The organism is Bradyrhizobium sp. STM 3843 (genome assembly GCF_000239815.1).
Lineage (GTDB): Bacteria > Pseudomonadota > Alphaproteobacteria > Rhizobiales > Xanthobacteraceae > Bradyrhizobium.
In genome coordinates, this window is sequence record NZ_CAFK01000038.1 from 1 (window position 1) to 49161 (window position 49161).

At 63.5% G+C, this 49161-nt stretch carries 34 protein-coding genes; 23 read left to right on the forward strand and 11 right to left on the reverse strand.

Annotated elements, in window-relative coordinates:
- Window positions 1-66: 66 nt before the first annotated feature.
- The 7 genes from pqqD to BRAS3843_RS05330 all read left to right on the forward strand — a co-directional run bounded on the left by pqqD (window position 67) and on the right by BRAS3843_RS05330 (window position 8415).
- On the forward strand, window positions 67-375 hold the full coding sequence (pqqD, locus tag BRAS3843_RS05300; protein ID WP_008967724.1) for a pyrroloquinoline quinone biosynthesis peptide chaperone PqqD: 309 nt from the start codon (window positions 67-69) through the stop codon (window positions 373-375).
- Entirely contained in the window at window positions 372-1598 is a 1227-nt protein-coding gene (gene pqqE / locus BRAS3843_RS05305) for a pyrroloquinoline quinone biosynthesis protein PqqE (RefSeq protein ID WP_008967725.1), read from the forward strand. The genes pqqD and pqqE overlap by 4 nt, the downstream gene beginning before the upstream one ends.
- Complete coding sequence (pip, locus tag BRAS3843_RS05310) at window positions 1591-2580, forward strand: prolyl aminopeptidase (protein ID WP_008967726.1); 990 nt, start codon at window positions 1591-1593, stop codon at window positions 2578-2580. The genes pqqE and pip overlap by 8 nt, the downstream gene beginning before the upstream one ends.
- A gap of 149 nt (window positions 2581-2729) precedes the next feature.
- Window positions 2730-3398 carry a DUF4286 family protein gene (locus BRAS3843_RS05315; protein ID WP_008967727.1) on the forward strand — a complete coding sequence of 223 codons (669 nt, stop codon included), beginning with the start codon at window positions 2730-2732 and terminating at the stop codon, window positions 3396-3398.
- A 345-nt stretch (window positions 3399-3743) separates the two neighbouring features.
- Window positions 3744-5543: an FAD-dependent oxidoreductase gene (locus BRAS3843_RS05320; RefSeq protein WP_008967728.1), complete on the forward strand. Its 1800-nt coding sequence runs from the start codon at window positions 3744-3746 to the stop codon at window positions 5541-5543.
- Complete coding sequence (locus BRAS3843_RS05325) at window positions 5513-7363, forward strand: 2-oxoacid:acceptor oxidoreductase subunit alpha (protein WP_008967729.1); 1851 nt, start codon at window positions 5513-5515, stop codon at window positions 7361-7363. The genes BRAS3843_RS05320 and BRAS3843_RS05325 overlap by 31 nt, the downstream gene beginning before the upstream one ends.
- Window positions 7360-8415, forward strand: coding sequence for a 2-oxoacid:ferredoxin oxidoreductase subunit beta (locus tag BRAS3843_RS05330; RefSeq protein ID WP_008967730.1), 1056 nt, complete (start codon window positions 7360-7362; stop codon window positions 8413-8415). The genes BRAS3843_RS05325 and BRAS3843_RS05330 overlap by 4 nt, the downstream gene beginning before the upstream one ends.
- 155 nt (window positions 8416-8570) lie before the next feature.
- Here the strand turns inward: BRAS3843_RS05330 and BRAS3843_RS05335 are convergent, their stop codons facing one another.
- From BRAS3843_RS05335 to BRAS3843_RS05345, 3 genes are all read right to left on the reverse strand, one after another.
- Complete coding sequence (locus tag BRAS3843_RS05335) at window positions 8571-9896, reverse strand: nucleotide disphospho-sugar-binding domain-containing protein (RefSeq protein ID WP_008967731.1); 1326 nt, start codon at window positions 9894-9896, stop codon at window positions 8571-8573.
- 368 nt (window positions 9897-10264) lie between these two features.
- Entirely contained in the window at window positions 10265-11218 is a 954-nt protein-coding gene (locus BRAS3843_RS05340) for an alpha/beta hydrolase (protein ID WP_008967732.1), read from the reverse strand.
- A 296-nt stretch (window positions 11219-11514) separates the two neighbouring features.
- On the reverse strand, window positions 11515-12801 hold the full coding sequence (locus tag BRAS3843_RS05345; protein ID WP_139024739.1) for a TMEM143 family protein: 1287 nt from the start codon (window positions 12799-12801) through the stop codon (window positions 11515-11517).
- A gap of 163 nt (window positions 12802-12964) precedes the next feature.
- On the opposite strand from BRAS3843_RS05345, the gene BRAS3843_RS05350 reads away from it, so the two are divergent.
- Entirely contained in the window at window positions 12965-13372 is a 408-nt protein-coding gene (locus BRAS3843_RS05350) for a VOC family protein (protein ID WP_008967734.1), read from the forward strand.
- A 176-nt stretch (window positions 13373-13548) separates the two neighbouring features.
- Here BRAS3843_RS05350 and BRAS3843_RS05355 read toward each other — a convergent pair whose 3' ends face one another.
- From BRAS3843_RS05355 to BRAS3843_RS05365, 3 genes are all read right to left on the reverse strand, one after another.
- A complete protein-coding gene (locus BRAS3843_RS05355) occupies window positions 13549-15087 on the reverse strand; it encodes a SpoVR family protein (RefSeq protein WP_008967735.1) in 1539 nt (512 codons plus the stop codon).
- A complete protein-coding gene (locus BRAS3843_RS05360; protein ID WP_008967736.1) occupies window positions 15084-16358 on the reverse strand; it encodes a YeaH/YhbH family protein in 1275 nt (424 codons plus the stop codon). Before BRAS3843_RS05360 ends, BRAS3843_RS05355 begins: the two co-directional genes overlap by 4 nt.
- A gap of 215 nt (window positions 16359-16573) precedes the next feature.
- Window positions 16574-18517 carry a PrkA family serine protein kinase gene (locus BRAS3843_RS05365; RefSeq protein ID WP_008967738.1) on the reverse strand — a complete coding sequence of 648 codons (1944 nt, stop codon included), beginning with the start codon at window positions 18515-18517 and terminating at the stop codon, window positions 16574-16576.
- A 473-nt stretch (window positions 18518-18990) separates the two neighbouring features.
- Between BRAS3843_RS05365 and BRAS3843_RS05370 the strand changes: the two genes are divergently transcribed.
- The 8 genes from BRAS3843_RS05370 (at window position 18991) to BRAS3843_RS05405 (ending at window position 28004) form a co-directional block, all read left to right on the forward strand.
- Window positions 18991-19647 (forward strand): hypothetical protein, encoded by a 657-nt coding sequence (locus BRAS3843_RS05370; protein WP_008967739.1) that lies wholly within the window; start codon window positions 18991-18993, stop codon window positions 19645-19647.
- Window positions 19648-19703: 56 nt separating this feature from the next.
- Window positions 19704-20153, forward strand: a complete 450-nt coding sequence (locus BRAS3843_RS05375) for a DsrE family protein (RefSeq protein ID WP_008967740.1) — start codon at window positions 19704-19706, stop codon at window positions 20151-20153.
- A gap of 192 nt (window positions 20154-20345) precedes the next feature.
- Window positions 20346-23192 (forward strand): bifunctional transaldolase/phosoglucose isomerase, encoded by a 2847-nt coding sequence (locus BRAS3843_RS05380; RefSeq protein ID WP_008967741.1) that lies wholly within the window; start codon window positions 20346-20348, stop codon window positions 23190-23192.
- A 148-nt stretch (window positions 23193-23340) separates the two neighbouring features.
- Window positions 23341-24369: a phosphogluconate dehydrogenase (NAD(+)-dependent, decarboxylating) gene (gnd, locus tag BRAS3843_RS05385; RefSeq protein WP_008967742.1), complete on the forward strand. Its 1029-nt coding sequence runs from the start codon at window positions 23341-23343 to the stop codon at window positions 24367-24369.
- 3 nt (window positions 24370-24372) lie between these two features.
- Window positions 24373-25887 carry a glucose-6-phosphate dehydrogenase gene (gene zwf, locus BRAS3843_RS05390; protein WP_008967743.1) on the forward strand — a complete coding sequence of 505 codons (1515 nt, stop codon included), beginning with the start codon at window positions 24373-24375 and terminating at the stop codon, window positions 25885-25887.
- A 2-nt stretch (window positions 25888-25889) separates the two neighbouring features.
- Entirely contained in the window at window positions 25890-26645 is a 756-nt protein-coding gene (pgl, locus tag BRAS3843_RS41335; protein WP_008967744.1) for a 6-phosphogluconolactonase, read from the forward strand.
- The gene (locus BRAS3843_RS41340) at window positions 26626-27192 is read left to right on the forward strand and encodes a gluconokinase (RefSeq protein WP_244425125.1); all 567 of its coding nucleotides are present in this window, start codon (window positions 26626-26628) and stop codon (window positions 27190-27192) included. Before pgl ends, BRAS3843_RS41340 begins: the two co-directional genes overlap by 20 nt.
- Window positions 27192-28004: a Cof-type HAD-IIB family hydrolase gene (locus BRAS3843_RS05405; RefSeq protein ID WP_008967746.1), complete on the forward strand. Its 813-nt coding sequence runs from the start codon at window positions 27192-27194 to the stop codon at window positions 28002-28004. Before BRAS3843_RS41340 ends, BRAS3843_RS05405 begins: the two co-directional genes overlap by 1 nt.
- Before the next feature lie 25 nt (window positions 28005-28029).
- Here BRAS3843_RS05405 and BRAS3843_RS05410 read toward each other — a convergent pair whose 3' ends face one another.
- Complete coding sequence (locus BRAS3843_RS05410; protein ID WP_008967747.1) at window positions 28030-29841, reverse strand: glycoside hydrolase family 15 protein; 1812 nt, start codon at window positions 29839-29841, stop codon at window positions 28030-28032.
- 52 nt (window positions 29842-29893) lie between these two features.
- A complete protein-coding gene (gene malQ / locus BRAS3843_RS05415; protein ID WP_008967748.1) occupies window positions 29894-31852 on the reverse strand; it encodes a 4-alpha-glucanotransferase in 1959 nt (652 codons plus the stop codon).
- A gap of 348 nt (window positions 31853-32200) precedes the next feature.
- Between malQ and treS the strand changes: the two genes are divergently transcribed.
- The 5 genes from treS to treY are packed head-to-tail and all read left to right on the forward strand — an operon-like array spanning window position 32201 to window position 44299.
- Window positions 32201-35500: a maltose alpha-D-glucosyltransferase gene (gene treS, locus BRAS3843_RS05420; protein ID WP_008967750.1), complete on the forward strand. Its 3300-nt coding sequence runs from the start codon at window positions 32201-32203 to the stop codon at window positions 35498-35500.
- Complete coding sequence (glgB, locus tag BRAS3843_RS05425) at window positions 35497-37641, forward strand: 1,4-alpha-glucan branching protein GlgB (RefSeq protein ID WP_008967751.1); 2145 nt, start codon at window positions 35497-35499, stop codon at window positions 37639-37641. The genes treS and glgB overlap by 4 nt, the downstream gene beginning before the upstream one ends.
- A 4-nt stretch (window positions 37642-37645) precedes the next feature.
- Window positions 37646-39721: a glycogen debranching protein GlgX gene (gene glgX, locus BRAS3843_RS05430; protein WP_008967752.1), complete on the forward strand. Its 2076-nt coding sequence runs from the start codon at window positions 37646-37648 to the stop codon at window positions 39719-39721.
- Entirely contained in the window at window positions 39718-41484 is a 1767-nt protein-coding gene (gene treZ / locus BRAS3843_RS05435; RefSeq protein ID WP_008967753.1) for a malto-oligosyltrehalose trehalohydrolase, read from the forward strand. Before glgX ends, treZ begins: the two co-directional genes overlap by 4 nt.
- Before the next feature lies 1 nt (window position 41485).
- A complete protein-coding gene (gene treY, locus BRAS3843_RS05440; protein WP_008967754.1) occupies window positions 41486-44299 on the forward strand; it encodes a malto-oligosyltrehalose synthase in 2814 nt (937 codons plus the stop codon).
- Here treY and BRAS3843_RS05445 read toward each other — a convergent pair.
- On the reverse strand, window positions 44296-44607 hold the full coding sequence (locus tag BRAS3843_RS05445; protein WP_008967755.1) for a polyhydroxyalkanoic acid system family protein: 312 nt from the start codon (window positions 44605-44607) through the stop codon (window positions 44296-44298). The two genes, treY and BRAS3843_RS05445, sit on opposite strands and share 4 nt — an antisense overlap.
- Before the next feature lie 169 nt (window positions 44608-44776).
- Between BRAS3843_RS05445 and BRAS3843_RS39410 the strand changes: the two genes are divergently transcribed.
- Window positions 44777-44941, forward strand: coding sequence for a DUF3309 family protein (locus tag BRAS3843_RS39410; protein WP_008967756.1), 165 nt, complete (start codon window positions 44777-44779; stop codon window positions 44939-44941).
- A 124-nt stretch (window positions 44942-45065) separates the two neighbouring features.
- On the opposite strand, the gene ligD is transcribed toward BRAS3843_RS39410, so the two are convergent.
- Entirely contained in the window at window positions 45066-47735 is a 2670-nt protein-coding gene (gene ligD / locus BRAS3843_RS05450; protein WP_008967757.1) for a DNA ligase D, read from the reverse strand.
- 124 nt (window positions 47736-47859) lie between these two features.
- Between ligD and BRAS3843_RS05455 the strand changes: the two genes are divergently transcribed.
- Window positions 47860-48741 carry a Ku protein gene (locus BRAS3843_RS05455; protein WP_008967758.1) on the forward strand — a complete coding sequence of 294 codons (882 nt, stop codon included), beginning with the start codon at window positions 47860-47862 and terminating at the stop codon, window positions 48739-48741.
- 185 nt (window positions 48742-48926) lie between these two features.
- Here the strand turns inward: BRAS3843_RS05455 and BRAS3843_RS39415 are convergent, their stop codons facing one another.
- Window positions 48927-49136 carry a DUF6496 domain-containing protein gene (locus BRAS3843_RS39415; RefSeq protein WP_008967759.1) on the reverse strand — a complete coding sequence of 70 codons (210 nt, stop codon included), beginning with the start codon at window positions 49134-49136 and terminating at the stop codon, window positions 48927-48929.
- Window positions 49137-49161 lie beyond the last annotated feature (25 nt).

A 49161-nucleotide genomic window follows, 5' to 3' on the forward strand; every position in this document is an offset into this window, starting at 1 on the left:
GGAGGGGAGCTCACTGAGTACGCGGCGACTGCGTCGCCCGATCAGAGCCGTCGTTAGGACACCACCATGGCCCAGCGTCACATCCAAGTCGCCGAAACCAGCCGCGTGGCGCTGCCGCGGCATACCAAGCTGAGGTATGACGAGACGCGGCAGGTGTGGGTGATCCTCGCGCCCGAACGCGTGCTCGCACCGGACGAGATCGCAGTCGAGGTGCTCCAGCTTTGCGACGGCGTGCGCGACGTCGCCGGAATCGTGGACGAACTCGCCGCCAAATATGCCGCCCCGCGCGACACCATCGCGACCGATGTGGTCGCCATGTTGCAGGACCTCGCCGACAAGGGATTTCTGACCGAGGTTCGGGAGAAGACCTCATGACCGAACTCACCGACACAAAGCCGCAGGCCGACGGCAATGACGGGTTGGCCGTCCTCGAGCGCCGTGGCTCGGTCGCCGAGACCTATGGCATTCCGCTTGCCGTGCTGGCCGAGCTGACCCATCGCTGCCCGCTGCAATGCCCCTATTGCTCCAATCCGCTGGAGCTCGACCGCGCCGGCCAGGAGCTCACCACCGCGGAATGGAAGAAGGTGCTGTCCGAGCTCGCCGAGATCGGCGTGCTGCAGGTGCATTTTTCCGGCGGCGAGCCCACCGCACGCAAGGACCTGGTCGAGCTGGTACAGCATGCCAATGATGTCGGGCTCTACACCAACCTGATCACATCGGCCGTGCTGTTGACGCGCGAGCGTCTCCAAGCCTTGGCGGATGCCGGGCTCTGCCACGTCCAGATCAGTTTCCAGGCCACCGAGGCCGAGCTTGCCGACCGCGTCGGCGGCCATCGCGGCGGTCACGCCAAGAAGCTCGAAGTGGCCCGCTGGACGCGTGAGCTCGATCTGCCGCTCACCGTGAATGCGGTGATGCACCGGCAGAACCTGCATCAGCTCCCGGAGATGATCCAGATGGCGGTCGATCTCGACGCCGACAGGCTCGAGGTTGCGAACGTGCAATATTACGGCTGGGCCTTGAAGAACCGCGCCAGCCTGATGCCGACCTACGCTCAGCTCGAGGAGACCGATCGCCTGGTCGCCGAGGCCCGCGAACGGCTCAAGGGCACCCTCACCATCGACTATGTGGTGCCGGACTACTACGCGCTGCGGCCGAAGAAGTGCATGGGCGGCTGGGGCCGGCAATTCTTCAACATCTCGCCATCCGGCAAGATCCTGCCCTGCCATGCCGCCGAGAGCATCACGGGCCTCGAATTCGAGTCGGTGCGCTCGAATCATTCGATCGCCTGGATCTGGCAGAACTCGGAAGCCTTCAACCGCTATCGCGGCACCGGCTGGATGAAGGAGCCGTGCAAATCCTGCGAATTCCGCGAGGTCGATTTCGGCGGCTGCCGCTGCCAGGCCTTTGCGCTGACCGGGGACGCCGGCAACACCGACCCGGCCTGCACTCTTTCGCCGCTGCATGAGCGCATCTTCAAGCAGGCGGAGGCCGACGCGGCGTCCGGCCAGGACCGCTTCCTGTATCGCAACTTCGCCGGCGGCAGCTGGGAAGGCGGTGCTCAGGACGGCGAGGCGGCCGAGCGCGACCACAATGCCTGACGCCGAAGCAGGCAAGCCTTCGGCGCGGCGCGCCGATCCATTCGCTCCACTGACTTCGGAATGGCTCGGCGTCTCCGGCGGCCACGAAATCTATGTCGAGAGCATCGGCCGCGACGGCGGCATTCCCGCGGTCTATCTGCACGGCGGCCCCGGCTCCGGCTGCCAGCCGGATCATCGGCGGCTGTTCGATCCCGAGCGCTTCCATGCCGTGCTGTTCGATCAGCGTGGCGCCGGGCGCAGCCGGCCGGCGCGCAGCCGTGAGAGCAACACCCTGCCCGACCTGATCGCCGACATGGAGCTGATCCGGGAAAAGTTCGGTTTTGCGCGCTGGATCGTGGTCGGCGGCTCCTGGGGCGCGACCCTGGCGCTGGCCTATGCGCAGGCGCATCCGACCCACGTTGCCGGCCTAGTGCTGCGCGCAACCTTTCTCGGCACCCGCGCCGAGGTCGAGACTGCATTCGACGACACGCTGGCGCGGTTCCATCCCGCGCTCCATCGCGACTTCCTCGACGTGCTTCCCGAGGCCGAGCGCGGTTCGCCCTGTGCTGCCTATTGGCGGCGTATCCTCGATCCGGATCCTGCGATCCACGGGCCGGCCGCGCGCGCCTGGCACGACACCGAGCGCGCGCTCTCGGAAGTGAGGCCGTCCCGCGTCGGGCTGGACAAGGCCGCGCTGCAAGCCGGCGGGCCGCTTCCGGCGACCCCGTTCATGGAGGCGCATTACTTCCACAACGATTGCTTCATGGCGCCGGAGCAATTGCTGCGCGAGGCCGGCCGGCTCGCCGGCATCCCCGGCATCATCGTGCAGGGGCGCTTCGACCTGCTCTGCCCGCCCGCCACCTCGGCCGCGCTCGCGCAAACCTGGCGCGAGGCCGAAATCCGTGTCGTCGAAGCCGCAGGTCACAATCTTTATGATCCCGGCATCCGCGATGCCGTGATGAAAGCGATCGCGGATATGGCGTCGCGCGCGACGGCGCCTTAAACACCTGCCTTCATCTCCTCATCCTGAGGAGCCATGCGCAGCATGGCGTCTCGAAGGATGAGGCCCCGATATAGCCGGGCCTCATGGTTCGAGACGCGCCTGAAGGCGCTCCTCACCATGAGGAGCGAACCGCCAAAGGAAACCTCCAAATGCCCATCGCCGGAAAAGGCATGCTGCTGACGTCGATGGACATCAACGCGTCGGACGAAGCCGATTTCAACCGCTGGTACGACCGCGAGCATCTGGAAGAGCGGGTCGCGATCGACGGCTTCATCGAGGCGCGCCGCTATGTCGCCGAGCAGGCCAGCCCGAAATATCTCTGCCTCTATTCGACGGAGACGATCGAGGTTCTCGACAGCGCAGCCTATCGCGCACGGCTCGGCGCCCCGACCGAATGGTCGAAGGCGACGATGGCGCAATTCAAGAACATGATCCGATCCGTGGCGCGGATCACGATCTCCAAAGGCACCGGCCGCGGCGCTGTGCTCGGCGTGATCCGGCTGCGCCCGAAGGCAGGACAGGACGAGGCTTTGCGACGCGCCTTGCAGGTCGAGCTCGATCCGGCCGATCTCGACGGCATCATCTCGATGCACCTCTTGGAAGGCGACGCTGCGCTTTCCGGACCGACAGCCGAACTGCCCATCACCGCACGCGGCGTCGACTGGTTCGTCCTGATCGACGGCACCGAGAGCCATGCCATCGCCACGCTGATGACGACGCGCTTTGCCGCCATCGACGGACCATTGGCGACCCAGATTTCGGTCGGGATTTACCGCCTGATGTGGGACTTGAGCCGCGCCGACATCACGCAAAGCTGATTTCGCGTTGTGATGGATCAATGACGTCAAGCCGATAGCAGCGCAGTGTTCGCTGCGGTGCGGCATATCGTGCAGAGAGACGTGGCGGCAGAGCGGCACAAGTGCGGCGCAGCACGAGCGCCGCAGCATGCCTGTTTGCGCAAATTTGCCTTTGTGCCCGCCTTGGAATGGCTCTAGTCTAATAGGACAATCATATTGAGCCATTTCAAAAACAGAAGGGCGGCAGCGAGAGCATGACGACCGGAAAAGCAGGTCACGGCCTGCGATCCGTCTGAGCTCAACAGCTAGTCACCCTCAGGTCAGGAAGGCCGCGCGCTCGTGGTTCATCGCGCGGACAGGGTAGGAATGAAACCGACTGATATTTCGGCCCCCGACTACTTTCACAAAGTGGTCGATTGCCAATGGGCCTGTCCCGCACACACCCCCGTCCCGGAATATATCCGACTGATCGCCGAGGGTCGCTACAGCGATGCCTACATGATCAATTGGAAATCGAATGTGTTTCCGGGCATTCTCGGGCGCACCTGCGACCGTCCATGCGAGCCGGCGTGCCGGCGCGGCCGCGTCGAGGACAGTCCGGTGGCGATCTGCCGCTTGAAGCGCGTCGCCGCCGACTTCAAGGACGACGTGAAGCAGCGCATGCCGCGACCCGTGCCGAAAAACGGCAAGCGCATCGCGCTGGTCGGTGGCGGGCCCGCCTCGCTGACGGTGGCGCGCGATCTCGCCCCGCTCGGCTATCAGTGCACGGTGTTCGATGCCGACCCCCAGCCCGGCGGCATGATGCGCTCGCAGATCCCGAAATTCCGTCTGCCCGACAGCGTTGTCGACGAAGAGACGGACTACATCCTGAAGCTCGGCGTCGAGTTCAAAGGCGGCCACCGCATCGACAGCCTGAAGGAACTGCTTGCGGACAAGTATGACGCTGTTTTCATCGGCTCCGGTGCGCCGCGCGGCCGCGAGCTCGATGTTCCCGGGCGGAAGGAAGCCGCCGCCAACGTTCATATTGGCATCGAATGGCTCGCCAGCGTCTCGTTCGGCCATACCGACAAGATCGGCAAACGCGTGATCGTGCTCGGCGGCGGCAACACCGCGATGGATTGCTGCCGCACCGCGCGCCGGCTCGGCGGCACCGACGTCAAAGTGATCGTGCGCTCCGGCTTCGAGGAGATGAAGGCGTCTCCCTGGGAGAAGGACGACGCCATGCATGAGGATATCCCGATCCTCAATTATCTGGTGCCTGTCGCGTTCAATCATGACAATGGCAAGCTCACCGGCGTGACCTTCCAGAAGGTCCGCGCCGAATATGACGCCAAGGGTCGCCGCAACCTGGTGCCTTCAGGCGAGCCGGACCAGACGTTTGCATGCGACGACGTGCTGGTCGCGGTCGGCCAGGAGAACGCATTCCCGTGGATCGAGCCGGATTGCGGCATCGAATTCGACAAATGGCACATGCCGGTGGTCGATCCCAAGACGTTCGCCTCGACCAACCCGAAGGTGTTCTTCGGCGGAGACGCTGCATTCGGCCCGAAGAACATCATCTGGGCGGTCGCGCATGGACATGACGCTGCGCTGTCCATCCATCGCATGCTCTCCGGCGAGGACATCGCCGAGCGGCCATTGCCCGAGGTGCACGTCACCTCGCAGAAGATGGGCATCCACGAATGGAGCTATGACAACGACATCTCGCCCGACCAGCGCTACAAGGTCCCGCATCGCGACAAGGTGGTGGCGCTCAAGGATATCCGCGCCGAGGTCGAGCTGGGCTACGACGTCAAGCTTGCGCTCGGCGAGGCGCATCGCTGCCTGAACTGCGACGTGCAGACGGTGTTCTCGAACACGCTCTGCATCGAGTGTGATGCCTGCGTCGACATCTGTCCGATGGACTGCATCACCTTCACGCAGAACGGCGAGGAGGCCGATATCCGGCAGCGGCTGAAGGCGCCGTCACCACATCCGGACCAGAGCCTCTACGTGTCGAGCGATCTGAAGACCGGCCGCGTGATGGTGAAGGACGAGGACGTCTGTCTCCATTGCGGCCTGTGCGCCGAACGCTGCCCCACCGGTGCGTGGGACATGCAGAAATATTTCATCGAGATGACTCACGCAGGTAACGCATGCCCCAGCAAGCGCCGCTCAGCAGCGTAAACGACTTCGTCGTTCGCTTCGCCAACGTCAACGGCTCGGGGTCGGCAAGCGCCAACGAGCTGTTCGCCCGCGCCGTGCTGCGCCATGGCGTGCCGGTCAGCCCGCGCAACATCTTCCCGTCCAACATCCAGGGGCTGCCGACCTGGTACGAGGTCCGGGTCACCGAGGCCGGCCATCTCGGCGCCCGTGGTGGCGGCACCGACCTGATGGTCGCGATGAATCCGCAGACCTGGGACAAGGACGTCGCCGGCATCGTGCCGGGCGGCTATCTGTTCTACGATTCCACCAAGCCGATGCCGTCGACGAAATTCCGCGGCGACATCACCGTCATCGGCGTGCCGCTGACCGCGATCACCAACTCGACCTACACCGATCCGCGCCAGCGGCAGTTGTTCAAGAACATCATCTATCTCGGCGCGCTCTGCGCGCTGCTCGACATGGACCCCAAGCTGATCGAGCAGCTGATCGGCGAGCAATACAAGGGCAAGGAGAAGCTCCTGTCCTCGAACGTGCATGCGCTGCATCTCGGACGCGACTGGGCGCTGCAGAACCTGAAATGCCCGATCGGCCTGCGCATCAGGAAAGCCGACAAGGTCGGCGACCGCATCTTCATCGAAGGCAACAACGCAGCCGCGCTCGGCGCGGTCTATGGCGGGGCCACCGTCTGCGCGTGGTACCCGATCACACCGTCCTCCTCGCTGGCGGAGGCCTTCGGCAATCACTGCAAGAAGCTGCGGCACGATCCCAAAACGGGCAAGGCCAGATATGCCATCGTGCAGACCGAAGACGAATTGGCGTCGATCGGCGTCGTGATCGGCGCCTCCTGGAACGGCGCGCGCGCCTTCACCACGACCTCCGGCCCGGGCATTTCCCTGATGACCGAGTTCATCGGACTGTCTTATTTCGCCGAGATCCCGGCCGTGATCATGAATGTGCAGCGTGCCGGCCCGTCGACGGGCATGCCGACCCGCACCCAGCAATGCGACGTCATCGCCTGCGCCTATGCCTCGCATGGCGACACCAAGCATGTCCTGCTATTCCCGGAAGATCCGGCCGAAGCCTTCGAGTTCGCGGCAACCGCCTTCGATCTCGCCGAGCGGCTGCAGACCGTGATCTTCCTCATGCTCGATCTCGACATCGGCATGAACCAGCGGCTGTGCCGGCCGCTGAAATGGGACGATGCGCGGCAGTATGACCGCGGCAAGATCATGACCGCCGAGATGCTGGACGAGGGCCGCGATTTCGGCCGTTATCTCGACGTCGACGGCGACGGCATCCCGTATCGGACCTATCCCGGCACGCACCCGACCAAGGGCTCCTACTTCACCCGCGGCACCTCGCGCGACCGCTACGCCAGATATTCCGAGGAAGGCGCCGTCTACGCCGACAACATGCAACGGCTGATCCGCAAATTCGAAACCGCCCAGGATCTGGTGCCGCGGCCGCTGCAGGCCAACGCCGCCAAGCCGACCCGCTATGGCGTGATCTATTTCGGTTCGACGGCGCCGGCGATGGACGAGGCGATCGAGCTTCTCGAAGCCCGCGGCCACCTGCTCGATCGGCTGCGCATTCGCGCCTTCCCGTTCCATTCGAGCGTGGCGAGCTTCCTCGCCGAGCACGACTTCGTCTATGTGGTCGAGCAGAACCGCGACGCGCAGCTACGCCAGCTGATCGTCAACGAGAACGGCATCGATCCGGTCCGGCTGGTCCCGATCCTGCATTACGACGGCACGCCGATCACCGCGCGCTTCATTGCGGACGCGATCGGCGATCACCAGGATCACCTCAAAGTCACACCGCTGCGCAAGGCCGTGTCATGACCTACATCGCTAAACCGAAATTCCATCATCCCGGCATCAAGACCAACGCGCTTGGCTTCACGCATCGCGACTACGAGGGCAAGATCTCGACGCTGTGCGCCGGTTGCGGCCACGACTCGATCACCGCCTCGATCATCGAGGCCTGCTTCGAGCTGTCGATCGAGCCGCATCGGGTGGCCAAGATCTCCGGCATCGGCTGCTCGTCGAAGACCCCGGACTACTTCCTCGGCAATTCGCACGGCTTCAACTCGGTGCATGGCCGCATGCCGTCGGTGCTGACCGGCGCCAATCTGGCCAATCGCGAGCTGATCTACCTCGGCGTTTCCGGCGACGGCGACTCCGCCTCGATCGGCTTCGGCCAGTTCGCGCACGCGATCCGGCGCGGCGTCAACATGACCTACGTCGTCGAGAATAACGGCGTCTACGGCCTGACCAAGGGCCAGTTCTCGGCGACCGCGGATCGCGGCTCGAAGTCGAAGAAGGGCATCACCAACACCGACAACGCCATCGACCTGGTCGGCATCGCGCTGCAGTTGGGGGCGACCTATGTCGCCCGCTCCTTCTCCGGCGACAAGAAGCAGCTGGTGCCGATCATTGCCGGCGCGATCCAGCACAAGGGCGCGGCGTTCATCGATGTCGTCAGCCCCTGCATCGCCTTCAACAATCACGCCGGTTCGACCAAGAGCTACGACTATGTGCGCGAGCACAATGATGCCGTGAACCGGCTGGACGTATTCACCGGGCGCGATCCGATCACGGTCGACTACGCACCCGGCACGGTGCAGATCGTCGAGCAGCACGACGGCTCCCGCCTCGCGCTGCGCAAGATCGACGCCGATTACGATCCGCATGACCGGCTCGGCGCCATGACCTTCCTACAGAAGCACGCCGCCCAGGGGCAGATCGTCACCGGCCTGCTCTATGTCGATCCGGACTCAGAGGACCTGCACAGCCACCTCAATACGGTGGAGCAGCCGCTGAACCGGCTCGAAGCCGCGGACCTGTGTCCCGGCTCCACTGCGCTCGACAAGATCAACGCCAGCCTGCGCTGATCGGCCGGCTACTCCTATTGCGTCACAAGCGCGAGACATGGCCTGCTTGACCGTCATTCCGGGGCGATGCGACAGCATCGAACCCGGAATCTCGAGATTCCGGGCTCAGCCCTGACGGGCTGCCCCGGAATGACGGCGGTTGTGACGCAGCAAGACTAACCAGCCGACCGCCTTGCCGGGATCTCAGGCGTCGTCTGCTCGTCGACGACCTGATTGATGATGCGCAGGATTTCGGAGCGCGTATCGTACTTCGCGAACTCGCGGGCCATCTTCTTGGCGCGGGCGCGATGGTTCGGCTGATCCAGCACGGCCCGAACCGCCTCGCGCACGGCCTGCTGGGTAGGCTGGTTGGTCGCGAGATTGATGCCGACGCCGGACCAGCCGATCCGCATGTTCACGTCCGCCTTGTCTTCGGTCAGACCTGCACTGACGATCGGAAGCCCGTAGCTCATCGCCTGGTTGACGCTGCCATAGCCGCCATTGGTGACGAACACGTCTGCTTTCGCGAGCGCCCACTCGAATGGCAGATAGCGGGAGACACGCGCGTTGGACGGGATCACGCCCGGAATCGTGTCGATCGGCCGGCCGCCGGTGGTCACCATCACCAGCAGATCCTTTTCATCCGCAAGCGCCGCGAGCGTCGGCGCGACCAGAAGTCCGAAATCGTGATTGGCCACCGTCCCCTGCGTCACCAGGACGACCTTGCGCGAGCCGTCGAGGTCGTCTGCCCAGGGCGGGAGCGGCGCCTGGTTGGGGACGATCGGCGGCCGGCCGACGAAATGAACGGTCGGCGGCAGCTTGCGTGGAAACTCGAAGCTCGGCACCGTCAATTGCAGGTAGGCGTCGGCGAGCACCGAGACCGAATCGAACATCACCATCTCGAGTGGGCCGACGCCCAGTTTCGCCAGGATCTCGTTCAGCCGACGGCCGCACGGCTCGTTGACGATCCGATCGTAATCCCTGGCAATGAGCGCATAGCGATCGCGCTCGGCCTGCGTCGTGGCATGCGGCAGCCCGAGAAAATGCGGCGCGCCATCATCACGGGGCGAATGCAGGATCGACGTTCCACAGAGCACCACGGGCGGGCGATTTGCGCGCGGACCGAGCAGCATCGGCAACACGCCGAAGATCATGTCGTCGCCGACGATCACGTCAGGCCGATACTCGCGCAGCGCCCGCTGCAATCCCTCGTGCTGCGCCGGAATGCGATCGACGAATAGCCGCTGCACGGCCACGCTCAGCCACTCCGGACCGGGCTCCATCTCCTTGAGCTCCGGCGCGATGGCGTGAAGGTCATTCGGATCGATGTCGGCGTTGCCGGGCAAAGCCCTGAACGTCGCGCCGCCCGCCTCGACTCGCTCGCGAAGCTTGCTTGCGGTCAGAATCGACACGTCATGCCCGTCCTCGATAAGGCCATGCGTGATTGCAAGCAGCGGATTGAGATGGCCCGTCGCAGGCGTCGAAGCAATGAGAACTTTCATCAGATTCTCCTACCGTGAACGTCGGCACGCAAGATCGGCTCACGCCGAGCTTCCGTATCGATCTGACGGAGGAGATTGTCGCCGCATCGCTACAATTGGACTGCCAACCGCGGGAAATGCGTTACGCGTGACATCGAATTGCGACCACGGACATAGTCGCCGGCATACGCGAATGCGTTCTCGCCAACATCCGGGAAGCGGCGACAGCGCTGACGACGCGGAGCGCGACCGCCAGATGATAGGCGCGGACATCATGTCGGCGGGGCTGAGATAGAAGCCCGCGACGACGCCCAGCACCATGAGCGTCGAGGCAAGCTCGCGCAGGACGGGTGCGCCAGGTCCGCTTGATCAGCTTACGCTGCCGGAGGTCAAAGCCCGCTGAGGAATTCCTCGATGGCGGCATTCGTCTCCGCGGGCGCTTCCTGCTGGACCCAGTGACCGACCTTCGGGATGATCACCGATCCGCGGAAATCGGTGCAGGCAGCGCCGGGGTCCGCATAGCGGTCCGAACCGGGGATGATACGCCGGACAATGTCGCGCTCGCCTGCAATGAAGTACGACGGCTGCGTGACCGGCTTTCCCTTGATGGCAGTGAGCTGGCCGGGATCCAAGCGCTGGGCGCGATAGCGGTTCAAAGGCCCTCGAAAGCCGGTCTTGCGGAACGCACTGACATAGACATCGAGATCGGCGGTGCTCATCCAGGCCGGAAAGGGTTGAGGGTCGATCATGCCATCGAAAAATTTGGCATCGGCCGGCTTGTCTGCGAACCAGATCTCGGGGCGCGCATCGCCGGAGGCGGCGAAATAGATCTTCCGCAGCGACGCTGGAATGTCAGCCTCCAACTCAGCCTCTGCCACGCCCTCGGCTTGAAAATAGCTCTGGTAGAAGAAGCGGCCGGCGTAGATTTTCGTCGCTATGTCGACAAACGACAGGTCGCCAATCGGCGTAAAGGGCACACTCAACCCGATGACGGCCGTGACGATGCCGGGATGGAGTAGCGCCGAGGTCCAGACGATCGGCGCTCCCCAGTCATGGCCCAATAGAATCGCTTTGCCGCCACCGAAGTGATTGGCCACCGCCGCCACGTCGCTCGCGAGATTGCGCATGGTGTAGGCTTCGACGGGCTCCGGCCGCGAGCTGTTGCCATAGCCCCGCACGTCCATCGCGGCGACCATATAGCCACGTTCGGAGAAGTGGCGAATCTGATGCCGCCAGGAATACCAGAGCTCAGGCCAACCATGAACGCACAGGATCAACGGCCCTTTGCCCTCGATCGCGACGTTGAGTGCGATGTCGCCGTTGTGAACGGTCGTGAAATCCATATTCGCTACTCCCTTCATGAAGCGTGGAGCACTCGTGATGCCGGAACCCGTCATGCTCCCGCTGGGCGTCGATGCGACGGTCCTTCACTTTCCTCCCATAAGCTTGGGGGCGACTCTCCGCTTGCGCCACACGTCTGCAGTGATCGCACAGGAGCCTGCTGTCTCGTTGCTACCGCGTCAATACGATGCAAGGAGATTCGTTACCTCTGAAACGTCATTTGATTCGGACGGGCTGGAACGTCCGACATCCGCGGCTGGGGACACGGACCCGGCGCAGACAGCCAAACACAAGAGCCTCAGGACGAGGAAGGCAGAAGTCGACCCCAGAGGCGCTCGAGCTGCGCGATGGCATCCGGGAGCGCGATCACGGAAACCGCGTCGGCGGTTTCGGTCAAGAGCCGCAGCTCTCGCAGCTTCGCCAGCGCGGCATCGACGTTGAACGTCAGGCTGAGGCTGAACCGCTGCAGCAACAGGTCCTCGATGCGCGTGCGGAGTGCGTCATGCGTGAGTTCCCCCGGCGCAGAGACGAGCCCGCAATAGGCGAGCAGCGCCTCCTTCCAGTCCTGCTCCTCCGCCTCGCCGATGAGATAGTTGAAAATGCCGGAGTTGTTGTTGACGTTGCGGTAATAGATGTTGTCGGTGAGCTGCTTCTGGTGGATCAGCGACTGGCGATGGAAATTGCCCCATTGCCTCAGGATGAAGGCACCCAGCGCGAACAGGCCGCTGAGCGCGGCGAGCGCCTGCTGGGTGTCGTTGTCATGCAGCGTGCCGCTCAGCCCGAGATAAAAGCCGGCCACGACGAACAGCACCGTCAGGGTCGAGGCCAGCTTGAGCAGGATCGGTACCCCGCCGACCAGCGCCGGCACGCCAAGGGTCAGCTGTTGGCGAATCCCCATCACCACGCGGACGTTCGGAAACAGGGCCTCGAGGTCCCAGCGCGGGATGTGGCGGAAATACTTGAACAGCACGGCGCCGCCGCGGACCTTGCTGGCGCTGCCGCGCGCGCTCAACAATGACCGGCGCGGCTCCGCACCGGCGACATCAGGCCTGGTCGCAACCATCAGCACGACGTCGTCATAGACCTCGATCTCGAGGGAACGCCGGCGCAAGCCGAACAGAGCCGGAATCGAGATGGTCTCCCGATGATGTCCACGCCGGAACATCCGGACATCCCGATAATCGGTCAGCGGCGCCTTGATCTTGACCCGCACCAGCGCGTGCTCGGTGAAGGCGCGCAGGATCTCCTCGTGCTTGATCTCGACGAAATTGGCCTCGGTGAGAACGCGCACGAACTCATCGCTCAAACCGCGGTAAGCGGCATCGAGCGCGTCGGCCGACAGATGCGCGGCCCGACCAATTTCCGGATCGAAATAGAAATAGGTCTGGCGCAACCGGTCGAGCTCGTCGAAATATTGCTGATGCAGGATCGCACCCAGGATGTGAGCGAATTGCCGAAGCTCGCGCGCCAAGGCATCGTCCAGGGTGAAATGGGTAATCAGCCCGTCGAGAATGTCCGACTTCCGTAAGGGAATGAAACGATCCCGCGGCCCAGGGGTGGGCGCATCATCATTCGGTTCAGTCACACCGTCCCTGCCCAAGGTTTGCACTTCTTTTCACGGTCCGCCGGGGAGGTCAGACCGTCAGCCTGCTTGCTCCTTCCTAGCTTGCCAACATAGCGAACTTGCGACGGCGGGTTCTACCTGCAAAGCTGCCTGAGAAACCTGAAGATAACGGCAGGACCAGTACATGCCCGGCAGACCGTTTCTCTCCGCTTTCGGGGCCATTGGCGCGATCGACTATACGGTCATTCTGCTCCGCGACATGGTGGCCATGCGCAGGTTTTACGAAGACGTCCTTCACTTCCCACTCTCGCGAGAACTGTCATCGAACTGGATCGAATATCGGATCGGGCCAAACACGCTGGTGCTGGCACGGCCGAGCCGAGTCGCTGGAGACAGGCCGACGCCTGAGGGCAGCGCTTCGCTGCAGCTTGCCTTCAAGGTATCTCCGGCCGACGTGGACCAATGCGCAGAGGAGCTCGTGGCGAAAGGTATCGCGCTCGTCGAGCCGCCGACCGACCAACCGTTCGGCCACCGCACGCAGTTCTTCCGCGATCCGGACGGAAACTTATTGGAGGTGTTTGCCGAAATCTAGTTCGTCCAGTCGCGATGGACGGCGGCCATATGCTACTGTCCGTGGGGCGGGCAAAGGCGCGAAGCGCCGTGCCCACCATCTGCAAGCCTGCGCGGACCTTGGTGGGCACGCTTCGCTTTGCCCACCTTTCGGATTTCCGACCTACTATTTGGCAGCTTCACAGAGCGGCCGCCGCGTCAGGCGGCCGCCGGTTGTATCCGCGGATTGAGCACGTACTCCTTGAGCACCTTGTCGGTAGCCGCGTCGACTTCGGTCAGTGAGACGTCGTAGGTCCAGAGATCAGCGAGATGCTGGAGGACGCGTTTGGCGTCGGTCTCGTTGAGCTGGGCGCCCTTGACCACCGTATGACGCAGCATCAGCCGGCGGTCGCCGGCGAGGTCGACATCGATCACCTCGATGTTGGGATCGATATAGCCGACATCGTACTGCCTGGAGAGTTCGCGGCGAATGCGGCGGTAGCCGCGCTCGTCGTGGATCGCATCGACGCGGATGCCGGCGCGCTCGGCCGGGTCGTCATGCAGATGGAATAGGCGCAGCCGCCGCATCAGATGCGGGCTCAAGAACTGGCTGACGAAGCTTTCGTCGCGGTAGTTGGCCCAGACGTCGCGCAGCACGGCCATCGCATCGCCGCTGCCGGCGATATCCGGGAACCACTCGCGGTCCTCAGCGGTCGGCTCGGTCACGATGCGCTCGATGTCCTGCATCATGGCGAAGCCGAGCGCGTAAGGGTTGAAGCCGGAGAAGCGCGGATCGTCGAACTCCGGCTGGAACACCACGTTGGTGTGCGACTGCAGGAATTCGAGGAAGTTGCCGTCCGTCAGCCGTCCCTCCTGGTGCAGCCGGTTCATGATCCGATAGTGCACGTAGGTCGCCGTGCCTTCGTTCATGACCTTGGTCTGGCCCTGCGGATAGAAGTACTGCGCGATATGGCGCACGATGCGAATCAGCTCGCGCTGCCATGGTGCGAGCCGCGGCGCGGTCTTCTCGAGGAAATAGAGCAGGTTTTCCTGCGGCAGGCCGAGCAGCACGCGTCGCCGCTCGACATTGAGCACAGCCCTGGTCTTGGTGGGCCCGCTCGGCACGGTGCGCCAGAGATCGTTGAACGCGGCCTCTTCGTAAAGCCGGCGTTTGCCGGCACGCTTCTCTTCCTCGCGCAGATCGAGCTTCTTCTTGCCGGGATAGCGGTCGACACCATGCGACATCAACGCATGCGCGGCGTCCAGCGTATGCTCCACCGCGACGCGGCCGTGCCGCTCCTCGCATTGCACGACATAGCCACGGGCGAATTCGAGATAGTCGAGAATGCCGTCGGCATCGGTCCACTGCTTGAACAGGTAGTTGTTCTTGAAGAAGTGGTTGTGCCCGAATGCCGCATGCGCGATCACGAGCGTCTGCATCGTCGCCGTGTTCTCCTCCATCAGATAGGAGATGCAGGGCGAGGAGTTGATCACGATCTCATAGGCGAGACCCATGAGCCCCTTGCGATAGGAGGCTTCATGGAAGGCGAAGTGCTTGCCGAACGACCAATGCTTGTAGAACAGCGGCATGCCGACCGAGGAATAGGCGTCGAGCATCTGCTCGGCGGTAATCACCTCGATCTGGTTGGCATAGGTGTCGAGCCCGAGTTCGCCGCGCGCAATAGTCTCGCAGGTATCGTGGATGCGCTGCAGGGTCGAGAAATTCCAGTCCGCGCCTTCGAACAGAAGCTCGCTCATGAGGCGGCCCTCTCCTGGGTCTTGCGCCGCTGGAACAGGTCATGGAAGACCGGGAAGATCTCGCTGCGATCGCGCACCTTGCGCATCGACAGCGGCGCCCCCCCGGCGCGCAGCCGCTCATAGAGCGACCAAAGCGCCGAATCCGGCATTTCAAAAGAGTAGGTGCCGGACTCGCCGACCTCGAGATAGGCGAAGAACTGCGACACCGGCAGGATGTTGCTGGTCAGGATGCGGGCGACATTTTCGGAGTCGGAGGTCGCATTGTCGCCGTCCGAGGCCTGCGCAGCGTAGATGTTCCAGTCGGACGGGCTGAAACGCGACCGGACGATGTCGTGCATGCATTGCAGCGCGCTCGACACCAGGGTGCCGCCGGAGGCCGGGCCGTAGAAGAAGGTCTGCTCGTCGACCTCCTCGGCGCGATCGGTGTGGCGGATGAAGACGATCTCGACGTGCCGATAGCGCCGGGTCAGGAACACGTAGAGCAGCATGTAGAACCGCTTGGCGAGGTCCTTCATGTGCTCGGACATCGAGCCCGAGACGTCCATCAGGCAGAACATCACGGCTTGCGCGATCGGCTTCGGCACCGTCTCGAAGCGGCGATAGCGGATATCGATCGGATCAATGAAAGGGATGCGCTTGGCTTTGGCTTTCAGAGCCTCGATCTTGGCCAGAAGCTCCGCACGGCGCCCCTCGTCGGTCTCCTCCTCGAGTTCGGCCTCGAGCTCCGCAATCTCCTGCGGCCGCGGCCGCCGCAGCGCGACGCGACGGGCGAGCGCGCGGGTCACCGTGCGGCTGATCGAGATATTGGCCGGCGAGCCGGAGGTCGCGTAGCCGGCGCGCTGCAGCCCCTCGCTCTCGGCCTCGGCAAATTTGCGCTTGGCGAGGTCGGGCAGCTCGAGGTCGTCGAGGAAGAGGTTGACGAACTCCTCCTTGGTCAGCACGAAGCGGAAGGCGTCCTCGCTGTCGCCCTGTCCGGGGGCCGATTTCCGGCCGCTGCCTTCGCCGGACCGCGGCAGGATATCGCCCTCGACGAACTTCTTGTTGCCGGGCAGCACCATGTCACGGGTGCCCCCTTCCTTGCGAAGGCGCGGCTCGTCCATGCCGTCGAGCGGGATACTCACCTCCCCGCCCTCAAGCACGTCCCGGATGTCGCGGTCCTGCGACGTCTTCTTGACCGCGCCCTGCACCAGCGCCTTGGCCCTGCGCAAAAATCGCTGACGATTCTCCAGACTTTTGCCGCCGGGATTCAGGCGCCGATCAATGATGTGCATGACCACCTTTCCATACACCTCCTGGTGCAGCGGATTTGCCGTCTACTCACCCTCATACTCGCTCCTGCCGCGATATCGTGGTGCAGACGCCAAATCCAAAGCTGCACCAGCGACATTAGCTTCACGAGCGTTCCCTTGACGAGCATTCCCTGACGCCAACATTCGCTCAGATGCCTCCCAGACGGGAAGCGAAATGTTGGGCGCCGGAACCCTCCTCAGCCGGCCTGCTTCACGCGCATATACCATTCGACCAGGCGGCGCACCTGCCGCTCGGTGTAGCCGCGCTCGACCATGCGCGCGACGAAGTCGTCATGCTTCTTCTCGGTCTCGCCATCTTTCTTGGTCCCGAAGGAGATGACCGGCAGAAGATCCTCGACCTGGGAGAATATCCGCTTTTCGATGACTTCGCGGATCTTTTCGTAGCTGGTCCAGCCAGGATTTTTGCCGCCGTTCTGGGCCCGCGAGCGCAAAGAGAACTTGACAACCTCGTTGCGGAAGTCCTTCGGGTTGGCGATCCCGGCCGGCTTTTCGATCTTGGTCAGTTCCTGGTTCAGCAGCTCGCGATTGAGCAACTGTCCCGTATCGGGATCCTTGAAGTCCTGATCCTCGATCCAGGCGTCTGCATAATCGACGTAGCGGTCGAACAGGTTCTGGCCGTAATCGGAGTAGGATTCCAGATAGGCCTTCTGGATCTCGTGGCCGATGAACTCGGCGTAGCGCGGCGCGAGATCGGCCTTGATGAATTCGAGATAGCGCTTCTCGAGTTCCTCCGGCAGCTGCTCGCGACGGATCGACTGCTCCAGCACATACATCAGGTGCACGGCGTCGGCCGATACTTCGGCCGTATCGTGGTTGTAGGTCGCAGCAAGAACTTTGAAGGCGAAACGGGTGGAGACGCCGTCCATGCCTTCATCGACTCCGGCGGCGTCACGATATTCCTGCACGCTGCGCGCTTTCGGATCCGATTCCTTCAGGCTCTCGCCGTCATAGATCCGCATCTTGGCGTAGAGCGTCGAGTTCTCGTGCTTGCGCAGGCGCGACATCACCGAGAAGCGGGCCAGCGTGTCCAGCGTCGCCGGCGCGCAAGGAGCGGCGGCGAGTTCGGAGCCGGAGATCAGCTTCTCGTAGATCTTGCGCTCTTCGGTGACGCGCAGGCAGTACGGGACCTTGATCACGCAGATGCGGTCGATGAACGCCTCGTTGTTCTTGTTGGTCTTGAAGCTCTGCCACTCCGCCTCATTGGAGTGGGCCAGGATGACACCGCTGAACGGGATCGCACCGATATTCTCGGTGCCGATATAGTTGCCTTCCTGCGTCGCGGTCAGCAGCGGGTGGAGCATCTTGATGGGCGCCTTGAACATCTCGACGAATTCGAGGATGCCCTGGTTGGCACGGTTCAGTCCGCCGGAATAGCTGTAAGCGTCCGGATCGTTCTGAGCGTAAGTCTCGAGCTTGCGAATATCGACCTTGCCGACCAGCGAAGAGATGTCCTGATTGTTCTCATCGCCGGGCTCGGTCTTGGCGATCCCGATCTGGCGCAGCCGGGACGGTTGGATCTTGGCGACGCGGAACTGAGAGATGTCGCCACCGAACGCTTCCAGCCGCTTGTAGCACCACGGGCTCATCAGCCCGGTGAGCCGGCGCCGCGGAATGCCGTACTTCTCCTCCAGCATCGGCCCGAGCGTGTCGGGATCGAACAGCCCGAGCGGCGATTCGAACACCGGGCTCAACTCGTCGCCGGCTTTGAGCACGTAGATCGGATGCACCTCCATCAGCTGCTTCAGCCGCTCGGCGAGCGACGACTTGCCGCCACCGACCGGTCCGAGCAGATAGAGGATCTGCTTGCGCTCTTCCAAGCCCTGCGCGGCGTGGCGGAAGAATCCCACGATACGTTCGATCGTATCTTCCATTCCGTAGAAGCCGGAGAACGCCGGATACGCCCGAATCGTCCGGTTCAAAAAGATACGGCCAAGGCGTGGGTCCTTGGCCGTGTCGATCATCTGAGGCTCACCAATCGCAGCTAGTAGTCGTTCAGCGGCATTCGCATATCGCATCGGGTCGGTGCGACACGATTCAAGATATTCCGCCATCGACATGTCGGTCTGGCTTCTAGCCTCGAACGACCTCGCGAACGCGTTGAACAACGAATCGTTGTACATGATCCCTCTCCACGTAGGTTCCGCTGCACTGCTGCAACGAGGCGAGACCAGACTACGTTCCTCCTGATCTCGACACCGACTCAGTGTGAAGCGCGCCAGCCCCTATTGGGCACCCTCTTGACCCTCTTCCGCAACGCAAAGCGCAAGCAGCACCTGCCCTATCAACAAGCAGTTCGCTCAATAGTTCGGCAAAATCGGGCCGTAGCCGTCATTTGTAAACCATTGTCTCTGCTTCGCAACATCCGCAATACTCCGGCACCGGGCTCTTCCTGCGCCGCACAAGACATTGTGAAGCCACGCAAACTCCGCGTTTTTGCGGAGCGAATCAGTGTCCCATCGAGACGTGAACCGGCGGTGAACGCAGATCTTCCCGGAAGCGACGAAGATTTGGAACGAATCTGCCATCGCGTGGCGTGAGACTGCCAGCGCGCGGCAGACGCATGTTGCGGAAGATCAGATTCCGGAAGATCAGGATGAAGCTGCAATTCGCGCACACGCTCGCCTTTATCGCCGCGGTGAGCCAAACCCATCTTGCAAGCCCGGCTCGCGCCGACGCGACGATCAGCAAGAGCCAAGCCGACGCTTTCGACGCCCGCGTCTTTGCGAAGCCGCCGGGACGAAAAGCATATGCCTGTTTCACGCGGCACCACGATGCCGATCATCTCGCGCGCCATCCGAAGCAGAAGGTCGCGGCGATGCAGCTCTTGATGACAGCCGAGATTGCGGACCGCGACAGCGCGCTCACCTATTCGTTCCGCCTTGGCATCAATGATCGTGACCGTCCCGGCGACTTCGATTCCAGCGGCGCGTGCGATCATGCGCTCGCCGAGGAGACGCACCATGAGATCCGCTACAGCTGCCCCGTCGATTGCGAAGGCGGCGGCATCGAGGTCGCGCTGTCGAAAGACGACAAGTCGGCGATCGTGCGGCTCGCACGCATCACGATGTGGCAGCGAGACAACAAACCCGACACTGCTAAGCCCGACATTGCCAAGCCCGATAGTGAGGCGAGCGATGCGCTGGTCGCCGGCAGCGACGACAAGATCTTTCGGCTCGACCGCACCGACCCCAACGATTGCGCAGGCCTCGTCACCGATCGCAAGGAGCTTGCAGCTCTCAGGCACAAATAACATCATCTCAAGACAAAAGATGTGATGTTGTTTTTGGCATTGCAAGGAGAGTGACCATGCATCGGCGCAATTTAATCCGCGGCGCGCTGTCTGCCGTTGGCGGCATTTTCGTGGCTTCGCGTGCGACGGCAGCAACCGCCGCGGCTGCTGACGACAGGCTGAAGGTGGTTTATCACCTGAACGAGATCGAAAAGGTGTCCTTCGTTCTCGGCAACATCCAGAACCATTATGACGGCGTCGGTGGCCCCGATCACGTCACCATTGCGCTCGTCGTGCACGGCCCCGCCTTGCGCGCTTTCGTGGCGTCCGGAGCGGCTCACGATGTCGGCCGCCGCGTCGGCCAGTTTTCCAAAATGGGACTCGACCTCGCCGCCTGCGGCAACACGATGAAGGCGCAGAACATCGGTCTGTCGGACCTGCTGCCCGGCTTCGTCGAGGCCGAGAAAGGCGGCGTGGTCCGCATCGCCGAACTGCAGTCGAAAGGCTATCTGTACATCAGACCGTGAGGCGCAAGCGCCGACGCGCGGGGCCCGCGAACCGTGCATGGGTGGCGGCCGGCTTTTCACAGGGATCAAACCGATATGAATGGCGTTATCCAGGGTGGTGGCGCATAGTCGTTCATATTGGGGTCTTACCGGTCTGGCACCCTGCCCAACCTGGAACCCGAAAAAGCAAGCCAGCGCACATAGATAGGCATCATGAATCCCGTCAAAGCACTCGAACAGCATGGCCAGGCGGTCTGGCTGGATTTCCTCGCCCGCGGCTTCATCGGCAAGGGTGATCTCAAGCGGCTGATCGACCAGGACGGCGTCAAGGGGGTGACGTCCAACCCGTCGATCTTCGAGAAGGCGATCGGCAGCTCGGACGAATATGACGCGCCGATCGGCAAGGCGCTGAAGAGCGGCGACCGCCCGGTGGCGGCCCTGTTCGAAGCGCTCGCGGTCGAAGATATCCAGCATGCTGCGGACGTGCTGCGCCCGGTCTACGACCAGTTCGACGGCAATGACGGTTTCGTCAGCCTCGAAGTCTCGCCTTATCTCGCGATGGAGACCAAGGGCACGATCACCGAGGCGGAGCATCTCTGGAAGGCCGTCGACCGCCGGAATTTGATGATCAAGGTGCCGGCCACCGATGCCGGTCTGCCGGCGATCCAGCACCTGATCTCGAAGGGCATCAGCGTCAACATCACGCTGCTGTTTTCGCAAGAGGTGTACCGTCAGGTCGCGGAAGCCTATCTGGCCGGTCTCGAGGCCTATGTTGCCGATGGCGGCGATCCGTCGCATGTCGCGAGCGTCGCATCGTTCTTCGTCAGCCGCATCGATACCATGGTCGACAAGCAGCTGGACCAGAAGATCGCCCAGGCCAACGATCCGACCGAGAAGGAGCGGCTCGCCGCGCTAAAGGGCAAGATCGCCATCGCCAACGCCAAGATGGCCTATCAGGACTACAAGCGGCTGTTCGCAGGCGAGCGTTGGGAGGCATTGGCGGCCAAGGGCGCCAAGCCGCAGCGGCTGCTGTGGGCCTCGACCGGCACGAAGAACAAAGACTACAGCGATGTCCTCTATGTCGAAGAGCTGATCGGACCGAACACCGTGAACACGGTGCCGCCGGCAACGCTCGATGCCTTCCGCGACCATGGCAAGGTGCGCGACAGCCTGGAAGAGAACGTCGAGGACGCCGAAGCTGCGCTCGATGAGCTGGAAAGGTCCGGCATATCGCTCGACCAGATCACGGCCGATCTGGTGGTGGACGGCGTCAAGCAGTTTGCCGATGCCGCCGACAAGCTCTATGGGGCGGTCGCATACAAGCGCGCCACCGTGCTCGGCCTCGAGGTCGGCAAGCAGACGGTCGCAGCGACAGCAGAACTTGGCAAGAAGATCGAAAAGGCCACGGATGAATGGCGGACCGACGCCAAGATCCGCCGCCTCTGGCGCAAGGACTCCTCGATCTGGACCGGCCACGACGAGCATAAATGGCTGGGCTGGCTGACCAGTGTGGCCAAGGCCAATCTCGCCGACTACGAGGACTATGCAGCGCGTGTGAAGGGGCAGAAGTTCTCCGACGCCGTCGTGCTCGGCATGGGCGGCTCGAGCCTCGGCCCCGAGGTTCTGGCCCAGACCTTCCCGAAAAAATCAGGCTTTCCGAAGCTGCATGTGCTCGATTCGACCGATCCGGCGCAGGTGCGCGCGATGGAGAAGGCGATCGACATCGCAAAGACCGTCTTCATCGTCTCCTCGAAATCCGGCGGCACCACCGAGCCGAATGCGATGAAGGACTATTTCTTTGCCCGCGTCTCCGAAGCGATCGGCGCCGCCAAGGCCGGCCACCGCTTCATCGCCGTGACCGATCCCGGCTCATCGCTGGAAAAGGCGGCCAAGGCCCAGGGCTTTGCCCGCATCTTCTATGGCGAGCCGAGCATCGGCGGCCGCTACTCGGTGTTGTCGCCGTTCGGCCTGGTGCCGGCGGCGACGGCTGGCATCGATGTCCGCAAGCTGATCACGCATGCGCTGTCGATGGTCCGCTCCTGCGGCCCCGACGTGCCGCCGCACGAGAACCCGGGCGTGCAGCTCGGGCTTGCGATCGGGCTCGCCGGCCTCGAGGGCCGCGACAAGGTCACGCTGTTCTCCTCGCCCAAGGTCGCGGATTTCGGCGCCTGGGCCGAGCAGCTGATCGCCGAATCCACCGGCAAGGAAGGCAAGGGTCTGATCCCGATCGATGGCGAGCCGCTCGGCGAGCCCGCGCTTTACGGCAACGATCGCTTCTTCATCGATATCCGCACCGAAGGTGAAGAGGACGACGCGCACGAGGAGATGCTGACGGCGCTGGAACAGGCGGGCCATCCGGTGGCGCGCATCGTGATGAAGTCGATCGACCATATCGGCCAGGAGTTTTTCCGCTTCGAGATGGCGACCGCGGTTGCAGGCAGCGTGCTCGGCATCAACCCGTTCGACCAGCCGGATGTCGAGGCTGCCAAGATCAAGACGCGCGAGCTCACCGCCGCCTTCGACAGGACCGGTGCGCTGCCTGAGGAAGAGCCGGTGATCACGGTGAAGGGCTGCGAGCTCTACACCGACCCGCACAACGCTGACGCTCTGCGCGAGCATGGCGCCGACGGGACCCTCGCCTCCTGGCTCAAGGCGCATCTGTCCCGCGCCGGCAAGGGCGACTATGTCGCACTGCTCGGTTATATCGAACGCAATGAAGGCAACATCGACGCGCTGCAGACCATGCGGCTCAAATTGCGCGATGCCAAGCATGTCGCGACCTGCGCCGAATTCGGCCCGCGCTTCCTGCACTCGACCGGCCAGGCCTACAAGGGCGGGCCCGACAGCGGCGTGTTCCTGCAGATCACGGCAGATGACGACAAGGATCTGCCGATCCCCGGCTGGAAAGCCAGTTTTGGCGTGGTCAAGGCCGCCCAGGCCCGCGGCGATTTCGACGTGCTGACCGAGCGCGGCCGGCGCGCGCTGCGGGTGCATCTGAAGGGCAATTTGAAATCGGGGCTGAAGATGCTGGATGCCGCGATTACCGACGCGCTGAACTAAAGCGTGATGAGATTGGGATGAATCGTCATCGCGCTTTAGGTTGTTGTTTGAGCATGATCTCCGCGCCAACGCGTTCCGCGTTTGTCGCCAGGGAAAAGCCGCTTCGCACTTTTCCGGATCATGCTCTAGGCAAAAGGGAAGTTTGTACATGCAGCTTGGCATGATTGGTCTCGGGCGGATGGGCGGCAACATCGTCCGCCGCCTGATGCGCGCGGGACATTCCACCGTGGTCTACGACCGCGATCCGAAAGCCGTCGCAGCGCTCGCCGCCGACGGTTCGATCGGCGCCGGGGGGTTGGAGGAATTCGTCGCCAAGCTCGACAAGCCCCGCACCGTCTGGGTGATGCTGCCGGCCGGCAAGATCACCGAAGCCACGATCGAGCAGCTGACCAAGCTGATGGAGTCCGACGACGTCATCATCGACGGCGGCAACAGCTTCTGGCAGGACGACGTCCGCCGCGGCAAGGCGTTGAAAGAGCGCGGGATGCATTACGTCGATGTCGGCACCTCCGGCGGAGTCTGGGGGCTTGACCGCGGCTATTGCATGATGATCGGCGGCGACAAGGCGGTGGTCGATCGACTCGATCCGATCTTCGCCGCGCTTGCACCCGGTGAGGGCGAGATCCCGCGCACGCCCGGCCGCGAGAACCGCGACGCGCGCGTTGAACGGGGCTACCTTCATGCCGGCCCGGTCGGCGCCGGCCATTTCGTCAAGATGATCCATAACGGCATCGAATACGGCTTGATGCAGGCCTATGCTGAAGGTTTCGACATCCTCAAGAATGCCAGCAGCGAGGCGCTGCCCGCGGATCACCGCTTCGATTTCGATCTCGCTGATATCGCCGAGGTCTGGCGCAGAGGCAGTGTGATCCCGTCCTGGCTGCTCGACCTCACCGCGATCGCGCTCGCTAAGCAGCCGAGCCTCGAGAAATATTCCGGCTTCGTCGAGGATTCCGGCGAAGGCCGCTGGACGGTGAACGCCGCGATCGACGAGGCGGTGCCGGCGGAAGTGCTGACCGCCGCGCTGTTCGCCCGCTTCCGCTCGCGCCAGGAACACACCTTCGCCGAGAAGATTCTCTCGGCGATGCGGGAAGGTTTTGGCGGCCATAAGGAGCCCGAGCAGCATGCCGATCCCGCGCGTCAAGCTGCACCCGAGATGGTCAAGCCGAAGGCATGAGCGATGGCGAACGGATCATATGAGTATCAAAAGCCGGACTCCTGCGCCTTCGTGATTTTCGGCGTCACCGGCGATCTCACGCACCGTCTGGTGATGCCCTCGCTGTACAATCTCGCCGCCGCCAATCTGCTGCCGGAGCGCTTCTGCATCGTCGGCGTCGCCCGCGGCGGCATGCCGAGCGAGAAGCTGCGCGAGAACCTGATGGAAGGTTTGCGCAAATTCGCGACCCGTCCGGTCGAGGACGAGATCGCGAAGCGGCTGCTCCAGTGCGTCACCGCGATCGAGGCCGATCCGAAGGAGCCGGATAGCTTCGATCAGTTGAAGTCGCGGTTGGAAAAGCTGGAAGCCAACCGCGAGACCGGCGGCAATCGGCTGTTCTATCTGGCGACGCCGCCGACCGCATTTGCCCCGATCGCCCGCCAGCTCGGCCGCGTCGGCCTGCTCCGCGAAGACGGCGGCGCATGGCGGCGGCTCGTGGTGGAGAAACCGTTCGGCACCGATCTCGCCTCGGCCAAGGCGCTGAACGACGAACTCCTGAAGCTCGTCACCGAGCATCAGATCTACCGGATCGATCATTACCTCGGCAAGGAGACGGTGCAGAACATCCTGGTGCTGCGCTTCGCCAACGGCATGTTCGAGCCGATCTGGAATCGCCACCATATTGACCACGTCCAGATCACGGTGGAGGAGAAGCTCGGCGTCGGCACGCGCGGCAGCTTCTATGACGCAACCGGCGCGTTGCGCGACATGGTGCCGAACCATCTGTTCCAGCTGTTGTCGCTCGTCGCCATGGAGCCCCCGGCACGATTCGACGCGCACACCGTGCGTTCGGAAAAGGCCGAGGTGCTGTCCGCGATCCAGATCCAGAGCGAAGCCGAGGCGCTGCACAATTCGGTGCGCGGGCAATACACCGCCGGGCGCATCGGTGATAGCGGACTTCCGGATTATCGCAGCACGCGGGACGTCAATCCGGAGAGCACGACCGAGACCTATGCGGCGCTGAAGCTCACCATCGACAATTGGCGCTGGGCTGGCGTGCCGTTCTACCTGCGCACCGGCAAGGCGCTGGGCCTGAAGCGGACCGAGGTCGCGATCAAGTTCCGCCAGGCGCCGTTTGCGATGTTCAGCTGCACGCCGGTCGAGACGCTCGCCGAGAACTATCTCGTCATGGGGATCGAGCCGACCCAGGGCATCACCCTGCAGTTCAACACCAAGGTGCCGGGCCCGACTGTCCGCACCGACGGCGTGCAGATGAAGTTCAACTACAAGGACTATTTCCAGGCCGAGCCGGCGACCGGTTATGAGACGCTGATCTATGACTGCATGATCGGTGACAACATGCTGTTCCAGCGCGCCGACAGCGTCGAGGCCGGCTGGAAAGCGGTGCAGCCCTTCATCGAGGCCTGGAAGAAGGCCGGCCATCACGGCCTGCAGACCTACACGGCCGGCAGCGACGGGCCGACCGCTGCGGCTGAGCTGCTGACACGCGATGGCCGCAGCTGGCGAAAGCTCGATTGACGATGTCAGGCTCAGGACGCCGCCGGCTGATTCGGGTCGCCGACAAGGAGGCGATGGCCAAGGCGGCCGCCGAGCAGCTGCTGACGCAGGTCGACGCCAATCCGAGACGTGTCGCGATCTGCCTCTCCGGCGGCTCCAGCCCCAAGCAGCTCTACCAGCTGCTGGCGACTGCCTCCTATCGGAGCCGCGTGCCGTGGGACCGCGTGCACTGGTTCATCGGCGACGAGCGGTTCGTCGCGCCCGGCGATGCACTGCACAATATGACGATGGCCCGCGACGCCTTTCTGGATGCCTGTGCGCCGGCGGCAAACGTCCATGCGATTCCGACCGACATGGCGGATGTCCACCAGAGCGCCAGCGCCTACCAGCGCACGCTGCAGGATTTCTATGGAGCTGATCGCCTCGATCCGGCGCGGCCCCTGTTCGATCTGGTGCTGCTCGGCATTGGGCCGGACGGCCATACCGCGTCGCTGTTTCCGGGCTCACCGGCGCTCGATGTGCACGACCGCTGGGTCGTCTGCGTCGACCAGGCCAATGTCGCGCCCTTCGTGCCCCGGGTGACGCTGACCCTGCCTGCACTGGGCTCCTGCCGCAAAATGCTGTTCGAAGTGGCGGGGGCGGACAAGCGCCCGATCTTGACGCGGGTGCTGTCGGGAGAGAATCTGCCGGCCAATCGCGCCCATTCGGATCAGGAGACCGTCTTCCTGGTTGATTCGGCGGCAACGCCGGAGAATTTGAGTGAACAACCTGACGTCTGACCTGCCCTCTGCACTGGTGATCATGGGCGTGTCCGGCTCAGGAAAAAGCACGATCGGCGAGGCGCTGAGCGCCCGTCTCGGCTGGCGCTACGAGGATGGCGACAGCTTCCATCCCGCCGCCAACGTCGCCAAGATGAGCGCCGGTCATCCACTGACCGACGCCGATCGCTGGCCCTGGCTGCAGGCGATTGCAGCCGAGATCGAGCGCTGCCGCGCGGCCGGCGAGCATGTCATCATCGCCTGCTCGGCCCTCAAGAAGGCCTATCGCGACATCCTCGTGCACGGGCGCGACGACATCCGCATGGTCTACCTGAAGGGCACCGAGGCGCTGATCGCGGATCGGATCGGTCATCGCAAGGGACATTTCATGCCCCCGGGCCTGCTTGCCAGCCAGTTTGCGACTTTGGAACCACCCGCCGATGAGGAGCATCCTGTCACGGTTTCGATCGATGCGCCGGTCGATGTGATCGTGGATCGCATCTTGCAAAAGCTCGGAATCGAAAAGCTCGACATCGATGCGAGCCGCGCAGCCAACAGGAGCTCCTGATGCCCCCTATCGCGCTCGTTGTCTCCGACGTCGACGGGACCTTGCTCACGCGCGACAAAACCCTGACCGATCGCGCGCGTGACGCGGCGCGGCGCCTGCACGAGGCCGGCACCGCCTTCACCATCACCTCCAGCCGGCCCGCGATCGGCATGCGCTTCCTGGTCGAGCCACTGCAGATCAGCCTTCCGGTCGGTCCCTTCAACGGCAGCTCGATCGTCGATCCCGATATGACGCCGGTCGAGCAGACCCTGATCCCGACGCGCGCGGCACAACGCGCACTCGAGGTACTCAACCAGTTCGGGGTCGACATCTGGCTGTTCACCAATGATACCTGGCTCACGCGCAATCCTGATGGCGACTACGTGCCGAACGAGAAGCGCGCGATCCGCGCCGATCCGACCATCATCGAGGATTTCTCACCCTATCTCTCGAACGCCTGCAAGATCGTCGGTTCGAGCCGTGATTTCGAGCTTCTGGTCCGCTGCGAGGGCGCAATGCGCGAGGCGCTGGGCGACCAGGCGCTCGCCGTGCGCTCGCAAAGCTATTATCTCGACATCACCCCGCCGGGCCGCGACAAGGGCACGTTCGTCACCGCCACGGCGAAACGGCTCGGGATTCCGCTGGCGGCGGTTGCCACCATCGGCGACATGCACAACGACGTCGCGATGTTCAAGGTCAGCGGGCTCTCGATTGCGATGGGCAATGCCAGCGACGAGGTCAAGGGCTATGCGAAGGAGGTCACGACCTCAAATGAGGACGAGGGCTTTGCGAATGCGATCGACGCGATCCTGAGCCAGAATGCGAAGGGTTGACTGCTGCGGAGATACCCGACGGCTCTCACGACTCCGATCGCTGCATCGCCGGCTTCTTGCTCGTGGCCTTCGCGGCACTCAGATTGTGCGCAGTCGTGACCAGCGCGATGTGCGTGAGGGCTTGCGGGAAATTTCCGGTCTGGCGCCGTGCCTGGGTGTCGTATTCCTCGGCCAGCAGCCCGACATCATTGGCGATCTCGACCACGCGCCTGAACAGCACATCGGCCTTGTCGAGGTTGCCCGCAAGCACATGGGCATCAGCGAGCCATAGCGTGCAGGCGAGAAACGCGCCCTCGATCGGCTCCTGCTCGTCGGGCCGACGCTCGCGCGGGTCATGGCGAAGCACGAAGCCGTCGCGGATCAAATGCTGCTCGATCGCCTCGATGGTGCCGCGGATGCGCGGGTCCGAGCAGGGCAGGAAGCCGACGGTGGGTAGCAGCAACAGGCTCGCATCGAGCAGTTTCGAGCCATAGGATTCGACGAAGGTGTTCAGCGCGGCGTCGAAGCCCTTCGCGCACACGTCCTTGTGGATCGTCTCGCGCAGGCGGTACCAGCGCTCGAGCGGCGCCTTGAGACCGAATTTTTCGGCGCTCTTGATTGCACGGTCGAACGCCACCCAGGTCATCACCTTGGAAAACACATAATGGCGGCCCTCGCCGCGGCGCTCCCAGATGCCATGATCGGGCTGGTCCCAGACATCGGTGAGATGATCGAGCACGGCGCATTCGAGCGACCAGGTGCCGTCGTAGAGCTTGAGCTCGGCCATCCGCGCCTGGTGGAAGGCGTCGATCAATTCGCCGAACACATCGAGCTGCAATTGCGCATGCGCAGCGTTGCCGATCCGGACCGGCTGCGACCCTTCATAGCCCGGCAGCCATTCCGCCTGCCATTCTGTCAGCCGCCGCTGCCCCATGATGCCGTACATGATCTGCATATGGGCGGGCGCACCGGCCGCGGCGCGCAGCAGCCAATCATGCCAGGCCAGCGCCTCCTCGGTGTAGCCGGAGTTCATCAGCGCGAGCAGCGTGAAGGTCGCGTCGCGCAGCCAGCAGAAGCGATAATCCCAATTCCGCCAGCCGCCCAGCTTCTCCGGCAGCGATGTCGTTGGCGCGGCAACGATGCCGCCAGTCGGCGCAAAGGTCAGCGCCTTGAGCGTGATCAGCGAGCGCATCACCAGGTCATAGTTCTCACCTTGATAGGTGCAGCGGCCGGACCAGTCGCGCCAAAACCCTTCTGTATCAGCCAGCGCGCGATCAGGATCGATCGCCCGCGGCACCGGCAGATGCGAGGGCGCGTAGGTGAGCACGAAAGGCACGGTCTCACCGGCCTTGATGGTGAACTCAGCAACAGTGGTCATGTTCTCGCCGCGAGTCTCGACCGGCGTGCGCAGCACCGCCATGTCCTGCCCGCAGATCGCAAGCAGCGCGGTTCGGTCCTCCGACCGTTTCACCCAGGGAATATCGACGCCGAAGCCGAAGCGGATGATCATGTCCATCCGCATCGCGACGCTGCCGCTGAGACCGCGGACCATCCGGACCACATCCGAGGCGTGGCCGCGCGGGGGCATGAAGTCGATCAACTCGACGGCGCCCTCGTCGGTCTCGAACCGCGTCTCGAGGATGAGCGTGTTGCCGCGGTAGCGGCGCGAGCTGCTCTTGATCCCGCTCTTCGGCGCGATCAGCCAGCGACCATGATTGTGGTCGCCGAGCAGCGCCGCAAAGCAGGCGTCGGAAGCGAAATCCGGCCAGCACAGCCAGTCGATCGAGCCGTTGTGACTGACGAGAGCCGCTGTCTCACAATCGCCGATCAGGGCATAGTCTTCGATCCTGCAGGACATTCCACCCTCTGATGCCAAACGCCCCCATGTCAGAGTGCCCCGCTCCGCAACCTTATTGTTTCATCCCTGCCGCGCTGACGCGCTCCGCTGTGCCCGCCTTCAGCGCCGCGACATCGACGGCGCCGGCGATGTCTTCCAGCGCGATCGGAACTTTCTGCCGCCAGTTCGGATGCTCGTCGATGGTCCCGGGAATATTGGGCTGATCGACCACGCCGAGCAGATCCTCGAGCGAGACGGCGAGCAGGCGGCATCGCGTCCGGGACAGGAAGCCGATCGCCGAGTGGACATCGTTCTGACCGATGCCATTGTGCCGCAGCACCTCGTCCAGCATGCCGAGCGCGCGCCACCGTTCCTCGTCGGTCTCGCCCGGATCGATCCCGAGCGCACGCTTGGTGTTGAGATCGCCGAACGAGCGCCAGCCGGCATAGGTCGAGAGATCGTGCGTGTTGAGGGTGACCAGCGCATTCGGCTGGTAGTAGTCGAGATCGCGGAAGTGACCGTTGTCCTCGCGCTCGAAGATCATTACCTTGTAGGACCAGATGCCCCAGTCGGCCATCTGCTCACGAAAGCCGGGCGGCACGGTGCCGAGATCCTCGCCGATCACCACGCAGGCATTGGCGACGCTTTCCAGCGCCGTGGCCGCGAGCAGCGCATCGAACGGCATCTGCACGTAGGCGCCCTGCCGCGCCGGGAAACCGTGCGGCACCAGATAGAGCCGTTTCAATCCGAGCACATGATCGAGCCGGATCGCGCCGGCATGACGCATCGAAGCGCGGATCATCTCCCTGAACGGCTCGAACGACCTGAGCTCGAGTCCCGGCGCGTTGAAACCGGCCAGCCCCCAGTTCTGTCCGAGCGTATTCAGCGGGTCCGGCGGCGCGCCGACCGACAGGCTCCGCGAGATCGCGCCCTGCTCGTTCCAGGCATCGAAGCCATCGGATTGCACGCCGACGGCCACGTCGAGATAGAGCCCGACCTTCATACCGAGCCGATGGCCAAGCTCCTTGCAGGCGCGCAGCTGGCGCTCGGCCAGCCATTGCACATAAGCGACGAAGTCCGCTTCCTTCCGGGCCGATCCCAGCAGCAGTTTGCGGCATCGCGCCGCGTCAGGCTGCCGCCATTCTTCCGGCCACTCCCACCACGGCTGCTTGAACCGATGGCGCAAGACCTCGAAGCAGCAGAAGCGCTCCAGAAGCTCGCCGCGTTCGGCGCGATAGGCCACGAACTCCGCTGCATGTGCAGCATCTGCTCCGGCACTGAAGGCCGCGAAGGCAGCGCGCAGCGCCGGCCACTTCAAGGCGGCGACGGCCTTGTAATTCACCTGCTCGGTCTGCCTGACGGATTCGAGCGCACTGGCATCGATCCCGCCCTGAAATCCCGGCGCCTGCTCGACATCGATGTAGAGCGCATTGAGAAACAGCCGGCTGTTCGGGGCATACGGACTGAAGTCGCCGGGCCGGTCGTCGAACAATGCATGCAGTGGGTTGAGCCCGACACCGTCGGCACCGAGCTCTGCACCGAGCTCGATCAGATCGGCAAGATCGGTGAAGTCGCCCATTCCCCAATTGCGGCCGGAGCGGATTCCATAAAGCTGCACAGCAAGCAGCCAGCCCCGATCGAACTCGCCGCCAAATGCCTTTGGCGGCGCGACGATCAGCGGCAGCTCCTCACGACATAATGATGCATCGATGAGCTGCAGCCGATAGGACCCGACCGGCAGATCGTCCGGCCACTCGATCATCGGCTCCTCGGCCTTGCCGACAGCCACCGCCTCGTCGCCGCGTCTGATCGTCCAGCTGACCGGCAGCTTGGCGGCATCCCCGAGCCGGCTGCGCGCCGGCTGACCGGTCCGGATCACCACGGTGCCGTCGAGCAGCCGGTGCGGTGTCGGCTGCGGAAAGGATTCGACGATAATCTTCAGCGCCGCTTCCTCGGTGACATGGCGGCGGCCCTGACCATCGAAGAATTCGGTCATGATTCCGAGGCTGTGGGCTTGGCTGAAGAGATCCATTCGGCACGCGTTTCCCCGCAACGGGGTCAGACGTCACGGAATTGTTGTGGGACCACAAGAGGATAGTCTCGCCTAACGCATCGCCCGGGCTTGTGTTCCCGAGGGAACCAAGCTTGGGTGCGCGGCTTTGTATAGGGTCGGCGTCTCGTTTCGGCAACGAAACGGGACGTCAGTTTCTTGTCAATGGCATCACCGTGAACAAATTCACTCAAACCGTCGCGAGCGGCTCCATTCGCGGCTCGTTTTCCCCTATTTTGCCCTCTTGTCGGGAGAGCCGCGTGCAGCGGATCGAACCCACCTACCTCTCTCTCCGCCAATTCGTCCGCTGCTGAGAAGCGTGAGGGCCTCATGAACCTGTTGTCATCCCTGGATGCGACCGACCTCGTCACCGATCTCCATGGCGACGGCCTCTGGTACAAGGATGCCATCATCTATCAGCTTCACGTCAAAGCCTTTGCCGACAGCAACAATGACGGCATCGGCGATTTCGTCGGGCTGACCGAGAAACTGGATTATCTGCAGGACCTCGGCGTCACGACGCTCTGGCTCCTGCCGTTCTATCCGTCGCCCGGCCGCGATGACGGTTACGACATCGCCGACTACGGCACCATCAATCCCGATTTCGGGACCATGAAGGATTTCAAGCGCTTCATCCAGGAGGCGAAGCGCCGGGGCCTGCGGGTCATCACCGAGCTCGTCGTCAACCACACCTCCGACCAGCACCACTGGTTCAAGCGCGCCCGCCGCAGCCCGCCGGGCTCCAGCGCCCGCAACTGGTATGTCTGGAGCGACACCGACCAGAAATATCTGGGCACGCGCATCATCTTCACGGACACCGAAAAATCGAACTGGACCTGGGACCCGGAGGCCGGCCAGTTCTATTGGCACCGGTTCTTCTCGCACCAGCCGGACCTCAATTTCGACAATCCGCGCGTGGTCAACGCCATCATCCAGGTGATGAAGCGTTGGCTGGACGCTGGCGTCGACGGCTTCCGGCTCGACGCCATCCCCTATCTCTGCGAGCGCGACGGCACCAACAACGAGAACCTTCCCGAGACGCATGCCATCATCAAGCGCCTCAGGGTCGAACTCGACAATTACGCCCAAGGCAAGCTGCTGCTCGCCGAGGCCAATCAGTGGCCGGAGGATGTGCAGGAATATTTCGGCCAGGGCGACGAATGCCACATGGCTTATCATTTCCCGCTGATGCCGCGCATCTATATGGCGATCGCCCAGGAGGACCGCTTTCCGATCACCGACATCCTGCGCCAGACCCCGGACATTCCGACCAACTGCCAATGGGCGCTGTTCCTGCGCAACCATGACGAGCTGACCTTGGAGATGGTGACCGATGTCGAGCGCGATTATCTGTGGTCGACCTATGCCAATGATCCGCGCGCGCGGATCAATCTCGGCATCCGCCGACGTCTTGCTCCCTTGATGGATAATGACCGGCGCAAGATCGAGCTGATGAATTCGCTCCTGATGTCGTTCCCGGGGACGCCGATCATCTATTACGGCGACGAGATCGGCATGGGCGACAACATCTATCTCGGCGACCGCAATGGCGTGCGCACCCCGATGCAATGGACGCCGGACCGCAATGGCGGCTTCTCCCGCGCTGATCCGGCCCGGCTCTACGCCCCGATGATCATGGACCCGGTCTATGGCTATGAGGCCGTTAATGTCGAGGCCCAGTCGCGCAGCCTGTCGTCGCTCTTGAACGCCAACAAGAAACTGATCTCGGTGCGCAAGACGACGCTGGCCTTCGGCCGCGGCACCATGAGCTTCATCCGGCCGACGAACCGGGCGGTGCTGGCCTATGTCCGGCAGTACAAGGACGAGGTGATCCTCTGCGTCGCCAACCTGTCGCGCTCGGCGCAGGCGACCGAGCTCGACCTCTCCGCCTTCAAGGACCGCATCCCGATCGAAATGCTGGGCCGCACGCGTTTTCCCGCGATCGGCGAGCTGCCCTACATGATCACGCTGGGACCCTACAGCTTCTATTGGTTCCAGCTCAAAGAGCGCGAGAAGTCCGAGCCGGTCGTCCAGCGCGTAGTGCCCGAATTCGAAACGCTGGTGGTGCCGCTCGGCTCGACTTGGGTGTCGCTGGCACGCACCCGCAGCGTGTTCGAGCGCGATGTGCTGCCCGGCTTCCTCACCCGCACCCGCTGGTATCCGGTCCGCCAGCAGGAGGCGATCCATCCGACGCTGACTGCGGCGATTCCCTTCTGCGACATCGGCGACAACCGGCCCTGGCTGATCTTCTTCAAGTCCGGCGAGCGGCCGGAGCCGCTTCGCTATCTGCTGCCGATGCAGATCGAATGGGTGCGCTTCGACCGGGAGCGCTACAACCCGCAAGCCTTCGCGGCCGTGCGCCAGGGCGCGCGCGAAGGCACGCTGCTCGACGTCGCGACCAGCCCGATCTTCCTCGCGCTGCTGCTGCGCAATCTGCGGCAGTCGCTGACCGTGGAGGAAAACGGCCTGCGGCTGGAATTCCGCCCGACCGCGAGGTTTCCCGCCGAGCCGATCCGCGAAACGGACCAGGTCAAAATCGTCGAGACCGACCGCTGCAGCAGCAAGGCGGTGGTGGACAATGCGTTCTTCGTCAAGATCTATCGCCAGCTCGAGGCTGGAGCGCATCCCGAGATCGAGACCGGCCGCTTCCTGACCGAGATCGTGGCCTTTCCCAACGTGCCGCCGCTGCTCGGCAGCGTCGAACTGATCCACGAGGGTGAACACCAGGCCGTTGCGACCGTGCACGGTTTTGTCGAGAATCAGGGTGATGGCTGGACGGTCAGCGCCGCCTATCTCGATCGCTTCGTCGACGAGCAGCGCGTCCGCGTGACGAACGACGATCCGCGCTCGAGCCAGGAGCAGCCGCCCTATCTCCGCTACATGACGCAGGCCGGCCGCCGCGTCGGCGAATTGCACGCGGCCCTTGCATCGCGATCCGACCTCGCCGATTTCGCACCCGAGCCGATCAGTGCCGACGACGTCGACCATTGGGTCGATGCCATCCGCGCCCAGGCGGCCCGCGTGTTCGCGACGCTGAGCGAGCGCCGTGATCGCACCAAGGACGCCGAGCGGGTGCTGGTCGATCAGGTCCTCGCAAGGCAGGCGGACCTTTCCGAACAGCTCAGCACCCTGAGGCCGCAGGATCTTGATGGCCTCAAGATCCGCGGGCATGGCGACTTCGACCTGCGGCAGATATTGATCGTGAAGGACGACATCTTCATCGTCGACTTCGATGGCGACGAAGAATTGCCGCTCGTCGAGCGCCGCCGCAAGGTGCCGCCGGCGCGCGATGTCGCGGGCTTCGTCCGCTCGATCGACTGCTCGGTGCGCGCGGCGCTTGAGCGCGCCTTGAGGACCGCCTCCGACGAGCATGGCAAGCTCAGCACCGCGCTCATGGGGTGGCGCGATCACGCTGTCGCCGCGTTTCTGACCGGATATCGCGAGATCAAGGCGAATCAGCGCCTCTGGCCGGCTGACCGGCATGCGGTCGAGGCGATGTTGAACTTTTTCATGCTGGAAGCAGCCATCGCCGAACTCGACTATGATCTGGCGCGCCGGCCGGAGCGGTTACGCATCGCGTTGAGTAACCTGCTTCGCGTTATGTCTTTGTCAGTCAGCGAGTCCTCATGACCCAACTTTCTCCCGAGGCGTTTGCGATCATTGAGGGTCGGCATGCCGACCCGTTTCGCTATCTCGGTTTGCACCACGTCGACGACAAGACGGTCGTCCGCGCCTTTCTGCCCGAGGCCTCGCGCGTCGAAGTGGTCGGCGAGCATGGCGAGCTCGCGCCGCTTTCGCGCATCCACGATGCCGGCCTGTTCACCGGAACGCTGGCGGGCGGAGCGCAGCGCTATCGGCTGCGGACCCATTTCGGCGAGCATGTGGTCGATCTCGAGGATCCCTATCGCTTCCCGCCGATCCTGAGCGATTTCGACCTGCACCTGCTCGGGGAAGGCACGCACCAGCGGTTCTACGACAAGCTCGGGGCACATCCGATGGTGCTCGACGGCGTCGACGGCGTCGGCTTCGTCGTGCTCGCGCCCAATGCGCGACGCGTCAGCCTGGTCGGGGATTTCAATTTCTGGAATGCGCGGCGCCATCCGATGCGGGTGCGCGGCAATGGCTATTGGGAGCTGTTCATCCCGCGCGCCAAGGCCGGGGACCACTACAAATTCGATATTATCGGCCCGCAAGGCGAACACCTGCCGCTCAAGTCCGATCCGATGGCCTTCGCGGCCGAGCTGCGTCCGAAGACCGCCTCCATCGTCATGGACGAAACCCGGCTGCCCCGCCCGCAGCCAGCGCCATCCGGCATCAATGCGCTCGACAAGCCGATCTCGATCTACGAGGTCCATCTCGGCTCCTGGCGACGCCGGGATGGCAATCAATGGCTGAGCTATCGCGAGCTCGCCGAGCAGCTGCCCGCCTATGCGCGCGACATGGGCTTCACCCACATCGAGTTCTTGCCAGTCAGCGAGCACCCGTTCGACGGCTCCTGGGGCTATCAGCCGACCGGCCTGTTCGCGCCGACCAGCCGGTTCGGCTCACCGGAGGATTTCTGTGCGCTGGTGGACGCCTGCCATCGCGAGGGCATCGGCGTCTGGCTCGACTGGGTGCCCGGCCATTTCCCGGACGATCCGCATGGGCTCGGCCATTTCGACGGCACCGCGCTCTATGAGCATGCCAATCCGATGCAGGGCCGCCACCTCGACTGGGGCACGCTGATCTACAATTACGGCCGCACCGAAGTTTCCAATTTCCTGCGGTCGAACGCGCTGTTCTGGCTGGAGCGCTATGCGATCGACGGGCTGCGGGTCGATGCCGTCGCTTCGATGCTGTATCTCGATTACAGCCGTCCGTCGGGCGGCTGGATTCCCAACAAATATGGCGGGCGGGAAAATCTCGAAGCGATCGAATTCCTGCGCCGCGTGAACACCGAAGTCTTCCGCAATTTCCCGCAAGCGACCACGGCCGCCGAGGAATCCACGGCCTGGCCGCAAGTCTCGCGCCCGGTCGAATTCGGCGGGCTCGGCTTCGGCTACAAGTGGAACATGGGCTGGATGCACGACACCTTGCGCTACATCAGCAAGGATCCGATCCACCGCAAATATCATCACGGTGAGATCCTGTTCGGCCTGCACTATGCTTTCTCCGAGAACTTCATCCTGCCGCTCTCCCATGACGAGGTCGTGCACGGCAAGCGCTCGATCCTGGGCCGGATGCCGGGCGACGACTGGCAGCGCTTTGCCAATCTGCGCACCTATTACAGCTTCATGTTCGGCCATCCCGGCAAGAAGCTCCTGTTCATGGGCTGCGAACTCGCCCAGGAGCGCGAATGGGATCATGATCACTCGCTCGACTGGCACCTGCTCAGCCAGCCGAAATATGCCGGCATCCAGGCGCTGATCCGCGATCTCAACCTGCTCTATCGCAACCAGCCGGCGCTGCATGAGCGCGATTGCGAGCCCGACGGCTTCGAATGGCTCATCACCGACGACGCCGATCGCAACGTGTTCGCCTGGCTGCGCAAGGGCCGTGATGCGCGCACCCGCTGCGTGGTCGTCGTGAATTTTTCGCCTAACGTGTATTACAACTATAAGGTTCGGGTACCCTTCGGCGGCGCATGGCGGGAAGTTTTCAATTCAGATTCCGTTCATTACGGCGGCAGCAATGTCGGCAATATCGGCGAGGTCCATGCCTCTGAAGGTCAAAACGAGCTCAACCTCATCCTCCCTCCCCTGGCAGCGGTATTTCTCGTCCCGGAAGGCTGACTCGATGCGGCTGTCGGCCGGAACGCCCACCCGTCTCGGTGCAAGCTGGGACGGGCGCGGGACTAATTTTGCATTGTTTTCGGCCCACGCGGAGAAGGTCGAGCTGTGTCTGTTCGACAGCCAGGGCCGGCGCGAGATCGAGCGGATCGATCTGCCGGAACGGACCGAGGATGTCTGGCACGGCTATCTCAACGACATCTCGCCGGGGCAGCTCTACGGCTATCGCGTCTATGGCCCCTATGAGCCGGAGCGCGGCCATCGGTTCAATCCGAACAAGCTGCTGCTCGATCCCTACGCCAAGCGGCTCGCCGGCCGCCTGGTCTGGAGCGATGCGCATTTCGCCTATCGCGCCGGAAGCCCGCGCGAGGATCTCTCCTTCGACCGGCGCGACAATGCGCGCGGTATGCCGAAGGCCGTCGTCGTCGACGAGACCTTCAATTGGGGACGCCGCGAGATGCGTCCCTCCATCCCCTGGGAAGACACCATCATTTACGAGGCCCATGTCAAAGGGCTGACCATCAAGCGCGAGGACGTGGCGCCGAACCTGCGCGGCACCTATGGCGGACTGTCCTCGCCCGCCATGATCAAGCACCTGAAGCGGCTTGGCGTCACCACCATCGAACTGCTGCCGATCCACGCCTTCATCGACGATCGCATGCTGGTCGAGAAGAAGCTCGTGAACTATTGGGGCTACAACACGATCTCCTACTTCGCGCCCGAGCCGCGCTACGCCCAGGACAATCCGCTTGATGCGTTCAGGACCATGGTCGCCCGGCTGCACGATGCCGGCATCGAGGTGATGCTCGACGTCGTCTACAACCACACTGCCGAGGGCAACCATCTCGGCCCGACCTTGTGTTACCGCGGCATCGACAACGCCTCCTACTACTGGCTGAAGCCCGACAATCCGCGTTACTACGACGACTTCACCGGCTGCGGCTCGTCGGTCAATCTCACCCATCCGCGCGTGCTGCAGATGGTGATGGACTCGCTGCGCTACTGGGTCGAAGTCTGCCATGTCGATGGCTTCCGCTTCGACCTCGCCACCACCTTGGCGCGTGGCCCGCATGGCTATGATCGCGCTAGCGCCTTCCTCACCGCGATCCGGCAGGACCCGATCCTGGCCGGCGTGAAGCTCGTGGCCGAGCCCTGGGACGTCGGTCTCGGTGGTTATCAGGTCGGTGCGTTTCCATCGCAATGGTCGGAATGGAACGACCGCTATCGTAGCGCCATGCGCCGCTATTGGAGCGGCCAGGGCAGCCTGATCGGGGAAGTCTCGAGCCGGATGACCGGCTCGTCCGATCTGTTCAATCATGACGGGCGCACGCAGCGCGCCAGTGTCAACCACGTCACCGTCCATGACGGTTTCACGCTCGCCGACCTCTTCAGCTACAATTCGAAGCACAACGAGGCCAATGGCGAGGACAACCGCGACGGCTCCAACGACAATCACAGCAACAATTGCGGCGTCGAGGGACCGACCGACGATCCCGCGATCAACGCCTTGCGCCGGCAGCTGCGCAAGAACCAGCTCGCCTGTCTGTTCCTCGCGCAAGGTCTGCCGCTTCTGCTCGCCGGCGACGAGGTCGGCAATTCGCAGAACGGCAACAACAATGCCTATTGCCAGGACAACGAGGTCGGCTGGGTCGATTGGGGCAGAATGGGACGCGAAGGCGACGATCTCGTCGACTTCATCGCCCACATGACCGAGCTGCGCCGCAGGTTCGGTCAGATTCGCGCCCGCCGCTGGCTCGATGGCCGGCGCCCCGACGGCAGTTTCGGCGTGCTCTGGCTTACGCCGTCGGCACAGGAGATGACGCAGGAGGACTGGACGTTTCCCGATGGGCGATTTCTCGCCTATGTGCTCGGTCCGGTGGAACCGGAGCAGTTGCCGATCTTTATCGTCCTGAACGCGGCCCCCGAAGAGATCGGATTCAATTTGCCCAAGCTCGCCGAATACAAGACGTGGCAACAGGTTCTCGATACGACGGAAGCCAAGCAGACGCCGGCTGACTTCGCTTCCGGCGCCGAACTCGTGGCGCCGCCCCGCTCCGTGCTGGCCTTCGCAGGCCTGTCATGAGGCCGCGTCAGTTTGGTCCTCGTCTGACCAAGGATGGCGTCTCGTTCCGCCTATGGGCTCCGGGTGCCAAGCGCGTCGACCTCGTGCTCGACACGCCGCGGCCGATGCAGCCGAGCGAACACGGCTGGTATGGGCTCGACGTCCCCGGTGTCGGCGCGGGGACGCGCTACAAATTCCGCATCGACGGCGAACTCGACGTGCCCGATCCCGGCTCTGATTTTCAACCCGAGGACGTCTTTGGTCCGAGCGAGGTCATCGATCACGCCAGCTTCGCCTGGCGCGCCAAGGACTGGCGTGGCCGCCCCTGGCAGGATGCGGTATTCCTGGAAAGCCATGTCGGCACGTTCACGGCTGAGGGCAGCTACCACGCGATGATCGGCAAGCTCGATCATCTGGTCGAGACCGGCATCACGGCGCTCGAACTGATGCCGCTGGCGGATTTCGCAGGGACCCGCAACTGGGGCTATGACGGCGTGCTGCTCTATGCGCCGGACAGTGCGTACGGCCGCCCCGACGATCTGCGCACGCTGATCGACGAAGCGCATCTGCGCGGGCTCATGGTGTTCCTCGACGTCGTCTACAACCATTTCGGCCCCGAGGGGAATTATATCGGCCGCTACGCGCCGACCTTCTTCACCGACGCGCACACGCCCTGGGGCAGCGCCATCGACTATGGCCTGCCCGAGGTGCGCGCCTACGCAATCGAGAACGCGCTGCATTGGCTGGCTGATTACAGGTTCGATGGCCTGAGGTTCGATGCCATCAACCACATTCTGACGCCGCCAGGGGAAGTGCCGATGCTGCATGAGCTGAGTGCAGCGGCCGGCAAGCTCGCGGAGGAGACAGGACGCCATATCCACCTGGTGCTGGAGAACGGCGACAACCTCGCCAGCATGTTGGATTCGGATGAAGATCCTCCGCGCGGCAAGTTCCGGGCGCAGTGGAACGACGATTATCACCACGTCTGGCACGTGATGCTGACCGACGAGGACGCCGGCTATTACGGCGACTATCAGGACTCGCCGCGCGGTGGTCTGGCCCGGACGCTCGGCTCCGGCTTCGTCTACCAGGGCGAGCCGGCCGCGTTCTGGGGCGGCAGTCCACGCGGCGAGCCGAGCGGGCATCTGGCACCGGGCGCCTTCGTCAACTTCCTGCAGAACCATGACCAGATCGGCAACCGGGTGTTTGGCGACCGGTTGGAGGCTCTGGCACCCGCCGAGGGCATCCAGGCCGCGCTGGCCGTCACCCTGCTCGCGCCGACCGTGCCGATGCTGTTCATGGGCGAGGAATGGGGCTCGACGCGGCCGTTCCCGTTCTTCTGCGATTTCAACGGCGACCTTGCACATGCCGTGCGCAAGGGCCGCCGCACCGAATATGCGTGGGCCTACGCCAAATACGGCGATGAGGTCCCCGATCCCCTGGACATCGAGACGTTCAAGTCCGCTGTTATCGATTGGGAGGCGCGCAACACGAGCCCGGGCAAGGAACGCCTGGCGCTGGTGCAAGACCTGCTCAGGCTGCGTCACAAGGAGATCGCGCCACGGCTTCCCGGCGCGCGCTTCGGCGAAGCTCACGTGACCGACGATGGGCGCCTCACCGCCTATTGGCTGATGGGCGACGGCACCAAATTGCGACTGCTCGCCAATGTCTCGGGCAAGGAGATCGCAGGTCCTTCGTCGGAATTCCCCGGCACGCTGATCTGGGGCGGGACGCCCGCCGATCGCCTGCTACCCTGGTCCGTGTTCTGGAGCATCGGAGGGTAACATGCCTCCGGCCATCCCGCTCGCCACCTATCGCCTGCAACTCACCGCAGATTTCAACTTCGACGCCGCTACGCGCGTCGTGCCTTATTTGAAGGCGCTTGGCATCAGCCATCTCTATGCCTCGCCGTTCATGAAGGCGCGCAAGGGCTCGACGCACGGCTACGACATCACCGACCATACCAAGTTCAATCCCGAGCTGGGCGGCGAAGAAGGTTTTGCTCGGCTCGCTGCCGCACTGAAGGACAACGACCTCGGGCTGATCCTCGACTTCGTGCCGAACCATGTGGGCGTTCACTACGACGACAATCCCTGGTGGCTCGACGTGCTCGAATGGGGCCAGGCATCACCGCATGCGGACTCGTTCGACATCGACTGGGACCAACTCCCCTACCGGGCGCGCGGCGGCGTGCTGCTGCCCATCCTTGGCTCGTTCTACGGCGAGGCCCTGGAACGCGGCGAGATCGAGCTGCGCTATGACGCCAATGAAGGCAGCTTCTCCTGCTGGTACTTCGAGCACCGGCTGCCGATCGCGCCGGAGCGCTATGGCGAGATCCTCCGGGTGATCGTCAAGGACGCCGGCGCCGAACAGAGCGAGGCCGGCGAAAAGATCCTGGAGCTCGCCTCGCGCTATCGCGGCCTGCGACACCCCAACCGCAAGGAGGCGCCCGCCTTCAAGGCGGAGCTGAAGGACATCCCAGGCGCAGCCGACCTCATCGGACAAGGGCTTGCCGCCTATCGCGCCGGCCCTGACCGCCCGGCACAGACGCTGGCCCTGCATCATCTCCTGGAGCGGCAGCACTACAAGCTCGGGCATTGGCGGCTCGCCTCCAGCGATATCAACTATCGCCGCTTCTTCGACGTCAATACGCTTGCCGGCCTGCGCGTCGAGGACGCCGGCACGTTCGAGGCGATCCATCGGCTGGTGAGAAAGCTGATCGCCGACGGCCAGTTGCAGGGCCTGCGGCTCGACCATATCGATGGTCTGCGCGACCCCGCACAATATTTCCAGCGGCTGCGCCGATTGATCCGCGACGCGCGCGGACCGGCCGCACAGCCGTTCTACGTCGTGATCGAGAAGATCGTCTGCGAGCACGAGAAGCTGCCGCACTTCGCCGGCGTGCACGGCACCACCGGCTACGAGTGGATGAATGTCATCACCCAGGTGCTGATCGATCGCAAAGGCCTTGAGCCGCTCGACGAGATCTGGCGCCAGATCAGCAACATCTCGCCGCGGCTGGAGCCACTGCTCAAAGCGGCCAAACGACGTGTGCTGGAAACCCTGCTGACGAGTGAATTCACCGTGCTTACGCGCCTGCTCGCGCGCATTGCCAACGGGCACTATTCGACGCGCGACTATTCGGAAGACAGTTTGCGCCAGGCGCTCGAACTCTACGTGCTCCATTTCCCGGTCTATCGCACCTATCTCACAGGCGCTGGCCCGACCGCGGCGGATCGCGCCCTGATCGATCGCGCGATCGAACGGGCGCGCGCCGAATGGTTCGCGTCCGACGGCTCGATCTTCGATTTCCTGCGCGACGCGCTCACGATGGATCTCGTCAAGGGCGATCGCCATGCGACACACAGCGCGCCGCGCGTTCGGCGGTTCGCCCTGAAGGTGCAGCAGTTCACCGGCCCGATGATGGCAAAGTCGCTGGAGGATACCGCCTTTTACCGCTACCATCGGCTTTTGGCGCTGAATGAGGTCGGCGGCGATCCGGCTGCGCAGGGCCTGTCGATTGCTGATTTCCACGCATTGATGCGGCAGCGTGCCAGGGATTGGCCGCACGGCCTGACTGCCACCGCGACACACGACACCAAGCGCGGCGAAGACGCCCGCACACGCTTGATGGCGCTGACCGAACTGCCCAACGACTGGACCTCGACGGTCGCGCGCTGGAAGCTGCTGAACGCGCCGAACGTGGTGACCGAAGGCAACATGCGCGCGCCGTCGGCGGCTTTCGAATACATGCTGTACCAGACCTTGATCGGAATCTGGCCCGTGCATGGAGCTGACGACACCTTGCCGGAGCGGCTGCAGGCCTATGCGTTGAAGGCTGCGCGCGAAGGCAAGCAGGAGACATCCTGGCTCAATCCCAATGAGGCGTATGAAAAAGGCTTGCGCCTCTTCATCGAGCGCATCCTCGATCGGGGGCGGTCACCGGAATTCCTGCAGTCGCTGGAAACATTGGCGAAGCGTATTGCGCTGTTGGGCGCGCTGAATTCGCTGAGCCAGATCACGTTGAAAGCGACGATGCCGGGCGTGCCCGATTTCTATCAAGGCACCGAGTTCTGGGATCTCTCGATGGTCGATCCTGACAATCGGCGCCCGGTCGATTTTGCGGCGCGCGAGGCGGCATTGCGCGAGGTCGAGGACCCGGACTGGGCGAGCTTGGCGCAACATTGGCCGGATGGGCGGATCAAGCTTGCCTGGACGCGGCGCTTGCTGAAATTGCGAAGTGAGCTGGCGCTGGTGTTCACGGAAGGCAGCTACGAGCCGTTGGAGGTCAGCGGACCACACCGCGAGCACATCATCGCCTTTGCGCGGCGGCGCGGACGTGATGCCGCAATCACGATTGTCGCCCGCGCGTTTGCGCCGTTCACCGACAGTGGCCGCGCTTGGCCGGGCCGAGATGCCTTCGATGCCGCCGTGCGCCTTGAAGGCTACAGAATCGCGGACGGGGACAACGTGAGCGAGCTGCCGGTGTCCTCCCTATTCAGCCATCTGCCGGCGGCTGTGATCGGCGCTCGGGCAGACCGCGCCGTGCATCCATTTCAGAAGCCGGCAGCTGCGCAGGCGGATGCTTCCACCGGTTAGCTCTTCTTCGACAACAGCAGCTGCCCGCGGCTGCGAATGGCGGCCTGTGCAGCTTCCGCAAAGCGCTGCAGCAACCAGGGCAGAACGACTTCCACGCGGACATAGTCGTCGGCGACGTCGATGTGGCCCGACGCGGCCTGACCAAGCGCGCGGACACGAAAGAACATCTGGTCGCCATCCCAGCGTTCCTCGTCGACTTTCAGCACCGGCACGCTGGCGGCGGCCCGCGTGAGCCCGTTCTGCAGACGGCGCACCGCCTCATCCTTGCCGAGACGATGCGGAATCGAGATGACGAGTGGCGCAGACATCGGAAATCTCCTTCCTGCCAATCGCTTAGATGTAGTTACGCCACCTGCGGCTGCAAAGACACAGCACGCATTTTCCCTGCCCTCGTTCCGGAACTTTCGAAGTTCCCGCCAGTTTCCTCGGCGAACGCAAGTGCAACGTCACCCCATGCGGGCTGGAGGAGGGACTATCATGTCAATCGGAACAATCATCCTGATCATTCTCGTGATCGCGCTGCTCGGCGGCTTTTCCGGGATCGGCGGCGGTCCGTTCTACGGCACCGGTTACTATGGTGGCGGCGGTCTCGGGCTGATCATCGTGATCATTCTGATCCTGGTCCTGCTCGGACGCATCTGATCCGAACGCATCATTGATCACCGACCGGGGCGGGCATGGCAAAGCCATGCCCGGTTCCTGTTCGGTCTCGTCCTGAGCAGCGAAACGCAAGTGATTCGCCTTCAGTACGAGCGCCTTCGCGAGCTCATAGCTTCCCCGACAGTTGCTTGATCGCCGCCTTGATCGAGCCTTCGGCCTCGTCATATCCCTCCCACGCTTTTGTCCTGGCAAGCAGCGCCGGCACCGTGCGGATCGTATAGCGCTTCGGATCAAGCCCGTTCTTCACCTGCGCCCAGGTCAGCGGCATCGAGATGGTGGCGCCCTCGCGCGCGCGCGGCGACAACACAGCCACCGCCGTCGACATCCGGTCGTTGCGCAGATAGTCGAGGAAGATCTTTCCCTTGCGCAGCCGCTTCGACATGTTGAGCAGATACTGGTCCGGGCTGTCATTGGCCATCCACTGGCAGATGCCCTGCGCGAACGCTTTGGCTTCCGGCCACGTCACCTTGTCGCGCGCGCCATGACGCAAGGGCGTGACCACATGCAGGCCTTTGCCGCCGGTGGTCTTGCAGAAGCTTTCGAGCCCGACGCTGTTGAGCCGCTCCCTCATCTCCTTCGCCGCCCCAATCACCTCCTCGAAGGCAACGTTCGGCGCCGGATCGAGATCGAACACCAGCCGTCCCGGCACATCATAGGCGTACGGCGCGCAGTTCCAGGGATGCAGCTCGACGGCGGCAACCTGCGCCACCGCCGCCAATCCTTCCACGCGATCGATCTCCAGATACGGCTTGCGATCACCCGACACCTTGGCAAGCTCGAGCAGCTCCGACGTGCCCTGCATGCCGTGGCGTTGGAAGAACTTCTCACCGTCGATGCCGTCAGGCGCACGCACGATCGAGCACGGGCGGCCCTTGAGGTGACCGATCATCCATTCGCCGACCGTTTCGAAATAGCGCGCCAGCTCGAGCTTGGTGACCGGAGCGCCATCGCCGCCATCCGGCCATAGCGCCTTGTCGGGCTTCGAGATGAGAACGCCCATCACCTCGGCCTCGCGCTTCGGCTTCGACGGCGCTTTGAATATGGCGGTGCCGGCGCTCGTCGCGGTCGCGGCTGCACGTGCGACCGGCTGCGTGATCTTGGTCATCACCGGCGCATCGGCAACGACCTCCTTCGCCGGCTTGTCCTGGCGCAAGCCCTTGAACGAGGCCTGCCGTACATTGCCGCCGTCGGTCCATCCGGCAAACTCGATCTCCGCCACCAGGTCAGGCTTGAGCCAATGGATGTCGCGTGTCTTGCGCGGGGCATTCTCGCCGCTGAACGGGCTCTTGTTGGAGGCCGCCGCTTCCAGCGCCGGCATGATCTGCTTGACCTTGTCCTGGCCGAAGCCGGTACCGACGACTCCGACGTAGGCGAGGTGATCGTCCTTGTTGACGCCGACCATCAGCGAGCGGAACTTGCCGTTCGTCGTCTTCCAGCCACCGATCACCACCTCATGGCCCGGTCGCGTCTTCGCCTTGGTCCAGCTCTCGCTCCGGCCGGAATGATAAGACGTATCAAGCCGCTTCGAGACGATCCCTTCCAGCTTCAGCTTGCGCGCAGACTCCAGCACGGTCTCGCCGTCGCTCTCGAAGTGCTCGACATAGCGGATGTGCGGATTCCTGCCCTTGATATTCGCCTTCAACAATTTCTGCAGGCGCGCCTTGCGCTCGCGCAACGGCAGCCGACGCAGGTCGAGCCCTTCAGCAAACAGCAGGTCAAACGCGAAGTAGATCAGCTCATCCGTTTTGCCCTCGGAGAGCGCGGCCTGCAGCGCCGAGAAATTCGGATTGCCTTCCGCGTCCAGGGCAACGACCTCACCGTCGATGATCGCATCCGGCAGCTTTGCCGCTTCCTCCGCGATGGCACCGAACTTCGCAGTCCAGTCCAGCCCCTTGCGCGTCTTCAGGGTCGCTTCGTCGCCCTCAACCCTGATCTGCACGCGATAACCGTCAAACTTGATCTCGTGGCCCCAGCCGTCGCCTCCCGGCGGACGCTCGACCGAGGTGCAGAGTTCGGGCGCAACGAAGTCCGGCATCGCCGACACTTTCTTCGGCTCCACACTTTTTTGGGCCGCCGGTTTGGTCGCAGCCGACTTGCGCGACCGTGCCTCATGCGCTTCGCCGCGGTTGGAGTGCCAGACGGCATCCGCGCTCGCCGCGTTCGTCTTGGCCAGCATGAACGGCTTGGGTGCCCTGCCCTTGCCAGCCGCGATCTGCTCCACCGTACGACCCGAGGCAACAGATTTGTCCTGCGCCAGGATATCGTTGGCCTCACCCTCGCGCGCGAATTCGTCGCGATGCTTGATCAGCAGCCAGTTGGTGCGCTTGCCGCCGGTGCGATCATGGCGCATCCGCACCAAAACCCAGCTGCCGTGCAGCTTCTTACCTTGAAGCGTGAACTTCAGATCGCCTTTCTTGAAACCGCGCTCGGGATCGTCGCTGTCCCAATAGCCGCGGTCCCACAGCATCACGGTGCCGCCGCCATACTCGCCTTCCGGAATCGTGCCTTCGAAGTCGCCGTAGTCGAGCGGGTGATCCTCGACCTCTACCGCAAGCCGTTTGTCATGCGGGTCGAGCGAGGGGCCCTTGGTCACGGCCCAGGACTTGAACACGCCGCCAAATTCGAGCCGGAGATCGTAGTGCAGGCGCGTCGCATCGTGCTTCTGGATCACGAAGCGCGGCCGCTCGGCTGCCGCGACCTTGGCGTCGCCCGAAGGCTCCGCGGTCTTGTCGAAATCCCGCTTTTTGCGGTAAGTGGAAAGCTTTTTCAGCGCCACGACCTTGATCCCACTGAAGCCAAGCGGCGCCAGCCTAACACGTCCGGGCCGCCACCCGGAACCAAAACCCCTGAGATCAGTTGGGGTTCCCAGACCTTCATGCCAAACAGCCGGAGTTCAAGGGATGGCGCCGCGTGCCTATTGGAAAGGGACACTCAAGCTGTCGCTGGTCAGCTGCCCGGTCGTGCTCTATCCGGCTGCGACGTCCACCGAGAAAACCCGCTTCCACCTGATCAATCGCGAGACCGGCAACCGGCTCAAGCAGCAGATGGTTGACTCTGAGACCGGCGACATCGTCGAGGGCGAGCAGAAGGGGCGCGGCTACGAGCTGTCCAACGGGCAATATGTCGAGATCGAGCCGGAGGAGCTCGAGGCTGTCCAGATCGAGAGCAACCATACCATCGATATCGACAGCTTCGTGCCCCGCGACGAGATCGATCAACGCTACCTGAACCATCCGTATTACATCGCGCCGGACGGCAAGGCCGCGCTCGACGCTTTCGCCGTAATCAGGGATGCCATGAAGGATCAGGACCGCGTCGCGCTGGCGCGCATCGTGCTGACCCATCGCGAGCACATCATTGCGATCGAGCCGCTCGGCAAGGGCATGCTCGGCACCACGCTGCGCTTTCCGTATGAGCTGCGCGACGAGAGCGAGTTCTTCGACGACATCAAGGCACCCAAGATCACCAAGGACATGGTCGAGCTCGCGGGCCATATCCTTCAGACGAAGGCGGCGCATTTCGATCCCGCGACCTTCAAGGACGAATACGACACTGCGCTGAAGACCTTGGTGAAGCGCAAGGCCGCCGGCAAGCCGGTCAAGCTGCCCGAGCCCGAGGAGCGGCCGAGCAACGTGATCAACCTGATGGATGCGCTCAAGCAGAGCCTGAAGGCCAAGCGGACCACGAAGCCCTCGCGCGCGTCGGCTCGCCGGCCTCGCGCCCAGCGCCGCTCCGCCAAGAAGACGCACCGTTCGGCGGCGCGACAGCGGAAGGCGGGGTAGTGTCATCGACACCGCTGAAAGCCCCTGAAATTCCGTCATTGGAACGCCGTGTCGGCCACGGCCCGAGGGGCGACGGCGGAAGTAAGCCAATGAGGTTACGGGAAGATCCGGGTTGCTTGGTCGCTTGGCCCCTCGCAATGACGGTGGATGGCCGGGACCTCGCCCGGCCATAACGGTGCGGTAGCTCAGCTCTTCTTCGAAGCCCGCTTCTTCGTCGACTTCTTGCTGGACTTCTTTGCGGATTTCTTCGACGACGCCCGGGCGCTCTTCTTTTTCGGCACCTTCTGTCCCGCCCGGCGCGCTTCCGACAGACCGATCGCGATCGCCTGTTTGCGGCTCTTGACCTTGCGCCCCGAACGGCCGCTCTTCAACGTCCCGGCCTTCCGCTTCTTCATGGCGCGTCCGACTTTCGCGGATGCG

Bases quoted from the DNA above. Each gene is read 5' to 3' on its own strand.
- BRAS3843_RS05325 (WP_008967729.1), top strand. From the start codon at position 5,513: ATGCCCCAGCAAGCGCCGCTCAGCAGCGTAAACGACTTCGTCGTTCGC.
- BRAS3843_RS05330 (WP_008967730.1), top strand. From the start codon at position 7,360: ATGACCTACATCGCTAAACCGAAATTCCATCATCCCGGCATCAAGACC.
- BRAS3843_RS05455 (WP_008967758.1), top strand. From the start codon at position 47,860: ATGGCGCCGCGTGCCTATTGGAAAGGGACACTCAAGCTGTCGCTGGTC.
- treY (WP_008967754.1), top strand. From the start codon at position 41,486: ATGCCTCCGGCCATCCCGCTCGCCACCTATCGCCTGCAACTCACCGCA.
- BRAS3843_RS05360 (WP_008967736.1), bottom strand. From the start codon at position 16,358: ATGCACATCATTGATCGGCGCCTGAATCCCGGCGGCAAAAGTCTGGAG.
- pip (WP_008967726.1), top strand. From the start codon at position 1,591: ATGCCTGACGCCGAAGCAGGCAAGCCTTCGGCGCGGCGCGCCGATCCA.
- pqqE (WP_008967725.1), top strand. From the start codon at position 372: ATGACCGAACTCACCGACACAAAGCCGCAGGCCGACGGCAATGACGGG.
- BRAS3843_RS05350 (WP_008967734.1), top strand. From the start codon at position 12,965: ATGCCCGGCAGACCGTTTCTCTCCGCTTTCGGGGCCATTGGCGCGATC.
- pqqD (WP_008967724.1), top strand. From the start codon at position 67: ATGGCCCAGCGTCACATCCAAGTCGCCGAAACCAGCCGCGTGGCGCTG.
- zwf (WP_008967743.1), top strand. From the start codon at position 24,373: ATGGCGAACGGATCATATGAGTATCAAAAGCCGGACTCCTGCGCCTTC.
- treZ (WP_008967753.1), top strand. From the start codon at position 39,718: ATGAGGCCGCGTCAGTTTGGTCCTCGTCTGACCAAGGATGGCGTCTCG.
- BRAS3843_RS05340 (WP_008967732.1), bottom strand. From the start codon at position 11,218: ATGGATTTCACGACCGTTCACAACGGCGACATCGCACTCAACGTCGCG.
- BRAS3843_RS05410 (WP_008967747.1), bottom strand. From the start codon at position 29,841: ATGTCCTGCAGGATCGAAGACTATGCCCTGATCGGCGATTGTGAGACA.
- BRAS3843_RS05405 (WP_008967746.1), top strand. From the start codon at position 27,192: ATGCCCCCTATCGCGCTCGTTGTCTCCGACGTCGACGGGACCTTGCTC.
- BRAS3843_RS05355 (WP_008967735.1), bottom strand. From the start codon at position 15,087: ATGAGCGAGCTTCTGTTCGAAGGCGCGGACTGGAATTTCTCGACCCTG.
- BRAS3843_RS05365 (WP_008967738.1), bottom strand. From the start codon at position 18,517: ATGTACAACGATTCGTTGTTCAACGCGTTCGCGAGGTCGTTCGAGGCT.
- malQ (WP_008967748.1), bottom strand. From the start codon at position 31,852: ATGGATCTCTTCAGCCAAGCCCACAGCCTCGGAATCATGACCGAATTC.
- BRAS3843_RS05335 (WP_008967731.1), bottom strand. From the start codon at position 9,896: ATGAAAGTTCTCATTGCTTCGACGCCTGCGACGGGCCATCTCAATCCG.
- BRAS3843_RS05370 (WP_008967739.1), top strand. From the start codon at position 18,991: ATGAAGCTGCAATTCGCGCACACGCTCGCCTTTATCGCCGCGGTGAGC.
- pgl (WP_008967744.1), top strand. From the start codon at position 25,890: ATGTCAGGCTCAGGACGCCGCCGGCTGATTCGGGTCGCCGACAAGGAG.
- gnd (WP_008967742.1), top strand. From the start codon at position 23,341: ATGCAGCTTGGCATGATTGGTCTCGGGCGGATGGGCGGCAACATCGTC.
- BRAS3843_RS05320 (WP_008967728.1), top strand. From the start codon at position 3,744: ATGAAACCGACTGATATTTCGGCCCCCGACTACTTTCACAAAGTGGTC.
- BRAS3843_RS05445 (WP_008967755.1), bottom strand. From the start codon at position 44,607: ATGTCTGCGCCACTCGTCATCTCGATTCCGCATCGTCTCGGCAAGGAT.
- glgB (WP_008967751.1), top strand. From the start codon at position 35,497: ATGACCCAACTTTCTCCCGAGGCGTTTGCGATCATTGAGGGTCGGCAT.
- BRAS3843_RS39415 (WP_008967759.1), bottom strand. From the start codon at position 49,136: ATGAAGAAGCGGAAGGCCGGGACGTTGAAGAGCGGCCGTTCGGGGCGC.
- BRAS3843_RS05380 (WP_008967741.1), top strand. From the start codon at position 20,346: ATGAATCCCGTCAAAGCACTCGAACAGCATGGCCAGGCGGTCTGGCTG.
- BRAS3843_RS05375 (WP_008967740.1), top strand. From the start codon at position 19,704: ATGCATCGGCGCAATTTAATCCGCGGCGCGCTGTCTGCCGTTGGCGGC.
- treS (WP_008967750.1), top strand. From the start codon at position 32,201: ATGAACCTGTTGTCATCCCTGGATGCGACCGACCTCGTCACCGATCTC.
- glgX (WP_008967752.1), top strand. From the start codon at position 37,646: ATGCGGCTGTCGGCCGGAACGCCCACCCGTCTCGGTGCAAGCTGGGAC.
- BRAS3843_RS05315 (WP_008967727.1), top strand. From the start codon at position 2,730: ATGCCCATCGCCGGAAAAGGCATGCTGCTGACGTCGATGGACATCAAC.
- BRAS3843_RS39410 (WP_008967756.1), top strand. From the start codon at position 44,777: ATGTCAATCGGAACAATCATCCTGATCATTCTCGTGATCGCGCTGCTC.